This window comes from Streptomyces caniscabiei, assembly GCF_014930365.1.
GTDB classification, from domain to species: Bacteria; Actinomycetota; Actinomycetes; order Streptomycetales; family Streptomycetaceae; genus Streptomyces; species Streptomyces caniscabiei.
In genome coordinates, this window is sequence record NZ_JABXWI010000016.1 from 57,672 (window position 1) to 115,342 (window position 57,671).

Sequence of the window (57,671 nt, forward strand, 5' to 3'; positions counted from 1 at the left end):
CCACCGGTCGCCGTCGACGTTGCGCACCACCGCCGTGGTGGTGACGACGAGCGTGGTCCACCCGGCGACGAACGCCGTCTGCCGGACCGTGCACAGCGCCGACGCCGTGCCCGGCAGGAACACCAGGAGCCCGAGCAGCCACACCTCGGACCGGGACAGCACCCCGAGCGCCTCCACCAGGGCGGTGACCGCCAGCACGCCGAGGACCAGTGCGGCGTCGCGGGGCGGCTCGATGGCCCCGAAGGCGTCGTCGGCCTCGACAGGTCTCTTCCGGCGGCTACCGGCCATGCGGACTCCCGGGCAGATCGTGCTCTCCCCGTACGGTAAGCCGGGTCCTGTCACGTGCGGGAACCGCCCCGCCGAAGCGGCCGGAGCCGGGGAGCGACACGCACCTTCGGCCCGTCCCCGGCCCCGGGCGGGCGCTCACCGGCGAGCACCGGGCCGACCTCGTCGAGGGACACCGTGGCGGCGACGAGCGGTCGGGGGGTGATCCGTGCCGTCGGCGTACGGCGTACGGTGGCGGCGAGGCCGGGGAGGCGGCGAGGACGCCGACGGCCGTGACGTCCTGTGGTTCTCGAGGACGAGCGCGCGGGTGTCGATCCGGCTGGCCCGGCGGCCGGCCCGACGGAGACGACGCGGCCGCCCGGCTCCGCCAACTCCAGCGCGCGGTCCGGCAGATGGGCGGCGTTCGTGGCGTCGACGACGGCGTCGAAGGGGATGTCCAGGACGGAGCCCTCCGTCCAGGCGCGGCCGAAGCCCAGACCGCGGTCGAAGCCCAGACCGCGGGCGAAGGCTGGCGAGGCGGCGTCCCGGCCCATGAGGTGGACCTCCGTGCCCGCGGCCCGCAGGATCAGCGCGACCAGCAGGCCGAGCGTCCCCGGGCCCAGGGCCGGGACCCGGTCGCCCGGCCGGGTCGCGGCCGCCTCCGCCGCGCGCAGGGCGTGCAGGGACGTCCGGTACGGCGAGTCGCTCCGCCAGGGCCCCGCCAGACCTCGCCGTGTACCGACCTCCGGACGCCGCTCGCAGACGCGTGCGGCGCGCAGGCAGCGGGAAACGCTGGGATGCTGAACGAGGAGCACTGCCCGCGCTCCGCCGACCGAGGGTGGTGAAAGCCATGGTGAGGTCCGGGGAGAGAGGTTCGGGGCCGGCCGACCGCCGTGCCGATCCCCAGGGCGACCCGTTCCTGCCCACCCGGTTCGCCGTGCCGGCCCGGCCCGCCACGTTCCTGCGGCGCGAGCGTCTGGTCGGCCACCTCGACCACGCCCTCGCGACGCCGCTGACCGTGGTCAACGGGGCCGCGGGCGCCGGCAAGACCCTACTGGTCGCCGACTGGGCGGCCCGGCGGGACCGGCCGGTCGCCTGGCTGACCACCGAGGCCGGCGACCAGGGCCCCGGCATGTTCTGGGCGTACCTCCTCCAGGCCCTGCGCGCCGCCGGTGTGCCCCTGCCGGCCGGCATCGGCTGCCCGGCCGACGCCGGCCGCGTGGACCGCACCCTGCTCACGCGGCTCGCCGCCGAACTGGGCGCCCAGGACCCGCCCGTGATCGTGGTGCTCGACGAGTACGACCGGGTGACCGCCCCGGAGATCGCGAATCAGCTGGAGTTCGTCCTGCACCACGCCGCCTCCGGCGTCCGCCTGATCCTCGTCACCCGCACCGAACCGCTGCTGCCGCTGCACCGCCACCGGACGGCGGGCGACATCACGGAGATCAGGAACGCCGAACTCGCCTTCACCCCCGAGGAGGCCGCCGTCCTGCTGGACCTGCACGGCCTGCGGCTCCCGGTACCCGTCGCGGAGGCGCTCGTGGAGCGCACCCGGGGGTGGGCGGCCGGTCTGCGGCTGTGCGCGCTGGCCGCCCGCGAGACCCCGGACCCCGAGACCTACCTCAAACAGTTCGAGGCGGAACGCACGGCGGTCGCCGACTTCCTCCTCGCGGAGGTGCTCGAACGGCAGAGCCCCGAGACACAGGACCTCCTCCTGAGGGTCAGCGTCCTGGAAAGGTTCCGCCCCGAGCTGGCCGACGCGCTCACCGGACGCGCCGACGCCGAGGCCATCCTGACCGCGCTGCACCGGGGGAACGCGTTCGTCGAGGACCTGGGGCACGCCTGGTACCGCCTGCACCCCCTCTTCGCCGAGATCCTCCGCGCCCATCTGCGGATGCGCGACCCCGGCCTGGAACCCGAGCTCCACCGCCGCGCCGCACAGTGGCTGCGCCGCTCGGGAATGCTCGCGGAGGCGCTCGGCCACGGCGCCGCCGCGGGCGACTGGGAGTTCACCGCGGGCGCCCTCGTCGACGACCTCGCCCTCGGCCAGCTCTTCACCGGCCTGCGCTCCGACGACCTCACCGACCTGTTCTCCCGGATGGACCCCGAGACCACGAGCCCCGCCACGGACCTCGTACGGGCGGCCCGCGAGTTCTCCCGCTGCGAACTCGACCGGGGCCTGACCCATCTGCGGCACGCGGAACGGAGCCTGGCGGGGGAGGAGGACCGGGCGCGGGAGCGGGACGAACCGGGGCCGGCGGCCGCCCGGCTGAGCTGTCTGCTGCTGGAGACGCTGGCGGCCCGGCTCACCGGCTCACCGGGCCGGGCGGAACAGGCCGCCGACACCGCCGAGCGGCTGCGCGAACAGGTCCCCGCCCACCTCCTCGACCGGCACCCCGAACTGACCGCCCTGCTCCTCGCCCATCTGGGCTCCACCCGCCTGTGGGCCGGACACCTGGAGGAGGCGCGTGCCGCCCTCTCCCTGGTCGCCGAGGGCTCCGACGGCGTGTCGACCGCGCTGCCCCGCGAGGACTCCCTCGGCCGGCTGGCCCTCATCGACTATCTGAACGGCTGGCTCGGCCGGGCGGAACGCAAGGCCATGGCGGCGCTGACCGTCTCCGAGCGGTACAGCCTGCCGCAGCCGTCCGGCTTCGGCGTCGCACGGCTCGTCCTCGCGGCCGTCGCCGTCGACCGGGGCGAGCTGCGGCTGGCCCGCGCCCACCTCGACGCGGCGGCGGACGCCCGGCCCGCGATGCGGGACCCCGTGACCGAGGCCGGCCGCGCCCTCGCCACCGCCCGGCTGCTGCTGGCCCGCGGCGACACCCGGGCCGCCCTGGCGGCGGCCGAACCGGCCGTGGCCGCCGACGTCGCCTCGCCCTGGGCGGAGGGGAACACGGCCCTGGTCGCCTCCGCCGCCCACCTGGCGCGGGGCCGCCCCGAGGCCGCCGCCGAACTGCTGCACGCCGTGCCGGGCCACCAGCCGGTGTGCGCGGTGGGCGAGGCCCGCGCCCGCCTGGCGGCGGGCACACCCCTCGTGGCGATCGAACTGCTGGACGGACTGCACCCGGAGAGCCCCACCGGCCCCGCGGTGACCGTACGGGCCCTGCTCGTCCGCGCCGAGGCCGCGCACGCCATGGGCGACCCGGCCGCCGTGCGCAGGCTCGTCGCGCAGGCCCTCCACGAGGCCCGGCGCGAGCGGCTGCGCCGACCCTTCGCCGAAGCCGGCGCATGGCTCCGGCCGCTCCTCGACGCCGCCCCGCTGAGGGGCCTCGCGGCCGGCTGGCTCACCCCCGAACCCGCCGGGACGCCGTCGCCCGCCGGGCCGCCCCGGCCCGAGGACCGGCCGCCCGTGGTGGAGGAGCTGAGCGGCCGCGAACGGGATGTGCTGCGGGGCCTGGACCGGATGATGTCCACCGAGGAGATCGCCGCCGATCTGTGCCTGTCCGTCAACACCGTCAAGACCCACCTCAAGAGCGTCTTCCGCAAGCTCGCGGTCAACCGCCGCAACGACGCCGTACGCCGTGCCCGCGAGCTGCGTCTGCTCTGACTCCCGGGTCAGCCGCTGGTCGAGGCGAGGTTCCTGGCGGTGTCCCGGACGGTCGGGTGGCGGTACAGCTCGCGCAGCCGCAGCGACGGCAGGCCGTGCGCGCGCAGGGCCGCGCCGATGCGGACCGCGAACAGGGAGTTGCCGCCCAGCTCGAAGAAGTCGTCGTCCAGGCCGACGGGCCGGCCGAGGACCTCGCTCCAGATCTCCCGCAGCCGACCGGTGAGTTCGTCCTCCGAGTCCCGCTTGTCGTCCCCGCCGGGCCCGGTGGCCCGCGCGGGCGCGACGGCGGCCACGGGCGCGGGGAGCCGTGCCGTGTCGAGCTTCCCGTTGGCCGTCAGCGGCAGCGCGTCCAGGGCCGTGACCGTGGCGGGCAGCATGTAGTCGGGCAGGACGCCCGCCGCCCGGTCGCGGACCGAGGACGGGCTGCCGCCGCTGAGGACCACATAGGCGTCGATCCCGGCGGTGGCGGCATCGGCCGGGTCGTCGCGACGCACCACCACGGCCGCGGCCCGCACATCCGGGTTCTCCAGCAGGACCGAGCGGATCTCGTCGAGTTCGATGCGGAAACCGCGGATCTTGACCTGGCTGTCGATGCGGCCCAGATGTTCGAGCCGCCCGTCCGGCCGCAGCCGGCCGAGGTCGCCGCTGCGGTACATGGTCCCGCCGGTCACGGGGTCCGGCACGAAGCGCCGGGCGGTCAGCTCCTCCTGGCCCAGATAGCCGAGGGCGACACCGGCGCCGCCGACGCAGATCTCACCGGCCACACCCGGCGGCAGCAGGCGTCCCGCCTCGTCGGTCACGTACAGGTGCCAGCCGGGCAGTGCGCGTCCCACGGACCGGGTGCCGGCGAGGGCCAGCCGCCGGGTGAGGGTCTGCTGGGTGACATGGACCGTCGTCTCGGTGATGCCGAACATGTTCACCACGCGGCAGACCGACTCGGGGTGCCGGTCGAACCAGGGCAGCAGCATGCGCGCGTCGAGCGGCTCACCGCCGAACACCACCAGCCGGACCCCGACCCGGGTGTGGTCCACGTCCAGCAACTGGGCGAACGCCGACGGGGTCTGGCTCAGCACGGTGACCCGCTCGGACACCAGCAGGTCGCGGAAGGTGTCCGGTTCCCGGGAGACGAAGTACGGCACCACGACGAGCCGTCCCCCGGTCAGCAGGCAGCCCCAGATCTCCCACACCGAGAAGTCGAAGGCGCTGGAGTGGAACCAGGTCCACACGTCGTCGGACCCGAACCCGTACTCCTCGCGGGTCGCGTCGATCAGGGCGAGCACGTTCCGGTGCGGCACCTCGACGCCCTTGGGGCGGCCGGTGGAACCGGAGGTGTAGATGACATAGGCGGTGGCATCAGGGGCCACGGCGGGCAGGGGGGCCGTGTCCCCGGCCCCGGTCGCCGCGGCGCGCAGGTCGTCCGGTGTCACGGCCGTGCAGCCCGGCACGTCCGGGAACCCGGGCAGACGGCTGATCACCACGCCCAGGCCCGCGTCCCGCGCGGTGTGGGCGATGCGGTCCGCCGGGTAGGCGGGGTCGACGGGCACATAGGCGGCGCCGGTCTTCAGCACGGCGAGCACGGCGATCACCAGTTCGGCGGTGCGCTCCAGACAGACGCCCACCCGGTCCCCGGGGGTGACGCCCCGCGCGCGCAGACCGTGGGCCAGGACGGTGGACCGTTCGTCGAGTTCGCGATAGGTCAGGTCCGTGCCGGAGTCGGTCACCGCGACGCGGTCGGGCGTCGCCGCCGCGATCCGCGCGACCGCCTCGGGCACGGCGACCGGCGTGGTGACCGAAGGCGTGAACGGAGGGGTGAACGGAGCGGTGAACGGCGTGGAGGCCTGAGGGTGAGGCGGTCGGCCGAGCGCCGCGACCCGGTCGCGGTCGGCGTCGTCCAGCAGGTCGAGGTCGCCGGCAGCGGTCCCCGGCGCGTCCCGGAGACGCTGGTGCACGCGTACGAGGTGCCGGGTGAACTGCGTGGCCATGTCCATGGAGACATGCGTGCCGAGATGGTCGCAGCGGAGCCGCCAGCCGTCGGCGTCCCGGAAGACCGACAGGGTGAGCGGGAACGGCGGTGCCAGACAGGGCACGTACGCGCCGGGCACCTCCACCTCGTCGAAGAGCAGGCCGACGAGCGCGGGTCCGGGCGCGGGGGACGGCTTCGGCTCACCGAGCGTGGGCGCGTCCCGCACGGTGAAGGTGCCGTGGTCCGTGCCGACGACGGGCGTGCTCCCGGGGTCGTAGCGCCGCAGGGTGACGGCGAGCGCGGCGAGCCAGCTCGCCTCGTCGCCCCCGTCGTCCAGGGCGAAGTGGTGGGGGGTGGTGGGGCCGCCGTCCGCCAGTCCCCAGGCGGGCACGGGAACGGTCGCCCGCGTGGTCGCCGGTGTGGGTGTGGGTGTGGGTGGGGTGGCGGTGGCGGGGGACGCGGTGCGGGCGGTTCGCGGTTCGGCCGGGGCGCCGGCCGCCAGTCGGGCGAGGGCCGTGCGGTCCCAGGCGTCGCGCGGGGCCACGGCGATCAGATCGCAGGGGCCGTCGGCGTAGCGCAGCAGGACCCTGCGCGGCGCGTCGGCGGGACGGGCGAGTTCGGCCCGGCGGAGACGCTCGGCGAGCGGGTCGGCCGCCGGCACGGGCACGTCCTCGATCCACACCCCGGGCGGTGCCGCGAGGTCGGGGGAGCGGTCCGAGCGGACGCGCACCGCGTGGCAGCGGGCCGCGGAGGGGAGGGAGCCTGACACGGGTGGGTACTCCTTGTCGTTCGGGGAGGGCGGACGGCGTGCGGGCGGTCAGCGGGCGCTGAAGCCGCCGTCCACGGTCAGGACGGAGCCGGTGATCTGCCGGGACTCGTCCGAGGCGAGGAACAGCACCGCCGAGGCGACGTCCTCGGGCTCGATCAGCGCGTTCATCGGCTGGGCCTCGACGAAGGTCTTCTCGTGCTCGTCCACCGGCACGGCGAGCGCCCTCGCGATCTCGCCGAGCATGCGGCCCTCGGCCTTCGTGTCGTCGCGCACCGACCCCGGGCAGACCGCGTTCACCCGTACCTTCGACGGCGCGTAGTCGAGCGCCGCGGCCTTGGTGAGCCCGACGACGGCGTGCTTGGCGGCGACGTACCCGGCGAAGTGCCGGTAGCCGACGAGCCCGGCCGTGGAGGCGACGTTGACGATGCTGCCGGACCGGCGGGCGCTCATCGCCTTGCCGACCTCGCGGATCACCCGCCAGGCCCCGGAGAGGTCCACGTCGATCATCAGGGACCATTCCTCCTCGTCGATCTCGTGCACCGGCTTGCCCGAGGGCGCCGCGATGCCCGCGTTGTTGACGACGACGTCGATCCGCCCGAAGCGGTCCTCGGCCCGGGTCACCGCCTCCCGTACGGCCCGCAGGTCGCGGATGTCGGTCTCGGCGGTGAGGACGGCGGCGCCCGCCTCCCGGCACAGCGCGGCGGTGTGCTCCAACTGCCCCGGTGTGCCCAGGGGATAGGGCACACCGGGCAGATCGGCGCAGATGTCCAGCAGGGTGAGGTCGGCACCCTCGGCGGCACAGGCGAGGGCGGTCGCCCTGCCGAGTCCGCGGGCGGCGCCGGTGACGAGGACGGACCTGCCGTGCAGACGCATCGGGAACTCCTTGAAGAATCAGACTCGTTGGGGGCGAGGACGCGTGGTGCTACAGCACCGTCGAGACGATGAGCCGGACCAGTGCGGGAGCGGCGTCGGTGAGGTACATGTGGCCCCCGGGGACCTCGACGTGCTCGAAGTCGCGTCCGGCGACCTTGCTCCAGGACTCGGCGTCGTCGTAACCGACCAGGTCGTCGTCCTCGCCCCGGACGACCGTGAGGGGCGCCTGCAGCGGAAGGCCGGTGGAGGGCGTGTAGTTCTCGTGCATCTCGACGTCGGCGCGCAGCGCGGGCAGGATCATCTCGCGCATCTCCGGGTCGTCCAGCGCGGGATGGTGGTAGCCGGCGAAGTCGCCGACCCGGGCGAGGAACTCCTCGTCGGACAGGCCGGTGGCCCGCCGCTCGCGTCCCCGGGCCGGTTCCGGCGAGCCGCTGACGAAGACGTGGAGCAGCTCGACACCCGGCTCGTCGACGAGCCGGTGGGCCAGTTCGTAGGCGAGCACGGCACCGAGGCTGTGCCCGAAGACGGCTACCCGGTGCCCGCCGTCGTCGCCGAGTTCCTCCCGCAGCTGGGCCAGGAGCCCGTCGACGGCCCGGTGCGCGTCCCGGTGGGGCTCCTCGTCGATCAGCCGCTCACGGCCGGGCAGTTGCAGGGGCACGATCTCCAGCGCGTCCCCGGCGAGGGCCTTCCAGGGGCGGTAGAACGAGGCGCCCGCCCCGGCGTACGGCAGGCAGATCAGCTTGGTCGTGTCATGCGTGGTCATGGGTGCGGGTCTCTCCTTGTGAAACCTGTGAAACCTGTGAGGCCTGGAGGCCGTCTACGTCGTCTACGTCGTGTACTTCGGGTGCGTCGTGCGGGCGGGGCGGGCGGGGGCCGTCGGGGACGCGGGCGGCCGTGGACAGGCCGGCGAGTTCCGCCGCCTCGACGGCGACGCGCAGCGCGTCGGCGGCGCGGTCGGGGCCGGGGAGCCCGGGGCCCACCGGCATCAGGTTGAGGGTGGTGGCGCCGGCCTCGGCGAACGCCGTCATGCGCTCGGCGATGCGCTCCCGGGGCCCGAGCAGCGAGGTCGCGTCGAGGAATTCGAGCGGTACGGCGGCCATGGCGCCGGGGTAGTCGCCCGCCAGGAACCGCTCCTGGACGGCACGCGCCCCGTCGCCGAAGCCCATGCGCTCGGCCAGCTGGGTGTAATGGTTGTCCTCCCGGCCGCCCATGCCGCCGAGGTACAGCGCGGCGTACCCCCGTACCCGGCGGGCGCAGGTCCGCCAGTCCGGGCCGGTCACCAGGGGGACTCCGGGGGCGATGTCGAACCCGTCGAGGGTGCGACCCGACTTCGCGAGGCCCGCCGTCAGGGGCCGCAGCTGCTGGGCGGCGTGCTCGGGGGAGAAGAACACCGGGAGCCAGCCGTCGGCGATCTCCCCGGTCAGCTCCAGGTTCCTAGGGCCCAGAGCGGCGAGGTAGACCGGTATCCGTTCGCGCGGCGGCCGGATGGTCAGGGCGAGCGCCTTGCCGGGGCCGTCCGGCAGCGGCAGCGTGAAGTGGCGGCCCGCGTGGGCGAGGGGCTCCCGGCGCAGCGCCCGGCGCACGAGGCCGACGTACTCCCGCGTGCGTCCCAGCGGCGAGGCGAACCTGACGCCGTGCCAGCCCTCCGAGACCTGGGGGCCGGAGACCCCGAGCCCGAGTCTGAGCCGTCCGCCGGAGAGGGTGTCGAGGGTGGCGGCGGTCATCGCCGTCATCGCGGGCGAGCGGGCGGGGATCTGCAGGACCGCGCTGCCGACGTCGATGCGGGAGGTGCGGGCGGCGATCCAGGACATCACGGTGACGGCGTCGGAGCCGTAGGCCTCCGAGACCCACACCGCGGAGAGGCCGAGGTCCTCGGCCAGGGAGGCGAGGGAGAGGTTGGAGGCGTCGTTGCCGCCGACCCAGTAGCCGAGATTGAGGCCGAGGCGCAGGGCGGGTACGGGCATGGGGACTCCTGTGGGGGCGTGCGGGGCGCGCGGTGGCGGTGGTGGTCACCGGTGTCGGGCGTGGTCACCGGTGCCGGGCGCGGTCAGTGGCTCGTGCGGGTGCGGTAGCGCCAGGTCGACAGGGCGACGAAGAGGGCGATGATCAGCACCGAGCAGCCCGCGGTGTGGAGCACGGGGTGCTGGGCGGGCCAGTCGTGCTGGACGCGGAAGCCCGGCGGGGGCGTGTTGCCGAACAGCCGGCGCAGGGCGTTGGCGAGCGAGGTGATCGGGTTCCAGGCGGCCACGGTGGACAGCGGCCCGGGCAGCGTCGTGCCGGAGACGAACCCCGAGGAGATGAACGTCGCCGGGAACAGCCAGATCAGCCCCAGGCTGCCGGCCACCTGGGCGTTCGGCGCGACGAGGGCGACGAACACACCGACCCACGACATCGCGAAGGAGAACAGCAGCACCAGCAGGACCCCGGCGACGACCTCCACGGGCCCGGTGTGCGCGCGCCAGCCCATCAGCAGCCCGCAGCCGGCGGTGACCGCGACGCTCGCCAGGCAGGTGACGAGGTCGGAGACGGTCCGGCCCAGCAGCAGGGCCACCCGGGAGATGGGCAGGGCGCGGAAGCGGTCGACCATCCCCTGCTCCAGGTCCCTGGAGAGCCCGACGGTGGTGAAGGTCGTGGTGAAGGCCACCGTCTGCGCGATCAGACCGCCCATCATGTAGGAGCGGTACGCCGGTCCGCCGAGGCTGTTGCCGAAGACGTAGCCGATGAGCAGGGCGTACACGACGGGCTCGACGAGGCAGGAGATGAGCAGGCTCGGGGTGCGCCGCAGGTGCAGCAGATTGCGCAGCGCGAGGTCGGCGCTCTCCGCGACGACACGGAGCACGGGGTTCCTGCGGGCGGCGGTCGGGCCGGGGGTCGGGCCCGCGGCGGCCGGGGCCGGGGCCGGGGCTGGGCCCGGCCGGTGCGGGGGCATGGCGGTGCGGTGCACGCGGGCGGGGGCGCTCATCGAAGGGCCTTCCGTCGGGCGTGGCCGGGGGCGCTCATCAGGCGGCCCTCCGTCGCGCGTGGCCGGTCAGGCCGAGGAACACGTCGTCGAGGGTGCAGCGGCTGAGGCCGATCTCCAGCACCTCGACGTCCTCGCTCTCCAGCGCGGCGAGGGCGCGGCCGAGTGCGGCCCGGCCGTCGCCGGCGCCCGCCTCCACCCGCCGGGCGCGGCGGTCCACCGTCGGGGTCGTGCCGGTCGCCAGGGCGGCGGCGCGGGCGGCGGCGTCCAGCTGGTGGTCCTCGGCGACGCACACGACGAGCCGGTTGCCGGCGGCCGCCTTCAGCTGGTCGCTGGTGCCCTCGGCGACCACCTGCCCCCGGTCGATCACGGTGATCCGGTCGGCGAGCCGGTCCGCCTCCTCCAGGTACTGGGTCGTCAGCAGGATCGTGGTGCCGCCCGCCGCGAGTTCGCCGACCGCCTCCCAGGTGTCCAGCCGGCTCTCGGGGTCCAGACCGGTGGTGGGCTCGTCCAGGACGACCAGGGGCGGGGAGCCGACGAGGGCGGCGGCCAGATCGAGGCGCCGGCGCATGCCGCCCGAGTAGGTGCCCGCCGGGCGCCCCGCCACGCAGGTGAGCCGGAAGCGGGACAGCAGATCGTCGGCCACGCGACGGGCCGTACGGCGTCCCACACCGCTCAGTTTCGCGATCAGATAAAGATTCTCGAATCCGGTCAAGAGCCCGTCGACCGTCGAATACTGACCGGCCATGCCGATGGTGGAGCGCACTTTCTCCGGTTGTTCGGACACACTCCAGCCATTGACGACAACCCGTCCGGAATCGGGCCCGAGAAGTGTCGTGAGAATCTTGACCAGGGTGGTCTTACCGGCCCCGTTGGGACCCAGCAGCCCCCTGACCTCGCCGCTTCTCACCTCCAGTTGGACACCTCGTAACGCATGGTTCGCCCGGTATTTCTTGTGGAGGTCATCGACGATGACGGCCGACGCGGTTGACGTATGCACGGAACGTTTCTACGCCTGCGTCCGGGCTCGGTCGATCATGGAAGGGTCAAGGTTTCTTGCCGGTTCGATGGACTTGCTTTAGTGCTGCTTGAACCTTTGGGGGGTTGTTCGAGAACCAAGATCACGTACGGTTCCTGTCGTGCGAGAATTACTCACGATGCTGAGGGAACGGGCCGCGCGTAATCCGCAGCAGCCTGCCGTGACATTGGTTTCCGGATTCACCGACATCAGCGGCACAGTGCGCAACCGCGCGGAACTCGATCTGCATTCCCGGCGGACAGGGTCCTGGCTCCGGGAAAGATTCTCCCCGGGTGATCGGGCACTTCTCCTCTACTCACCGGGCATCGAGTTCACCACGGCTTTCTCCGCCTGTGTGTACGCCGGAATGATCGCCGTGCCGGCCCCGCTGCCGGGCCGCTACCGGCATGAACGCCGCCGGCTCGCCGCCATCGCCCGGGACGCGGGCGTGCGTGTCGTCCTCACCCAGAGCGGTGATCTGGCGGATGTCGAGAAGTGGGTCGCCGAGGAGGGCATCGTCGGCGCCGTCTGCCACACCACCGACACCGGCGAGGGCGACCCGGAGGCCTGGACCGCCCCCGAGGTGTCGCCCGACACCCTGGCCCTGCTGCAGTACACCTCGGGATCGACCGGCGACCCCAAGGGGGTCATGGTCACCCACGGCAACCTCGTCGCCAACGTCGAGCGGATGGTGGCGACCTTCCGCAACGACAGCGAGACTGTCTACGGCGGCTGGATACCCCTCTACCACGACATGGGCCTCATCGGCCTGATGCTGCCCGGCCTCCTGTCCGGCAGCGGCTATGTGCAGATGGACCCCATGTCCTTCCTGCGTCGGCCGTACCACTGGCTGCGGATGCTGGACGCCTGCGACGTGGGATTCACCGCCGCGCCCGACTTCGGCTACGAACTGTGCGTCCGCCGCGTCACCGACGAGCAGCTCGCCACGCTCGACCTCTCCCGCGTCAAGCTCGCCGACGGCTCCGAACCGGTCCGCGCCGACGTCGTCACCGCCTTCACCGAGCGGTTCGCCGCCGCCGGCCTGCGGCCCGAGGCGCTCATCCCCGTCTACGGCCTGGCCGAGGCGACGCTGCTGGCGTCCGGCACCACCGGACGGCCGCCGCTGCGGACCGCCGTCGACGCGGCGGCACTCGAGAACCGGGAACTCCGCCCGGCCACCGGCACGGAACCCTCCCGGGTGCTCGTCGGCTGCGGCGCGCCGTCCGGGTCCGACGTGCTGATCGTCGACCCCGACACCGGCCGGGCCCTGCCCGAGGGTCACGTCGGCGAGATCTGGCTCAGCGGCCCCTGCGTCACCGCGGGCTACTGGGAGAACGAGCACGTCACCGAGGCCACGTTCCGGGCCCGCACCGACGACGACCGCGGACCGTTCCTGCGCACCGGCGACCTCGGGGGCCTGCTCGACGACGACCTCTACATCACCGGCCGCAGCAAGGACGTCCTCGTCCTGCACGGACGCAATCTCCACCCCTCCGACATCGAGTACGAACTCCGCTCCCAGCACGAGGAGTTGGAGGGGCTGCACGGCTCCGTCTTCATGGTCGGCGACGGCGACGGCGCGGACATCGCCCCCGCGGTCGTCGCCGTCCACGAGATCCGCGCCCATTGGGGAGCGGAGCGGCTCGGCCGGATCGCCGTCGACATGAAGCAGACCGTGGCCCGGGAGTTCGGCGTGCCCGTCGCGGCGGTCGCCCTGGTGCGGCCCGGCGGCGTCCGGCGCACCACGAGCGGCAAGGTGCAGCGCGCCGCGATGCGCGCCCTGTACCTCGCCGGAGAACTGGACACCCTCCACCTCGGCGAGGACCCGCTGCTCACGGCCGCCCTGGCCGAACACCGGCGGGTGAGCGGGCGATGACCACCACGGCCGACCTGGAGTCCCTGCTCGCCGCCCACGAGGACGGCGTCTTCTCGCCCGGGACGCTCGCCGGACTCGACGAACGGGAGGAGTTCCCCGACGAGGCGGTCCGCGTCCTCGACGACGCCGGGCTGCCCGCCCACTACGTGCTGCCCGAGGACGGTGACTTCGCCGAGACGGTACGGCTGCTGCGCGCGGTCGCCCGCCGCGATCTGACCGTCGCCATCGCGCACGGCAAGACGTTCCTCGGCGCGGCACCGGTGTGGGTGGCCGGCACTCCGGCACAGGCCACCCGCCTCGCCGCGCACGTCCGCGCCGGCGAACCGGTCTGCTGGGGCCTGACCGAACGCGACCACGGCGCCGACCTGCTCGCGGGCGAACTGACGGCGACACCGGACGAGACCGGGGCCGGAGCCGGTGGCGTCGAGACCGGCCCCGGCGGCGTCGGGCCCACGACCGGTGCACCCGGTGCCGGTGCACCCGGTGCACCCGGTGCGGCCGGTGGCTGGCGGCTCACCGGGGAGAAGTGGCTCATCAACAACGCCACCCGCGCCGCCCTCGCCTGTGTCCTCGCCCGCACCGACCCGGCGGGCGGCGCGCGCGGCTTCAGCCTCTTCCTGGTGGACCGGCGGGGGCTGCCCGAGGGGACCTGGCGCAGCCTGCCGAAGGTCCGCACGCACGGCATCCGCGGCGCCGACATCAGCGGCTTCGCCCTGGACCGCGCCCGCGTCCCCGCCGACGCACTCGTCGGGGAGGAGGGCGACGGCATCCCCGTGGTCCTCAAGACGCTCCAGCTCACCCGCGTCGCCTGCGCCGCGCTCTCCCTCGGCGCCGCCGATCACGCCCTCGGCCTGGCCCGGGACTTCGCGGCCGGCCGCGAACTGTACGGCCGCCGCCTCGCCGACGTCCCGCACGTCCGCCGCATCCTCGGCCGCGCGGCCGCCGCCGCGCTCACCGCCGAGGCGGTCAGCCTGCTCTCCGCCCGCTCGGTGCACACCCTGCCCGGGGAACTGAGCGCGATCTCCGCGATCACCAAGGCCTACGTCCCGACACTCACCCAGGAGACCCTCGGCTCGCTCGGTGAACTGCTCGGCGTACGCGGCTTCCTCACCTCGCCCCCGGGCGGCGGCTTCGCCAAGCTGGAGCGCGACCACCGCATCTGCGCCGTCTTCGACGGCAGCACGGCCGTCAACCGCGCCGCCCTCCTCAACCAACTGCCGCGCCTGACACGCCAGTTGAGCCGTCGCAGGGCCGACGGCGAGGGGCTGCGCTCCGCCGCCGACCTCACGGCCCCGCTGCCCCCGTTCGACCCGGCCAGGCTGACCCTGCTGTCCGTGACCGGTTGCAGCGCCGTACAGGCCCTGCCCGACCTGGCGGCCCGCGCACGGACGCGGACGACCGCCCGGACCGCCCCGCTCCTCGACCGCCTGCTGGTCGAACTGGCCCGCCTGGAAGCGGAGTCGGCGGACTTCCTGCCGGTCGCGGGCGGCCTCCCCAGCACGGCGTTCCCCCTCGCCGAGGCATACGAACGCGCCTACGCCGCGGCCGCCTGCCTGCTGCTGTGGCTGGAGAACCCGCCCCTGCGCACCGGCCGGCTCGGCGCGGACGACCTGTGGCTGCGGGCCTGCCTCACCACCCTGCTGGGCGAAAACGGCGGCGAGGAAGGCCGCGAAAACGGCGGCGAGGAAGGCGGCGAGGAAGGCCGCAAGGAACGCGGCCAGGAAGGCGGCGACGTCTTCGACGCCCTCGCCGAGGTCGTCCTCCAGGGCCCCGCACCGGAGTTCACCCTGTCGGGAGGTGCCGCATGACCACCGCAACGGGCCTCGCCCCCAAGCGCGCCGACGAACTGGAGCACCTGCTCGGCCGTCTCGCCGACCCGGGCAACCCGACCGGCGCGAGCGCGATCCTCGCCGCCGACGAACGCGCCGAGACGCTCACCGCCGGGGAGTCGCTGCTGCACTCCTACGGGCTGAACGCCGAGTTCGTCCCGCCCGAGCTGGGCGGCCGCCTGGACCGGGCCGACCACCTCGCCGAGGTGATGCGCTCGCTCTACCGCCGCGACCCCGCGCTCGGCCTCGGCTACGGCGCCAGCTCGCTCATCGCCGGCGTCACCCTGTGGACCGCCGGCGACGAACGCCGGCGCGGGCACGCCGCCCGGCTGCTCCTGGACGGCCGGCGCATCGCCATCGCCTTCCACGAACTGGCGCACGGCAACGACATGGCGGGCACGGAGTTCACCGCGACCAGCGGGGCCGACGGCTCGCTCCGGCTCAGCGGCCGCAAGGAGGTCGTCACCAACATCCGGCGCGCCGACGCCCTGGTCGTCCTCGCCCGCACCGACCCCCGGCCCGGGCCGCGCAGCCACAGTCTGGTCCTCGTCGACCGGGCGGACGCCGACCCGGCACACCTGACCGACCTGCCGCGCTTCGGCACCGTCGGCATGCGCGGGGTCCAGCTCGGCGGCCTGGTCTTCGACGAACTGCCCGTGCCCGCCTCCGCGATCCTCGGCCCGGTCGGCTCCGGTCTCGAAACCGCGCTGAAGGCCCTGCAGATCACCCGCACGGTCCTGCCCACGATGGCCACCGGCATCCTCGACACCGGACTGCGCATCGCCGTCGATCACCTGACGGGGCGCCGGTTGTACGGCGGAGCCGCCACCGACATCCCGCACGTCCGCTCGGAGCTGGCCGCCGTCTTCGCCGACCTGCTGCGCGCCGAGGCGTTCGGCGCGGTCGGCGCCCGCGCGCTGCACCTGGTGCCCGGCGCGGCGAGCGTGTACGCCTCGGCGGTCAAGTTCGAGGTGTCCCGGCTGCTCCTCGGGGCCATGGACCGGCTCGCGGCCCTCCTCGGCGCCCACTTCTACCTGCGCGAGGGGCCGACCGCGCTCTTCCAGAAGCTGTTGCGCGACCTCGCCCCCGTCGGTTTCGGGCACATCGCGCGCGCCGCCTGCCAGATGAGCCTGCTGCCCCAGCTCCCGCTGCTGGCCCGCCGCACCTGGGCGGGCCCCGGCACCGAGCCGCCCGGCGACCTGTGCGCGCTCGCGGAGGCGCTGCCGCCCCTGCGCCACGACCGGCTGGCCCTGCACGCCGGGGGCCGCGACCCCGTGACCGGGTCGCTGCACGCCCTGGCCGACGCGCCCTGGGCGGCCGAGCACGCGGACCTGCGTACGGCCGTCGCCGCCGACCGCGCCGACCTGGCGGAACTGGCCGCCGTGTGCGGGTCGTTGTCGCCGGTGGACCTCGGCGTCGACGCCCGCCCCGAGCACTACGACCTGGTCACCCGGTATGTGCGCCTGCTGTCCCGGACCGCCTGCGTCCAGGTCTGGCGGCACGCCCCGCCGGGCGGTTTCCTGGCCGACCCCGCCTGGCTGCGCGCGGCCCTGCACCGCTCGGCGCCCGGCCCGTACGGACCCGGCCCCCTGCCCGCCCCGGTCGAGGCCACGCTCTTCGCCGAGCTCCTGGACCGCCGGGACACCGGCCGCTCCTTCGGCCTGACGGGCAGACCACTCGCCGTCTGACGCCCGTCGGCTGCCGTCGGCCGCCCGCCGGGCTCCCTCTGACGCGAGTCCGACGCGAGTCCGACGCGAGTCCGACGGAGGGGCCGTACGCCGCCGGTGTCCGGGCCCGCCGAGGCCGTATGCCGTCCGCCGGTCGTCCGCCCGTGACGGGAGGCGTCGCGGCGCTCCCGTGACGCGGTCCGTCGTCGCGCCCGGCTGCTCGCCGCCGTGCGCTCCCGCCTTCGTCCCTCCTCACCCACCGCTCAGAAAGAGACCCCCCTCATGACCGCTGGCAACCGAGACGTGCACACCTGGCTGACCGCGCGTGTGGCGACCTATCTGCGCCGTTCGCCGGAGGACATCGACACGTCCGTACCGCTGGCCGACTACGGCCTGGACTCCCTCACGGCGCTGGCCATCACCGCCGACATCGAGGACGAGTTCGAGGTCACCGTCGACGACGCACTGACCTGGGACCACCCCACGGTCGACGCGCTGAGCGCGGCCCTGTCCGAACTGGTGGGCGGGCAGCAGGCAGCGGCGGCGGGCACGAGCGAGAAGCAGGCCTGACGATGACCGCTGCCCTGCCCCTGACCGCTGCCCTGCCCCTGACATCGGCCCAGCACGGCGTGTGGGTCGCCCAACGCCTCGCCCCTGACAGCCCCCTGTACACCTGCGGCATCTACTACGACGTCCCCGGACCGGTGGACCGCGCCCTGCTGGCCCGCGCCGTACGGCGGACCGTGGCCGAGACCGAGGCGCTGCGGGTCCGCTTCCACGAGGACGGGGAGACGGTCGGGCAGACCGTCGACCCGTCCGTCCAGGGCGAGTTGGAGTATGTCGACCTCGGCGACGCGGCCGACCCGGCCGCCGCCGCCCGCGCCCGGATCGACGCCGACCAGGCCCGGCCGGTGCCCCTCACCGGCGACCGGCTGTTCCGGCACACCCTGCTGCGGCTCGGCCCCGACCGGCACTGGCTGCACTTCCGCTACCACCACATCCTCCTCGACGGCTACGGCCAGGTCCTGCACTGCCGCCGCCTGCTGGAGGTCTACACGGCCCTGGCGGCGGGCGAACAGCCGCCCCCGAGCGGCTTCGGCACCCTGCGCGAGGTCCTGGCCGAGGAGGAGGCCTACCTCGGCTCCGCCCGCAGGGAGCGCGACGGTGCCTACTGGCGACGGGAGTTCGCCGACCTGCCGGACTCCACCGAACTCGGCTCCGCGACAGCCGGCCCGGCGGTCACCGACCCCGGCTCCGACGAGACCGTCCCCGCACTCGCCTCCGGCGCCACCGGACTCGCGCCCAGCCTCCCCTCCGCGACCGGCCGGCTGCCCGAGGCCACCGCCGCGCGGGTGCGCGCTCTCGCCGGATCCCGCTGGTCCCTGCCGGTGATCGCCGCCATGGCCGCCCACACCCACCGGGTCACCGGCGCCCACGACGTGGTCGTCCGGGTGTTCATGGCCGCCCGCCTCAGCCCGCGGGCGCTGGCCACGCCCGCCATGCTCGTCAACGACGTCCCGCTGCGGATCCGCGTCGACGGCTCCACCACGTTCACCGAACTCCTCGACCGTGTCGCCGCCCGCCTCGCCGAGGCCGGCCGATACCAGCGCTACCCGCACGACGCACTCCGCCGCGACCTCGCCGCCACGGCCCACCCCGGCACCCTGAGCGGCCCGTCGGTGAACGTCCTCTCCTTCGCCTCCGCCCGCCTGCCCTTCGGGCCCGCCGAGGCGACCGCGCACCAGCTCGCCTCCGGCCCGGTGCGCGACCTCGCCCTGCACGCGTTCGGCGACCCCGGGGCCGGCGACGGCATCGAGCTGACCGTCAACGCCCACCCCGGCCGCCACACCCCCGGGACGGCCGCCGCCCACCGCGACCGCTACACCCGGCTGCTCACCGCCGCCACGGACCGTCCCGACCTGCCGATCGGCGCCCTCGACCTGCTTGACGACGCGGAGCGGGAGCGCTTCCACGCCCGCAACGCCACCGGCCGCGCCACGGACCCGCGCTCCCTGGTGGAACTCTTCGAGGCCCAGGACCCGGCCGCCGAGGCCGTCGTCTTCGAGGGCGAGCGGCTGACGTACGGCGATCTCAACGCGCGCGTGAACCGCCTCGCGCACGCCCTGCGCGCCAAGGGCGTGGGACCGGAGTCACGGGTCGCGGTGAAGCTGCCGCGCTCGCTCGACCTGATCGTCGCGCTGTGGGCGGTGCTGAAGACCGGCGCCGCGTACGTGCCCGTCGACACCGGCTACCCGGCCGACCGGATCGACTATCTGATCGCCGACTCCCGAGCCGCACTCGTGCTCGACGAGGACGCCGTGCGCTCCCTCGGCGAGGGCGAGCCCGACACGAACCCCGGCGTCGTCCCGCGGGGGGACTGCGCCGCGTACGTCATCCACACCTCGGGCACCACCGGCCGCCCCAAGGGCACCGTCGTCACCCACGCCGGTATCGCCAACATGCTCGCCTGGATGCAGGACGAGTACCGGCTCACCCCGGCGGACCGGGTCGTGCACAAGACGCCCGTCGGGTTCGACGTGTCGGTGTGGGAGGTGTTCTGGACCCTCACCCGGGGCGCGACCCTCGTCGTCGCCCGCCCCGACGGCCACCGCGACCCGGCCTATCTGGCCCGGCTGGTCCGCGACGAACGCGTCACCGTCATCCACTTCGTCCCGGCCATGCTCGGCCCCTTCCTCGACGAGTACGACGAGTACGACGAGTACGACGAGTACCGCGAGAACGAGGCAGGGCCGACCCCCTCCCTGCGCATGGTCAGCTGCGGCGGCGAGGCGCTGCCCGCCCACCTCGCCGACCGCTTCCACCGCGAGTGCGGCGCCCGGCTGCACAACTCCTACGGCCCCACCGAGTTCTCGGTGACCGCCACCTCCCACGCCTGCGCCCCCGGCGAACCCGTCACCATCGGCACACCCACCCACAACTCCCGCGCCTACGTGCTCGATCCGGCCCTGCGGCCGGTGCCGGACGGTGTCACGGGCGAGCTGTACCTCGCGGGCGTCCAGCTCGCGCGCGGCTACCTCGACCGTCCGGGCGCCACCGCCGAGCGGTTCGTCGCCGACCCCTACGGCCCGGACGCCGGCGGCCGTATGTACCGCACCGGTGACCTCGTGCGCCGCCGCGCCGACGGCAGCCTGGAGTTCGCCGGACGCGCCGACGACCAGGTCAAGATCAACGGACAGCGGGTGGAGCCCGCCGAGATCGAGGCCGTCCTCGCGTCGGTCCCCGGCGTCTCCCAGGCCGTGGTCCTCGTCCACGACTCCGCCGCGGGCGCACGCCAACTCGTCGGCTACGTCACCGGGGCACCCGAGACCGACCCCCGGGCCCATCTCGCGCGGCGGCTGCCCGCCCACATGGTGCCGGTCACCGTGTTCGTGCTGCCGTCGATCCCGGTGACCCCGCACGGCAAGGTCGACCGCCGCGCCCTGCCCGCCCCGGCCCGGCCGGTGAGCGGACGGGCCCCCGGGACCGCCGCCGAGCACACCCTGCACAGCGTCGCCGCCGCACTGCTCCACCGCCCCGAACTGGGCGTGGACGACGACCTGTTCGCCCTCGGCGCGGACAGCATCCACGCCATCCAGCTCGTCAGCCGCGCCCGCCGCCAGGGCCTGCGCCTCACACCCCAGGACGTCTTCGACCACCCGACCGTCGCCCGGCTCGCCACCGTCGCCACCGCCGCCGCGACGGCAACGACGGCACCGCAGGACCCTTCGGCCCTGTCGGCCGAGGACGACCCGGTCGGCGAACTCCCCGAGACCCCGATGGCCCGCCGACTCGCCGAACGAGGCGGCTCCACGGCCGGCTTCGCCCAGTCCCTCCTGCTCGCCACCGGCCCGGACCTGTCGTACGACCGGCTGACCGCCGCCCTGCAGCGAGTGCTCGACCGGCACGACGCCCTGCGGATGCGCGGTCGGCACATCCGGCCCGTGGGCGCCGTACGGGCCGAGGACTGCCTGAGCCGCGCCAACGACGAGGACGTGGCCGGGCAGAAGGAGGCCGCGCGGCGCGCGCTGTCACCGGACGACGGGATGTTGGTCCGGGCGGTGTGGTTCGCCTCCGGCCGACTGCTGCTCGTCCTCCACCACCTGGTCGTCGACGGCGTCTCCTGGCGCATCCTGCTGACCGACCTCGCCGAGGCGCTCGCGGGCGGCGAGCTGTCCCCGCCCGCGACCTCCCTGCGCCGCTGGGCCGGACACCTCCGTGCTCCCGTCGACGAACTCCCGCTGTGGACCGACCTGTTGTCCACCCCGGAACCCCCGCTCGGCACCCGCCCCCTCGACCCCGCCCGGGACGTCCACGGCACCGCCCGCTCGGTCACCGTGACCGTCCCGGCCGACCTCACCGCCACCCTGCTGGGCACCCTGCCCGCCGCCTACCGGGCCACCCCGGACGACATCCTGCTCGCCGCGCTCTCGGCGGCCGTGCAACGCCACCGGGGCGAGGGCCCGGTCCTGGTCGACCTGGAGGGCCACGGCCGCGACCACCTCCCGGACGGCATGGACCTGTCCACCACCGTCGGCTGGTTCACCCGCATCCACCCCGTGCGCCTGGGTCCCGGCACCGACACCGGCGCCCACCTGATCAAGCGCACCAAGGAGGAGCTGCGCGCCGTCCCGCACGGCGGTCGCGGCCACGACCTGCTGCGCGACCGGCTCACCGGGCTGCCGACGCCGCAGATCTCCTTCAACTACCTGGGCCGTCTGGACGCCAGCGACCTCGGCGGCTGGCGTCTCGCCGACGGCGCGGCCGCCGTGGAACTGCTGGCCGACGACGACCTCGCGCTCACCCACACCCTCCAGATCGACGCGTACGTCCGCGACGGCGAGCTGACCGCCGAGTGGACCCACCCCTCGGGCGTCCTCGCCGAGACCGACGTACGCGCCCTCGCCGAGGCGTGGACGCGGGCCCTCACCGAACTCGCCCCGCACACCCGCGGCGGTCTGACCGTCTCCGACGTGCCCCTCGTCCGGATCACCCAGGAGGAGCTGGACCGGTTCCGCGGCGCCGCCGACGTCCTGCCGCTCTCCCCGCTCCAGGAGGGCCTGCTCTTCCTCGCCCTGTACGAGCCCGACGACCCCTACGTCGGCCAGCTCGTCCTGGAGACCGACACCGCCTTCGACCCCGAGCGGATGCGGGCCGCCGCCACCGCCCTGCTGCACCGCCACCCGAATCTGCGGTCCGCCTTCCGCAGCCGCTCGACGGGCGCCCCCGTGCAGGTCGTCCCCGCCGATGTGAAGGTCCCCTGGGAGCAGCGCGACGAGGACGACCTGGAAACCTTCCTCGCCCGTGACCGGGCCCGCGGCTTCAGCGTCGTCCGGCCGCCGCTGCTCAGGTTCACCGCGCTCGGCGACCGCCGCCTGGTCCTGACCCACCACCATCTGCTGCTGGACGGCTGGTCGCTGCCCCTGCTCGTCCGCGAACTGTTCACCCTGTACGGCGGCACCGAACTGCCCCCGGCCGCCCCGTACCGCGACCACCTGGCCTGGCTCGACCGGCAGGACCACGAGGCCTCGGCCGAGGTGTGGCGGGACCGGCTCGCCGGACTGACGGCCCCCACCCTGCTCGCCCGGGCCGACCGCGCCTCCGACGGACACGAGGTCCACGAGCTGACCCTGTCCGAGGCGCTCACCGGCGCCCTGGCGGTGACGGCCCGTGCGCACCGGCTCACCCTCAACACCGTCGTACAGGGCCTGTGGGGGCTGCTGCTGAGCGACTTCACCGGCCGGGACGACGTGGTGTTCGGCGCGACCGTCTCCGGGCGCCCGCCCGAGCTGCCCGGCGCGGAGTCGATGCTCGGGCTGTTCGTCAACACCCTGCCGGTCCGGGTGCGGATCGACCGGGACGAGACGCTCACCGCGCTGCTGGCCCGGCTCCAGCAGGAACAGCGCTCCCTCCACGCCCACCAGCACGTCTCGCTGGCGGAGCTGACCCGCGCCGCCGGCCTCGACGCGCTGTTCGACACCGTCGTCGCCTTCGAGAACTACCCGATGGACGACGGCATCGAGGCCGGCGGCCTGCGCCTAGCCCACGCCGACCTCGTCGAGCGCACCCACTACCCGGTCACCCTGTCCGTCTTCCCCGGCGACCGGCTGCGGCTGCGCTTCTCCTACCTCGTCGGGGCCTTCGATACGACGGCCGTCACCCGCCTCGCCGACCTCCTCGCCGGCCTGCTCGACGGCGCTGTGGCCGGACTCGACGCCCCGGTCGGCGTGTCCACCGCAGTCAGCGACGAGGACCGGCTGCTCGTCATGGGCACCGCGCACGCTGAGACCGGCCCCGCGCCCGTGTCCCCGGCCGGCGGCGGCGAACCCCGCACGCCCGAGGAGACGTCGCTGTGCGCCATCGTCGCCGAGGTGCTCGGCGTCGAACGGGTCGGCGTCGACGACGAGTTCTTCGCGCTCGGCGGCACCTCGATCCTGATGATCCGTCTGGTCCACCGGGTCCGCGACGAGTTCGGTGTCGACCTGTCGCTGCGCGACCTCTTCGCCGCCCCCACCGTCGCCGGTGTCGCCGACCGGCTGACCCGGCTGGCCCCACAGGCCAAGCGCATCACCGCCGAGGAACGGCCCGGCCGGATCCCGCTCTCCTTCGCCCAGGAACGCATGTGGTTCCTGCAACGCCTCCAGGGCGCCTCCGGCACGTACAACATCCCCCTCGCGATCCGGCTCACCGGCGCCCTCGACACCGACGCCCTCGCCGGCGCGCTGGCCGGCCTCGTCGCCCGCCACGAGGCGCTGCGCACGGTCTACCCGGAGGACGCCGACGGCCCGCACCAGGTCGTCCTGCCGCCCGAGACGCCGTACACCACGGAGTACGTCCGGGACGCCGACCCCGACCTCGCCGCCGACGCGGCCCGCCCCTTCGACCTGACGCGCGACGTGCCCCTGCGCACCACGCTGTACGAGACCGGACCCGACACCCACGTCCTGCTGTTCGTCGTGCACCACATCGCGGCGGACGGCGCCTCGCTGCGCCCGCTCGCCGAGGACATCACCACCGGCTACCGCGCCCGGACCGGCGCCGACACGCCGGGCTTCCCCGAACTGACCGTCCAGTACCCGGACTTCGCGATCTGGCAGCGTGAGACGCTCGCCGCGGACCTGCCCCGCCAGATCGAGTACTGGAAGCAGCACCTGGACGGACTGCCGCCCGAGGTCACCTTCCCCGGCGACCGCCCCCGCCCGGCGGTGGCCAGCCACCGCGGCGACCACGTCGAGTTCCCCGTGGCCCCGGAGCTGTACCGGCGGATGCTGGACCTGGCGGGCCGCACCCGCACGACCCCCTTCATGGTCCTCCAGGCGGCCGTGGCGCTGCTGCTGACCCGGCTCGGCGCCGGCGAGGACATCCCGCTCGGCGGTGTGATCGCCGACCGGCCCGACTCCGTCCTCGACGACGTGGTCGGCGTCTTCATCAACACCCTCGTGTACCGCATGGACACCTCCGGCGACCCCGCCTTCGAGGAACTGCTGGTCCGCGTCCGCGAGACGGGTCTGGCCGCCTACGCCCACCAGGGCGTCCCCTTCGAACGCCTGGTGGAGGAGGTGAACCCGGAGCGCTCCCGCTCCCGGCACGCCTTCTTCCAGGTGATGCTCGCCTGGCTTGACCTCACCGAGGCCCGCTTCGACCTGCCCGGCGTCACCGCCGACCCCGGCCCGGTCACCAGCGGCACCGCCAAGTTCGACGTCCACTTCGACTGCCACGTCCACGAGGACGGCGGCCTGCTGTGCCGCCTGGAGTACGCCACCGACCTGTACGACCGCCGCACCGCCGAGAGCTTCGCCGCCCGGTTCGTCCGCGTCCTGGAGTGCGTCACCGCCGACCCGGGCCTGCGCCTGTCCGAGGTGGACGTCCTCGGCGCCGAGGACCGCGCCCTGGTGCTGCACGGCTGGAACGACACCAGCGTCCGCTTCGACGGCGAGGGCTCGGCGGTCGACCTGCTGGAGGCGCACGCGCGGCGCACCCCGGACGCCGAGGCGGTCCGCTTCGAGGGCGAGAGCGTCACCTACGGCGAGTTCGACGCCCGGGTGAACCGGCTCGCCCAGGCCCTGCGCGCGCGGGGCGTCGGGCCCGAGTCACGGGTCGCCGTGATGCTGCCGCGCTCGGTCGACCTGATCGTGGCCCTGTGGGCGGTGCTCAAGGCGGGCGCCGCGTACGTCCCGATCGACACCGGCTACCCGGCCGACCGGATCGCGTACATCCTCGCCGACTCCGGCGCGCGGCTGCTGATCTCCGACCGGGACGCCGACGGCTTCGAGCGGATCGCACCCGACGCCGAGGGGCCCGAGGAGCGGCCGGGGGTGACGGCCCGGGGCGAGAACGCCGCGTATGTCATCTACACCTCCGGCTCCACCGGCCGCCCCAAGGGCACCGTCAACACGTACGCGGGCATGGCGAACCGGCTGTGGTGGATGCAGCGCGACCACCGGCTCGCCCCGGGCGAGCGGGTGCTGCAGTCCACCCCGGTCAGCTTCGACGTGTCGGTGTGGGAGGTCTTCTGGACCCTCATGTACGGCGGCACCCTCGTCGTGGCCCGGCCCGACGGCCATCGCGACCCGCTCTACCTGGAGCGGCTGATGCGCGCGGAGTCCGTCGCGGTCGTGCACCTCAGCGCCTCCATGCTCGGCGCCTACCTGGCCGAGACCCGGCTGCCGGACTCCGTCCGCCTGGTCGTCTCCGGCGACGAGGCCCTGCCCGCCGAACTCGTCCGCCGCTTCCACGAGCACACGGCGAACGAGGACGCGGTGCTCCTCAACGCCTACGGGCCGACCGAGGCCGCCGTCGACGTCACCGCCTGGGCCGCCCCGGCGGACGTCAGCAGCGTCCTGATCGGCGGACCCGTCGCCAACACCCGCGCGTACGTCCTCGACGCGACGCTGGCACCGGTCGCCCCCGGCGCGCCGGGGGAGCTGTACGTGGGGGGCGTCCAACTGGCCCGCGGCTACCTCGACCGGCCCGCGCTGACCGCCGAGCGGTTCGTGGCGAGCCCGTACGGGCCGCCCGGGGCGCTGATGTACCGCACGGGTGACGTGGCGCGCTGGACGGCCGACGGCGAGCTGGAGTACCTCGGGCGCGCCGACAACCAGGTCAAGCTGCGCGGCTTCCGCGTCGAACTCGGCGAGATCGAGGACGCCTTGGCCGACCACCCGGCCGTCGCCCGGGCGGCGGCGGCCGTGCACGGCCAGTGGCTCGTCGGCTATGTCGTCCCCGCCGGCCTCCTGCCCGTCGACGCCGACGACCTGCGCGACCGGCTCGCCGCCCGACTGCCCGAGTACATGGTCCCGGCCCAGATCGTCACCCTGGACGCGCTGCCGCTCACCCCGAACGGCAAGCTCGACCGCAGGGCGCTGCCGGTCCCCGACCTCGCGCACACCACCGGGCGCGGCCCGCGCACCCCGCAGGAGGAGATCCTGTGCGGCCTGTTCGCCGAGGTCCTCGGTGTGCCCGAGGTCTCGGTCGACGACGACTTCTTCGCGCTCGGCGGCCACTCCCTGCTGGTGACCCGGCTGGCGAGCCGCATCCGCGCCGCCCTCGACACCGACCTCGAACTGTCGGTGCTGTTCGAGGCCACGACCGTGGCCCGGCTCGCGCCCCGGCTCGACCCCGGCGGACCGCGCCGCTCCGCGATCGCACCGCGGCCGCGCGAGGGGCGCCTGCCGCTGTCGTACGCCCAGGAACGGCTGTGGTTCCTGCACCGCTTCGAGGGCCCGTCCCCGACGTACAACCTGCCCGTCGCGCTGCGGCTGTCCGGCGACCTCGACGTGGCCGCGCTCGCCGCGGCCCTGGACGACCTGGCGCTGCGGCACGAGAGCCTGCGCACCGTCTTCGCCGAGGACGAGCACGGCCCCCACCAGGTGGTCCTGCCGTCCGTGCCGCCGCTGGCCGTCGCCCGCGCCGACGAGGACACCCTGGACGAGCGAATCACCGAAGCCGTCCGCACACCGTTCGACCTGACCGCCCAACCGCCGCTGCGGGCCACCCTGTTCGACCTCGGCGGGGACGCGTACGTGCTGCTCCTCGTCCTGCACCACATCGCCGGCGACGGCGCCTCCATGGCCCCGCTCGCCCGCGACCTCACCACCGCGTACGCGGCCCGGAGCCGGGGTGAGGCACCCGACTGGACACAACTGCCGGTTCAGTACGCCGACTTCGCGGGTTGGCAGCGCCAGTCGCTGGGGGAGGCCGACGACCCGGACAGCATCCTCTCCCACCAGCTCGACCACTGGCGGACCACACTCGCCGGGCTGCCCGAACAGCTGGAACTGCCCTTCGACCGGCCCCGGCCCGCCGTCCCCACCCACCGCGGCGACACGGTGCCCTTCACGGTCGAGCCCGCCGTCCACGAGGCCCTGGTCCGGCTGGCCCGCGCGCACCACACGACCGTCTTCATGGTCGTGCACGCCGCCCTGGCCACCCTGCTGCACCGGCTCGGCGCCGGCGACGACATCGTCATCGGCTCACCGGTCGCCGGCCGCACCGACGACGCCCTCACGCCCCTGATCGGCTACTTCGCCAACAACCTCGTCCTGCGCACCGACCTGACCGGCGACCCCGACTTCACCGAGGTGCTGCGCCGGGTGCGCGCCGCCGACCTGGCCGCCTACGCCCACCAGGACGTGCCGTTCGAGCGGGTCGTGGAAGCCCTCAACCCGGCACGCTCCACCGCCCGGCACCCGCTGTTCCAGACCGGCCTCAACTTCAGCGGCGCCGACCAGCAGGCCGCCCTCGACCTCGCCGTCGACCTGCCCGGCCTCACCGCACGGGTACGGCCGGTCGCGTCACCCACCGCCAAGTTCGACCTGTCGTTCTTCCTCACCGAGCGCCCCGAGGGCGGTGTGAACGGCCTCCTGGAGTTCGCCACCGACCTGTTCGACCGCGACTCCGCCGCCCGCGTCGCCGAACGGTTCACCCGACTGCTCACCGCCGTCACCGCCGAACCCCGGCGCCCGGTACGGGAGTTCGACCTTGTCGACGCCGACGAGCGCCGACTGCTGCTCACCGAGTGGAACAGCACCGGCCACGAGGTCCCGACGCGGACCCTCACGGACCTGATCGAGGACCAGGTCGCCCGCACCCCCGACGCGCCGGCCGTCGTGTTCGGCGCCACCGAGCTGACGTACGCCGAACTCGACGCCCGTGCCAACCGGTTGGCCCGCCACCTGATCGACCTGGGCGCGGGTCCGGAGCGCCACGTCGCCGTGCTGATGCCGGTCTCCGAGGACGTCCCGGTGACCCTGCTGGCCGTCCTGAAGACCGGCGCCGGATATCTGCCGCTGGACCCCACCCACCCGGACGACCGCCTCGCCTTCATGCTGGCGGACATCGCCCCGGCCGCCGTGGTCACCACCGCCGAACTCGCCGCACGGGTCGGCTCGTTGACGGCCGCGCCCGTCGTGCCGACGGACGACCCGGAGATCCCGCGACGGCCCTCAGGGCCCCTCACCACCGTGGTCCGTCGGCCCGAGCACACTGCCTTCGTCATCTTCACCTCGGGCTCCACCGGACGGCCCAAGGCCGTCGTCGTCGAACACCGTTCCCTGGTCGCCTACCTGGCCTGGGCCACCCACGAGTACGAGAGCCTGCGCCACCGCGTCCTGGTGCACTCGCCGGTCTCCTTCGACCTCACCGCGACCGGGATGTTCGGGCCACTGATCTCCGGCGGCACCGTCGAACTGGTCCGCTGGACCGCGAGCGGCCCCGACCCGGACGCCCACGTCATCCGCCCCGACTTCGTCAAGGCCACCCCCACCCATCTGCATCTGCTGAGCGCGGTCCCCGAGGAGTACTCCCCGGGCGGCCAGCTCGTCCTCGGCGGCGAGTCCCTCCTCGGCGACGTCCTGGACGCCTGGCGCTCCCGGCACCCCGGCGTGACCGTCCTCAACGAGTACGGCCCGACCGAGACCACCGTCGGCTGCAGCCTGTTCCGCATCGAACCCGGCGACCCCGTGCCGCCCGGCGTCATCACCATCGGCACGCCCGCCTGGAACACCCGGATGTACGTGCTGGACGCCCTGCTGCGCCCGGCACCCCTCGGCACCGCCGGCGAACTGTACGTCGCCGGCGACCTCGTCACCCGCGGCTACCACGGCCGCCCCGGCCTGACCGCCGGACGCTTCGTCGCCGACCCCTTCGGCCCGCCCGGAACCCGGATGTACCGCACCGGCGACCTGGCCCGCTGGACGGCGGCCGGACGGCTGGAGTTCGTCAGCCGCGTCGACGACCAGGTGAAGATCCGCGGCTTCCGCATCGAACTCGGCGAGGTGGAGGCCGTCCTCACCGGCCGGCCGGGCATCGACGCCGCCGCCGTCGTCGTCCGCGAGGACACCCCCGGCGACAAGCGCCTCGTCGCCTACGTCGTACCGGGGCAGGGGCACCCGGCGGACCCGTCCGCCCTGCGCGCCGCCGCGGCCGGGGCCCTGCCCGACTACATGGTGCCCGCCGCCTTCGTCGTCCTGGAGACCCTGCCGCTGACCGCCAACGGCAAGATCGCCCGCAGGGCGCTGCCCGCCCCGGACCCGGGCACCGAGGGCTCGGGCCGGCCACCCGCCGACGGCACGGAGCGGCGCGTGGCGGACCTCTTCGCGGCCGTCCTCGGTGTGCCCGGCGTCGGCGCCGACGACGACTTCTTCCGCCTCGGCGGCCACTCCCTGCTCGTCGCACGGCTGGTCAACCGCGTCCGGGCCGACCTCGGCGCCGAACTGTCCATCCGGGAGGTCTTCGAGCACACGACCGTCGCCCGACTCGCCGAGCTGCTCTCCGGCCGGCCGACGAAGGCCTCCCGGCCTCCGCTGGTCCGCCGGGAACGGCCCGAGCGAGTGCCCCTGTCGGCGGCGCAGCGCCGGATGTGGTTCCTCGACCGGCTCGACGGCCCCGCGCACACCTACACCATCCCCGTCGTCCTGCGGATGACCGGCACCCTCGACCGCGACGCCCTGAGGGACGCCTTCGACGATGTCGTCCGACGCCACGAAGTGCTGCGCACGGTGATCGCCGACGGGCCGGACGGCCCGCACCAGACCGTCGTCGACACCGCACCGCACTTCGCGGTCCGGCAGCACGAACCGGACGACCTCGCTGCGGAGATGGCGCGGGCCGCCCGGACGCCGTTCTCGCTCGACCACCAACTGCCCGTCCGCGCCGAGCTGTTCACCGACGGGGACCGTGCACACGCCCTACTGCTGCTCCTGCACCACATCGCCGGCGACGGCGCGTCCATGCGGCCCCTCGCCGAGGACCTGTCCAAGGCCTACGCCGCCCGCCTCACCGGCCACGCCCCCGACTGGGCCCCGCTGCCCGTCCAGTACGCCGACTACGCCCTGTGGGAACGCGAACTGCCCACGGACCGTGTCGACTTCTGGACACGACAGCTCGCCGGAATCCCCGACCAGATCGACCTGCCGACCGACCGGGCCCGACCCGCCGTCGCCTCCCACCGCGGTGGCACGGTGCCCTTCACGGTGCCCGCCGCACTGCGCGACCGGATCGAAGTGCTCGGCCGTGACCGGGGCGCCAGCGCCTTCATGGTGCTGCATGCCACGCTCGTCGCCCTGCTGACCCGGCTCGGCGCCGGCGAGGACATCGTGATCGGCACCCCCGTGGAGGGCCGCCCGGACACCGCGCTCGAAGGCCTCGTCGGGCTCTTCGCCAACACCCTGGTCCTGCGCGCCGACACCTCGGGCGACCCCACGTTCGAGGAACTGCTCGACCGGGTGCGAGCGGCGGACGTGGCGGCGTACGACCACACCGACGTGCCCTTCGAGCACCTGGTGGAGGTCCTCAACCCGGCGCGCTCCCGCTCCCGGCACCCCCTGTTCCAGGTCATGCTGACGGTCAACCAGGAGGCCGTCGCACCCACCCTGCCCGGGCTCGCGGTGACCGTCGGGGACGTGCCCGGCGACCGCGCCAAGTTCGACCTGTCGCTGACGCTGGTCGAGACCGCCGAGGGCGGCTGGGCCGGATCGGTCGAGTACGCCTCGGACCTGTTCGACCGGGCCACCGCCGAGAGCGTCGCCGCCCGCTTCGCCCGCCTGCTCCAGGAGGCGACCGCCGACCCGGCACGCCCCCTGCACGCGCTGCCCCTGCTCACCCCCGCCGAACGGGAGGAGACGCTCCACCACCGCAACGACACCGCCCGCCCACTGCCCGGGACGTCACTGCCGGAGATGTTCGAGGCCCAGGTGGCACGCACCCCGCACGCGGTGGCCGTCGTCGCGGACGGCACGGCGTTGACGTACGACGAGCTGAACCGCCGTGCCAACCGGCTCGCCCGGCACCTGATCACGCGCGGGGCGGGCCCGGAGTCCGTCGTCGCCGTCGTGCTGCCGCGCCGCCCCGAGGTGGTCGTCGCCCTGCTCGCGGTCCTGAAGACCGGCGCGGCCTATCTGCCCATCGACCCGGCCAACCCGCGCCCACGGATCGACGCGCTGGTCGCCGACGCGGCGGCGCGGATCGTCCTCGACGAGGAGACCCTCCCCGTCGCCCTGGACGATCTCCCCGATCACGACCTGGGCCTGCCCGTCCACCCCCACCAGGCCGCCTACCTGATCTACACCTCCGGATCGACCGGCCGCCCCAAGGGCGTCGTCGTCGAACACGGCTCGCTCGCCGCCTATCTGAGCGAGGCCGCCGCGATGTACCCGGCCGCGTCCGGCGAGTCCCTGATCCACACCTCCCTCGCCTTCGACATGCCGGTGACCACGCTCTTCACCCCGCTGATCACGGGCGGCCGGGTGCGGTTCGCGGACCTGGACCACGACACCCCGACCCCCGACCTGCTCAAGGTCACCCCGAGCCACCTGCGGCTGCTGGAATCCCTGCCCGACCGCGTCAGCGACGCCCGCGACCTGGTCATCGGCGGCGAGGCCCTCGACGGCACCGCGCTCCAGGCGTGGCGCGAGCGGCACCCCGAGGCCGTGGTGGTCAACGAGTACGGCCCCACGGAGGCGACCGTCGGCTGCGTCGTCCACCGCCTCGAACCCGGCGACCACCTCGGCGCGGGGCCGGTGCCCATCGGCCGCCCCATCGGCAACGCGCGCGTGTACGTGCTCGACGACCGCCTCCAGCCCGTCCCCGACGGGGTGTGGGGCGAGCTGTACCTCGCCGGCGCCGGACTCGCCCGCGGCTACGCCGGCCGGCCCGGCCAGAGCGCCGAACGCTTCGTCGCCGACCCGTACGGCCCGCCCGGTACCCGCATGTACCGGGTCGGCGACCGGGCCCGCTGGAACCGCGCGGGGTTCCTGGAGTACGCCGGCCGCGTCGACGACCAGGTCAAGATCCGGGGCTATCGAATAGAGCCGGGCGAGATCGAGTCCGCTCTGACGGCACTGGACGGAATAGCTCAAGCCGCAGTCATAGCCCGAGAGGACCGCCCCGGCGACCAACGCCTGGTCGCCTACGTGGTGCCCCTGGAAACCCCCGGGCATGCAGCGCCCCGTCAGGGGCGCGGGGAACTGCGCGACCAGCCCCCACTCACCCGCAGCGAACAACCGACCCATTCAACGCCCCACACCCCCCTCGACCCCGACGCCCTACGAACCAGGCTCGCCGCAACACTCCCCACCCACCTCATCCCCTCCACCATCATCGAGATCCAAGAAATCCCACTGAACCCCAACGGCAAACTCGACCGAAGGCGGCTGCCCGCCCCGCCGGACGTCGTCGCCGGCACCGGCCGCGCGCCCCGCACCCCACTAGAGGCCCAGCTGTGCACCCTCTTTGCCGAGACGCTGGACCTGCCCGTGGTCTCCGCCGACGACGACTTCTTCGCCCTCGGCGGCCACTCCCTGATCGCCACCCGGCTGGCAGGCCGCATCGGTGAGGCCCTGGGAATCCGCTTCAGCCTGTCGGCGCTTCTCGAAGCACCCACCCCTGCGGGACTGGCCCGCCACCTCACGGAGGACGGACCGCGCCCCGCGTCGTGGGTGCCGGACTCGGAGGCCGAGCTGAGCCCCGCCCTGCGCTTCACGTCCGGCGCGTCCCCCGCCGGCCCGTCGGACGCGCGGCAGGCCGCCCCGGACGCCGACGGCCCTCGGGAGATCCTGCTGACCGGGGCCACGGGGTTCGTCGGAGCCTTCCTCCTCGCGGAGCTGCTGGACCGGACGTCGGCGCGCGTGCACTGCCTCGTCCGGGCGCGGACCGACGAGGAGGCCGGCGAGCGGCTGACCGCGACCCTGCGGCGCTACGGCATCGACCTCGGGCCCGCGTCGGACGAAGCGCGGCTGAACGTCGTCCGGGGCGACCTGGCGGCAGAAGACCTCGGACTCGGTGCCTCGGACTGGGCGGACCTGCGCGAGCGCGTCGACACGATCGTGCACAGCGGCGCACACGTCCATCACCTCTCGCCGTACGAGCGGCTGAAGCCCGCCAACGTGGAGGGCACCCGAACCCTGCTGCGCCTGGCCGCCGAGGGCCGCCCGAAGGCGTTCCACCACCTCTCCACCCTCGGCGTGTTCGGGTCCGGCCAAGCCCCTCGGCCGGTCAGCGAGGACTCTCCGATCGACGGCGAGCAGCACCTGTACGGCGACGGCTACGCGGCGAGCAAATGGGTCGCGGACCGGCTGGTGGAGCGCGCCTTCGAGCGGGGGGCCACCGGCGCCATCCACCGGCTCGGCCGCATCTGGGCGCACACCGCGACCGGAGCCGTCAGCACGGACGACATGTTCTCCCGACTGCTCACCAGCTGCGCCGCGCTCGGCTGCCGTCCGACCGGACCGGACCTGGAGGAAGCGCTGCTCCCCGTCGACGTGCTGGCCCGCGCCGTCGTGGGGCTGATCCTGACCGGGACCGGAACCGCCCGGGTGCACCACCTCCACCACCCGCGCACGGTCGGAGCCGCCGCCTTCCTGAGCGGGTACGACCGGATGCGCGGGACGGTCTGCGAAGCGGTCCCGCTCACCGAGTGGCTGCACCGGCTGCGGCGCGCGAGCGAACAGGGCCGCGACCTGCCGATCCTGCCCTACCTGGCGTATCTCGAAGAGCACGCGAGGAGGGCGCCGGACCTCCGGCGGCCGACCCTCGCGTTCGAGAACGACAGGACGCTTCGGCGACTGAGGGACCTGGCGGTCGACATCCCGGACGTCGACGAGGCCGCGATCTCCCGCTACTGGGACTTCGTCGACCGCTGACGCGAGCCGCGCGAACCGACGCCGAGGGTGCCCGCCGCCCTCGGCCCCCATGCCCACACCCCACACCCCACACCCGGGAGGCGAAGCGCCTCCCGGGCTCCGGAAAGGAACACCGACCCGCCATGACCAACCCCTTCGAGAACCCCGACGGCACCTACCTGGTCCTGGTCAACGACGAGGGCCGGCACTCGCTGTGGCCCGACTTCACCGCCGTGCCCGCCGGCTGGACCACCGCCTTCGGCCCGGAGAACCGCACCGCCTGCCTGGAGTACGTCGAACGCGAGTGGACCGACCTGCGGCCCAAGAGCCTCGTCCGGGCCATGGGCGAGTGACGCGGACACAGCGGACGAAGGGAACACGCACGTGAGCAGCGTCGAGATGACGCAGGCACCGTACGCCCCGGCGAGCGCCGACGGCACGGTGCGGTACGACGCCCGCACCCTGGCCCGGCTCGGCCATGTGACGGCGGAACTGCTGGACCAGTCCGGCGACCGGGTCGACGATCCGGCCTGGGTGGCCCTCGCCCGGCACGCCTGGGAGGACGTCCCCACCGAAATACGGCGCACCGTACGGGAGTTCCGCAGGCACTCGGGCCCCGACGGCGCCCTCGTCCTGCGGAGGCTCCCCATCGGCGCCGTACGCCTGCCGCCGACCCCGATGGTGAAGGGATCGGTGCAGCGCGTCCCGTCCCTGCCCGCGGCGACCCTGCTGCTGTTCGCGGCCGGGCTCGGCGATCCGGCCGCGTTCGCGGCGGAGAAGTCCGGAGCCCTCGTCCAGGACGTCGTGCCGGTGCCCGGTCAGGAGACGGTCCAGGGCAACGTCGGCTCGGTCGAACTCACCTTCCACACCGAGAACGCCTTCCACCCCCACCGTCCCGACTACGTCATGCTGCTGTGCCTGCGCCCCGACCACGAGGGCACGGCCGAACTGCGCACCAGCTGCGCCCGGCGCGTCCTGCCACTGCTGACCCCCGGCACCCGCGAGGCGCTCGGCAGGCGCGAGTACCTCACCGAGGCGCCGCCGTCCTTCGGACCGGCCGGCGAGGGCACCGCGCACGCCGTGCTCACCGGCGATCCGGACGACCCCGACTGGTGCTTCGACGAGGCGGCCACCAAGGCGGTGACCCACGAGGGCCGGGCCGCCCTCGCCGAACTCGCCGAGGTGGCGCACCGCACGTACACCGGGGTACTGCTGCGCCCCGGCGACCTGGCCGTCGTCGACAACCGGATCACCCTGCACGGCCGTTCGGCGTTCACCCCGCGCTACGACGGTCATGACCGCTGGCTCCAGCGGACGTTCGCCTTCAGCGACCTGCGCCGTTCCCGCGATCACCGTCCTGGTGACGGAACCGTGCTGGTCAAGTGACTCCTCATATGACGTCGGCCCCCGACACGTCACGTGAATCGCCGACATGAAAGGTACGTGCTGACATGACCGAGACCGACCGGCCGCCCCTCACGGTGTTCGAACGTCACGAGTCGAACGTACGCAGCTACTGCCGTGACTTCCCGGTGGTCCTCGCACGCGCCGCCGGACACCACCTCTGGGACACCTCCGGGCGCCGCTACACGGACCTGCTGTGCGGCGCGGGGTCGCTCAACTACGGCCACAACCCGCCCGCGATCGTCGAGCGGGTGGCGGCCTACCTCGCGGCCGGCGGCCCAGTGCAGTCGCTGGACCTGCACACCACGGCCAAGGCCGACTTCCTGGACCGGTTCACCCGCCTCGTCCTTCAGCCGCGCGGTCTCGGCGACCACGTCGTCCAGTTCCCCGGGCCGGCCGGAACGCTCGCCGTCGAGGCCGCGCTGAAGCTGGCCCGCAAGGTCACCGGGCGCACCGAGGTGATCGCGTTCACCGGGGGCTTCCACGGCGCGTCCCTCGGCGCCCTCGCCGCCACGACCTCCCCACTGCTGCGCGGCGCGGCGGGCGTACCGCTGACCGACGTCACGATCCTCCCGTACGGCGACGCGGCCGGGCCCGATCCGTTCGCCGCCCTGGAAGACGCCCTCGGCCCGGGCGCGGCGACGCCCCCGCCCGCCGCGGTCCTGCTGGAGACGGTCCAGGGCGAGGGCGGACTGCACACCGCTCCCCGCGCGTGGCTGGCCCGGATCCGCGAACTCGCCGACGCCACCGGCGCGTTGGTCGTCGTGGACGACATCCAGGCGGGCTGCGGACGTACCGGTACCTTCTTCAGCTTCGAGGACGCCCCCGAACTCCGCCCCGACCTGGTCTGTCTGTCGAAGTCCCTCAGCGGGATGGGGCTGCCGATGGCGGCGCTGCTGATCCGGCGTGACCTCGACCGGTGGGCCCCCGGCGAGCACAACGGCACGTTCCGTGGCAACAACCTCGCCTTCGTGGCGGGCTCCGCGGCACTGGATCACTGGACCGACCCGCACTTCACCGACCACGCCGCCGAACTGACCGCCGCGATCCGCACCAGCCTCGCGAGCATCGTCGACGCCGTCCCGGCGGGTGCCGTCGAAGTCGTCGGCAAGGGAGCGATGAGCGGGCTGCGGTTCCCCGCCTCCGAGACGGCCGAGCGGACCCGGGAGGCGTTGTTCCGGGCCGGCGTCGTCGCCGAGACCTCGGGGTCGGGGCACGTACTGAAGCTGCTGCCGCCCCTGACGATCTCCCTCACCGAGTGGAAGGAGGCGGCGGACGTCGTGGGCGACACCGTCCAGGCACTCGCCACGCAGTAGCCGAGAGCGCCGCCCCCGTCCCGACGACGGGGGCGGCGCCCACGCACGAACGCGCCCGCGACCGCTACCAGGCGAATGCCTCCGGAGACGGTCCCGGTCCGGGGAAGATCTCGTCCAGCCCGGCCAGCAGCTCCTCGCTCAGCTCCAACTCGACGGCACGCAGGGCGGATTCGAGCTGCTCCGCCGTGCGCGGGCCGACGATCGGGCCGGTGACGCCGGGACGGGTGAGCAGCCAGGCCAGGGCGGCCTCGCCGGGCTCCACGCCGTGCTTGTCGAGCAGGTCCTCGTAGGCCTGGATCTTCGCGTGCACCTCAGGGCCCGACATGGCGCCCGCGGCCCGCCCCTCGTCGCGCCGGCCGCCCTTGATCTCCTTCTTCAGGACGCCGCCGAGCGCACCGCCGTGCAGCGGCGACCACGGGATGATGCCGAGGCCGTACTCCTGCGCGGCCGGGATGACCTCCATCTCGGCGCGGCGCTCGTAGAGGTTGTAGAGGCACTGCTCGCTCACGAGGCCGATGGTGCCGCCGCGTCGGGCGGCGGTCTCGTTGGCCTGGGCGATCTTGTACCCGGGGAAGTTGGAGGACCCGACGTAGAGGATCTTGCCCTGCTGGATCAGCACGTCGACGGCCTGCCAGATCTCGTCGAACGGGGTGTCCCGGTCGATGTGGTGGAACTGGTAGACGTCGATGTGGTCGGTCCGCAGCCGCTTGAGCGAGGCGTCCACGGCGCGCCGTATGTTGACCGCCGACAGCTTGTCGTGGTTGGGCCACGCCGCGTCGTCCGCGCCCATGTTTCCGTACACCTTGGTCGCGAGGACGACCTTGTCGCGACGGTCGCCGCCCTTCGCGAACCAGGTGCCGATGATCTCCTCGGTACGGCCCTTGTTCTCGCCCCAGCCGTAGACGTTGGCCGTGTCGACGAAGTTGATGCCCGCGTCCAGCGCCGCGTCCATGATCGCGTGGCTGTCGCCCTCGTCGGTGTGGGGACCGAAGTTCATGGTGCCGAGGACGAGCCGACTGACCTTCAGCCCCGTGCGGCCGAGCTGCGTGTATTTCATGAACCGCACGCTAGTCGCGTGGAGTGCGCTCTAGGCAAGCCACGACTCGCGTTCCACACAGCAGTGACACACCCGGGCCGACGTCGGGGCCCGGCACCCCTGCGCGGCCGGTGAGCCGGTGAGCCGACTGCTATCGTGATAGTCAACGATGCACCTAGGTGCATCGTTGACTATGAGTGTCGGCCGCCACCGTGCCGACGGTGACGACGAGAGGCGGTCCGGCCGTGCCGAGCGGTGCGTATCTGCGTTATGTCGCCCTGGGCGACAGTCAGACCGAGGGGCTCGGGGACGGTGACGACGAGCGCGGTTTGCGGGGCTGGGCGGACCGGCTCGCCGAGCGGCTCGACCGGCACCGTTCCGGCCTGTGCTACGCCAACCTCGCGGTGCGTGGCCGCAAGGCCGAGGAGGTGCGCGCCGGGCAGCTCGCCACGGCACTCGCGATGCGGCCCGACCTCGCCACCGTCGTCGCCGGGGTCAACGACGTGCTGCGCCCCCGCGTCGACCTCGACGAGGTGGCCGGCCATCTGGAGGCGATGTTCGCCGCCCTCACCGCCCAGGGCGCCACGGTCGCGACCCTCACCTTCCCCGACGTGGGGCGCATCACCCCGCTGGCCCGCCCGATCGGCCGCCGGGTGCTCGCGCTCAACGAGCGGGTCCGCGAGGCCGCCGCCCGCCACGGCGTGGTGGTCGCGGAGACGGCCGGGCACCCCGTCGTGACCGACCCACGGCTGTGGAGCCCCGACCGGCTGCACGCGGGCCCGCTGGGGCACGCGCGCATCGCGGCCGCCGTGGCCCAGGCGCTCGACGTGCCCGGCAGCGACGACACCTGGAAGCTTCCCCTGCCCGTCGAGGAGGCCGCTGCCGCCTGGCGGGCCGTAGGCGCCGAGGTGCGCTGGGTGGGCACGTTCCTCGGCCCCTGGATCGGCCGCCGCCTGCGCGGCCGCTCCTCCGGCGACGGCCGTCAGGCCAAGAGACCCACCCTCCTGCCGGTGACCGCGCCGACGGGATAGACGAGCGTGTACGGCACCGCTCCACGCGCGAGCGCGGCCTCGTCAGGTGCGCGAGTCCGGCCCGGCCGCCCGCTGGTCGAGTCGGCGCAGGGCCATGTCCCCCCACTGAAGGTTCTCCCGCTCCAGGGATATCCCGCGCAGCAGCGTCAGATACGGGCCGACGCGTTCGGCCTCGGCGAAGAAGGCCTCCTCGGAGCGCCCGTCGAGCAGACGCCGGCGCAGCTTCTCGTAGTGGGCGAGCTTGATGGTGGCCCACTCCATGCGCTGGGTGACGGCGGCCCGCACCGCCTCGCCGTCGCCGACGTCCACGCACTGCACCTTGACCATCAGCTCGTCCCGGATCACCGCCGGCTTCCCGGGCGGCTCGGCGGTGTAGGCGCGCACGGCCTCGCGCCCGGCCGGGGTCAGTGCGAACAGCCGCTTGTTGGGACGGCGTTCCTGCTCGACGACACGGGCCGTGACCAGCCCTTCGGCCTCCATGCGGTCCAGCTCCCGGTAGAGCTGCTGGGGAGTCGACATCCAGAAGTTGGCGACCGTCGCGTCGAACGCCTTCGCGAGGTCGTATCCGGACGCCTCGCCCTCCAACAGCGCGGCCATCACCGCGTTCCGCAAAGCCATGCGCACACGCTAGCAGCGCTGTGATTAATCAACGACGTGACTGACGGCAGCTGCCGGACATCAGCTCCGTCACCTGTGGACAGAGCCGGTTGCCCCCTCTAGTCTCCTCCTCACTTACTCAATTCCTTGTCTATGACTTTCTGTGAGAGGTGGGTTCATGCACGCCTTCCGTGAGGCCGTGGAGAGCGGGGACATGGAGGCCGTCGCCGCCCTGCTGGCCGACGACGTCGTCTTCACCAGCCCGGTCGCGTTCAAGCCGTACCCGGGCAAGGCGATCACCGCCGCGATCCTGCGCGGTGTGTCCCGCGTCTTCGAGGACTTCCGGTACGTCCGCGAGATCGCCAACCCCGACGGGCGCGACCACGCCTTCGTGTTCACCGCGACCGTCGCCGGAAAGGAGCTCCAGGGCTGCGACTTCCTGCACTTCGACGAGGACGGGAAGATCGACGAGTTCACCGTGATGGTCCGTCCGCTCTCCGCCGCCCAGGCCCTGTCGGAGGCGATGGGCGCCCAGTTCGAGCAGATCGCCCGGGAGGCGGGCGAGGGTGTCAGTGGTCGTTCGTAGGATCTCGGCATGTCCGATGCCTTCACGGTCCTGTGGACCCACGACACGTGCCGTGCCCTGCGCGCGGCGGGGCGCGAGGGTCAGTGCCCGCCTGTCGCGTTCAGCGGTGCCCATTCCTCGCTCCCCGCCTGGTCGGGTGCCCGTCCCGACGACGAGGTGTACGCGCTGCATGTGAACCGGCGCGAGGTGTTCCTGGTGAGCCGCATGCGCGTGGTCGACCGGGAGCGGGGCGGCTGTTGCGGCGCCGCTCCGGCGACCTGGCGGGACTCCGGGTTCTCCGGGCACCACGACTGGGCGGCGCTCGGCGCGGGCGGCTGCGGCGCCGAGGCCGTGCACGTGGACGCCACGCCGGTGCGCTTCGACGTGCCGATACCCGGCGACCTGCTGGGACAGCTGACCTGGCGCAACCGCCGAGGACAGACCAGAGGACTGAAGTACGTGGTGGACGGACGTCTGGAGCGGTCGGTCAGCCTCCAGGGGTTCTACCGGCTCACGCCGGAGTCGGCCGACGACCTCGCGGAGGTTCTCGCCGGCGCCGCCCGCTGACCCGCCCGCCGACCCCGCCCGGGCGTCACCCCGCTGTCGGGCCCCGCGACACCTCAGCTCGTGCGAAGCCGCTGCTCCGCTCCACCTTCGCCACATGCAGGGAGTAGTTCCGGTACCACTCGGCCCGCCCACGCTTCTGTGCCGCCTGGTGCTCCAGATCGGTACGCCACCGGGTCAGCGCGTCGGCGTCACGGAAGTAGCTGACCGTGATGCCGAGCCCGCCGGGGGTCTGCGCATGGTCCATGCCCAGATAGCCGGGGATGTCCTTCACCAACTCCTCCATGCGCGCGTTCGTCTCGGCGTAGCCGTCCTGCTCCAGCGTGCGCACCGTGGTGAACACGGCCACGTAGTAAGGGGGTTCGAAGGCCTCGACGGGCACGACAGCCGCTTCGGGGTGATCGCTCATGGCGCTACCGTACGGCGGAGCGCACTCCTCCGGCGCCCTCGTCGACGCCCGTGCTCCACAGGTCCGTTCGGACCCGAGGCGCCTCCCTGGCCGGCCGGACCGTACGGAAGCTTCTGCGGTAGGCCGACGGGGAGGTGTGCATGATCTTGGTGAAGTGATGCCGGTAGGTCACCGGGGACTCGAAGCCGACGGCCGCCGAGACCTCCTCCACGGAGGCCTGCGAGGTCTCCAGCAGCGGCAGGCTCGCCCGGACCCGCTGCGAGATCAGCCAGCGGATCGGTGAGATCCCCTGGCTCCTCGCGAAGTGCCGCAGATAGCTGCGCTCGGACATCCGTGCCTCCCGGGCCAGCGCGCCCACCGTGATCGGCGCGCCCAGGTTCTTCAGCGCCCAGGCCATGCTCCGCGAGAGCCCGTCGTCCTCGGGTGGGGCCGCCACCGACGCCTCGATGTACTGCGCCTGGTCCCCGTCCCGGTGCGGCTGGATCACCAGGCGGCGGGCCACCGTGTTGGCCAGCTCCGTCCCGAAGTCCTTGCGCACCAGGTGCAGGAAGAGATCCAGGCTGGCGGCGCTGCCCGCGCCGGTCAGGACGTCGCCCTCGTCCACGTACAGCGGATTCGGATCCACCTCCACCAGCGGGTGGCGGGTGCGCAGCAGACCGGCCCACCGCCAGTGCGTGGTGGCCCGCCGGCCGTCGAGCAGCCCGGCCGCCGCCAGCTTGTAGGCGCCGGTGCACGTGGACACGATGCGCGCACCGGCCCGGTGCGCCGCGCGCAGTTCCGCGACGAGCGCGGCGGAGGGCGGCACGTCCAGATCGGCGCTGCTGGGCACGATGACCGTGTGGGCGGTGCGCAGCTGCCGCAGGCCGTACCGCGTGGTCAGCACGGCACCTCCGGCCAGGGGTACGGAGGCGGGCTGCTCCGCGCAGAGCCGCAGCTCGTAGCGTCCGGTCATCAGATCGCTCAGGTACGGGCCGAAGACGGCCGTGGCCATGCCGACCTCGAAGGCGCAGGTCTCGTCCGTCACCAGCACGGCGACCCGGTGGGGAGTGTTCTTCCGCCGCTCCGCCGTCGGCTCTGTCGTCCGTTCCGTCATCTGCCGCTCCTCCCACCGCGTGACTGTCGGAGCCCTTGGCGGAATCTTAGCGAAGAGTGTCATGGCCGCCACTGGTTCGTGTCGGGTGCCCACGCGATCCTTGGTGGTGTCAGCGCGGCACAGAGAGGTGGAGACGCGATGTACGCACTGGGTATCGCCTTCAAGCGCTTCTTCCACGACGTGGTGTACGGCATCGACGCGGCCCATGCGATCCGTCATGGCCTGCGGCCGGCGCCCCCGCCCGCGCACTGGAAGCACTGACCGGCCGGCCGGGCGCCGGAGTCACTCCCGGCCGGGCGCGAGGGTGTTGCCGATGGAGGCGAGCACGACCGCCGCGATCCCGGCGATCTGCCAGGCGGAGACGGCCTGGCCGAGGATCAGCAGCCCGAGGAGCGCGGCGACGGCGGGCTCCAGGCTCATCAGGATCGAGAAGCCCTGCGCCGGCATACGGCGCAGGGCGTCGTTCTGGAGCGAGTAGGACACGACCTCGCACAGCAGGGCGACACCGAGACAGCCCAGGAGCACCCACGGGTCGAGCAGCCGCGTGCCGGACGTGGCCAGGGCCGTGGGCAGCGTCAGGAGGGCGGCCCACGCGGTCGCCACCGTCAGCCAACGCCCGTTGTCGGTCCGGCGGCCGAGGGCCGAGGAGACGAGGATGTAGCCGCCCCAGGTCACCGCCGCCCCGGTGGCGAGCAGCACTCCGGCGGTGCTCACCGGCCCCTTCGTGTCGGCGAGCGCGGTGAGACAGACCCCGACGGCGGCCAGCCCCGCCCACAGCAGCCCGCGTGGCCGCAACGTGGAGAACAGGGCGATGGCCAGCGGGCCGGTGAACTCTATGGTGACGGCCACACCCAACGGCAGCCGGTCGACGGCCGCGTAGAACGCCAGGTGGTGCAGGGCCAGCAGCGTCCCGATGAGCAGGACCAGCCCGAGCGTCGCACGGTCGCGCACCGTGTGCGGGGACACCCGCATGACGACCGCCAGCACCACGGCCGCGAACAGGAGCCGCAGGGCCACCACGCCCGCCACACCGGCGAGGGGGAAGAGCAGCTTGGCGAGGGCGGCGCCCAACTCCAGGGCGACGATGCCGCCGAGCACCATCAGGGTGGGCGGCACCCCCCGCCCCGGCGCGGCGTCCGACATCGCCGTGGGCCGCCTCTCCCGCGGTCCTCCCCTCATGCGGAGGACCGTGACGGCAGGTTCCGCAGCCGTGCCCTCAGCGCGAGCATCCGCGCACACCTCGCTCGTACGTCGGTGACATGGAACGGGCCCAGGAGGTCCGGGAGTTCCTCGTCGGTCTCCGGGTCGCCCTCCGCCGTGAAGCGGACGCCGCCGTCCGGCCCGACCTGGGCGCCGTCCCGTGCGGCCCAGCGCCGGTTGAGCGCCACGGCGCGCTCCCGGGACACGCCCGGGGGCAGGTCGAGGTGGACACGGCCCGAGGAGATCCGCACGGGGTAGCCGCCGGGCAGCCCCGAGGGCCCGGGGAGGTCGGCGCGCGTGTCGCGCCCGTCGAGGAGGTGTCCCAGGAGAAGGGCCGTGGCGTGGCCGCCCACCGCGTTGAGTTCGGATCGCGGTGTGTCGCGCTGGGCGCGCAGCGCCTCGGTGACGTCCGGCACGGCTGTTCCGTCGAGCCAGGCCAGTGCCTCCTCGTCGGGGTGGTCCGGTGTGTGCAGATGCACGTGATGAGCCAGCACGCGCAAGGAGCCCGGCGCTCGCTCCGCGCGCAGGGCGCTCCGCAGCGACGCGGCGATCGTCATGACGTTGCCGGTGCCGCAGAACACCGGGACGCCGAGCGCGTCCAGCACCGGATTGACCGCGTCGGGGAAGCAGGCGTTCACCAGCAGCGCCCCGGGGCTCACTTCGGCGATCGCCTCGCCCAGGGTGAGGGCGTGCACCGCCTGCAGCGGCAGGGTCACCCCGAATCCGGCCCGGGCCACGAGATCGCTCCACGCCGAGGGAGCGCGGGTCCCTTCCCACGGCGACTGGTGCGAGGCGCAGTTGAGGACGACGGCGGGCCGGACGCGTGCCAGCACGGCACGGAACACCTCGGCGGAGTACTCCGGCGCCGGCAGCGCCCGGAACTCCACTCCGGTGCCGCTCAGCGCGGCGCGGGTGTTCGCGACGTAGCAGACCTCCGCCGCGTTGCGCGGTGTGCCCGACAGCAGTGTCACGGTGCATCTCTCGGCGACCGTGGCGAGGGACGAGCAGATCGCCCGGGTGAGCGATCCGACTCCGACGATCAGGATGTCGCGACTGGGCAAGGCAGTTCCTTCGGGGTCGGCCCGCACCTGGGCGGGCGCGGGCCCCGGACCCGCGTCGAACGGGGTCCGGGGCCCGCACGGCGGTCCCTACCGTGCGGCGGGGTGCGGAGCGGAGGGGTGCGGTTCCTTCAGCCGGTCGCCGCGGAAGGTGCCCGTTCCCTCGGGAGCGGCGGCCGGGTCGGTGCCCTCGTGAATGATCTTGTTCGTGCCGTCGACGAACAGGACCCGGGGCTCGTGCGTCTTGGTCTCCTCCTCGGTGACGCTGGCGTACGCCATGATGATCACGAGGTCACCGGGCAGCGCGAGCCGGGTGGTGGGGCCGTTGATCCCGACGACACCGCTGCCGCGGGGGCCCGGGAGGGCGTAGGTCGTCCAGCGCGCCCCGTTGTTGAGGACGACGACGTCCACCTTCTCGTGCGGCAGGATGTCCGCCTTCTCCATGAGGTCCGGATCGAGGGTGATCGAGCCGATGTAGTGCAGGTCCGCCTGGGTCACGGTCGCCCGGTGGATCTTGGACTTCAGCAGTTCACGCTTCACGGGTCGTCAACTCCTTCTTCGGTTCTGGCCTGAGGGGTTCCTCGTCGAACTGGTTCTCGTCGGGCCGGTCTTCGTCGGGCTGCTCCTCGGTGGACCGCTCTCAGCGGGTGGCCTCGGAGACCAGCCGGACCATGTGCGGGGCGTCGGTCACCACCTGCACCTGATCCGGTCGTACGCCTTCGTGCGTGGGCCGGTGGTAGACCCCGGAGCCGTGGACCACGATGTCGTCGAAGTCGTCGGCCAGCTTCCGGTCGACGGCGTTGAAGACCCCGGTGAGCGCCATGACCAGCGACCATTCCCCGAGGGTGCGCGGGTCGTCGGGCAGCTCACAGGCCGTGCCGCGCAGCCGGTGCCGGACCTCGCCGTAGCGGGCCAGGCACTCCTGGAGCGACACGATGACGCCCGAGCCGCCGTGCGCCTTCATCAGCCCGGTCATCTCGGGCGCGGTCGGGGGCTCCTTGGTGTAGAACGTGGGCTCCAGGTTCTCCCGCGCGGACCAGGTGGTCCGGGGGAAGTGGGGCGAGGCGTCCTGCTCCAGCAGTCCGCTGCGGCTGTTGTGCCGGTACTCGACGCGGGGCTCCTCGCCCGTCCGGGCGCGCAGGAAGTGCCGCACCATGTCGCTCGTCTCGGAGTGCTGCACCAGCAGGAAGCCCGGCTGACGCACCGGCAGGCCCAGGCCCGCCAGCAGGTCGAGGCCGCGCTGGTAGCCGAGGAGTCCGTAGGCGCTGGACACCGAGTGGGCGTGCAGCCGGCGGCCGGGGTCGCCACCGAACTCGTACTCGAAGAAGGCCCGGCAGCAGTCCGCGGCCTGGTAGTTGGCGATGTTCAGGGACTGCCAGACCCGCCACGGCCCGCGCCCGGGGGCGGACATGACGCGGGTGAACTCCGCGCCGATCCTCTTCACCGCGGCCGGCTCGGCGCCGTCGTACACCATCAGCGGGTTCAGCCGCCGCAGCTCGTCGGAGTCGAGCAGCGGGTCGTGGCGGAACTTGTAGAGCGTCCCGCGCGGGGTCAGCGTCACGATGCGCAGTTCGTCGGGACCCGCCAGCCCCAGCCGGAGCGCCCGCCCGACCGCGTCCCGCAGGGCGATCGCCTTGTTCCCCGACGACGGCGTGAAGAGCAGGACGGGTTCGCCGGTGCTTCGGATGTGGTGGACGGCCCGCGCCACCATCAGCAGCGAGGCGGGTGTCTTGCCGGTGCGGGTCGCCGGATTCCCCGTCAGATCGAGGAGCGTCAGCCGTTTGTCGCCGTAGTCGTCGAGCCCGGTCCACGAGGCCCGCGCGACGTCGAAGAACTCCTCCCAGGTGTCGCTCAGCTCCGGGTAGTCGAACGCCGGGGCGAAGGCGTCGCCGGACACCGTCTCGCGCAGCCTGTCGGAGACCAGCCGGATCCCGCGGTAGTACCGCACGATCAGACTGTCCGACGAGGTGGTCCGGATCTCCGAGTCGAACATCGCGTCCGACGTGAGGGCGGTCGTCATACCTTCACCTTTCGTGGACCGGTCATCCAGTCGCGGAAGCGCAGGAAGTTGGCCGCGGGATCCACCGTGATCCGCGGACTGCTCCCCGCGGGCGCGGGCTCCGTGGGGATGTACACCAGATGCGGACCGCCGGGGTCGCGTACCAGCTCCGGCAGCCGTCGCCGCAGATCCGCCGGGTCGTCGATCCGTGTGCACGCGCGGTAGCCCATGGTCATGGCCATCAGCGGGATGTCGAAGTCGGCGCTGGAGGAGTCCTGGCCGCCGGTCGACTCGTAGCCGCCGTTGTCGAGGACCAGGTGGAGCAGGTTCTCCGGCCGGTACTGCTTCACGACCAGCAGCGCGCCGGGGTTCATCAGGAAGGCGCCGTCCCCGTCGACCACCACGGTCGTCCGGTCGGTGCGCCGGGCGACTCCGACACCGATCACCGAGGCCATCCCCATGGAACCCGTCATGTACAGGTGATTGGGCGCGTCGCCCACGGCGAAGGCCTCGCGGCAGGTGTAGCCCGTCGTGAACACGAGGGGACTGTCGTGACCGTGGGCGACGACCGTCTCCAGGACGTCCGATCGCCGGGTCACCGGGCCGCGCTCCAGCCGAAGGACTCCGGCGGCACCAGCAGGGCCACGGGCCCCGTCCGGTCGGCGAGCACGGTCTCGAACCACGCCACCGCGCCGCGGTCGCCGTCCGTGCCGAGCATGCGCCACGGCACCCCCAGACGGTCGAGCACGGGCGCGGTGACCTCGCCCATGCCGCGGTTCTCCCGAGTGCCGTCGACGCCGGTGCCGCGCATGCTGACGACCAGTCCGAGCGGCACGTCGAAGGGCTCGACCAGGGACGCCATGACGTTGACCGACTGTCCGAAGCCCGAGTTCTGCATGAGTACGGCGCCACGCCCGCCGGTCAGGGCGGTGCCCACGGCCAGCGCGATGGCGTTGTCCTCCCGGTGGACGTACCGGAACTCCGGATGGCCCTGCTCCAGCCGGCCGAGCAGCGGAGCCAGCACACCGCACGGGGTCGCCGCGCACAGGTCGGGGCACCACGTGGTCAGCACGGACGCGAGGTCCGCGACGGTACGGCCGGGGGAGTCCAGCCGGTCCGGTTCCAGGGGTGTGCTCGTGTTCACTGTCATGTGCCTGCTTTCTCTCGGATCGAGGCGCCGCGCGCCGGTCCCGCACCCGGACCCCGGGGCGGGGCGCGGCGTTGCGAGCGGTGGGAACGCGGCGGTGAGACGGAGAGGGAAGTCCGTGGCGACGTGCCGCACGGGCGACGTCCTCCACGGCACACCAGACTTCCCGTGCCCCGGTGCCCGGGACGAGGTGCGAGGGACACACCCCTGCGGCCCGGTCGTGGTGGTCCCGTCACCACCCCGGCCGGACCCGGGAGCGGGCGGGCGCTCGCACCGGACGACCGGACGGTGACCGGACCACCGCCCCGTGGCCGCGCGGCACGGTCGTCGTCCCGGTGGGAGACTGTTCGCGACGCGCCGGCACCGGACTTCTCCGGTCGCCCATGCCCGACGCGGGCGGGAAGGAAAGGACCGTTGCACGACTGGGAGCTGCCCGAGGTCTTCGCGAGCAGATCGGGGACGGTCCGGTGGAACCGCCTGGGGCCGCGCGACGGTGAGCCCGTCGTGCTGCTGCACGGCACCCCGTTCTCCTCGTACGTGTGGCGGGAGATCGCCTCCGCGCTCGCCGACCGGGGCCACCTGGTGTACGTCTGGGACATGCCCGGCTACGGTGCCTCCGAGAAGACACGGGGCCAGGACGTGTCCCTCGCGGCACAGGGCGAGGTCTTCGCCGAACTGATGGCCGACTGGCGGCTGTCGGAGCCGTCCGTGGTCGCCCACGACTTCGGTGGCTGTGTCTCCCTGCGGGCCCATCTGCTGCACGGCGTCCCCTACCGGCGCCTCGCCCTCGTCGACCCCGTGGCCCTCGCGCCGTGGGGTTCGCCGTTCTTCCGGCTGGTCGGCGAGTACGCGCACGTCTTCGAGCAGCTGCCGCCCGCGCTCCACGGGGCGCTCGTCCGCGAGTACATCGCCTCCGCGAGCCACGCGGGGCTGCGCCCCGAGGCTGCCGTCGCCCTCGCCGGACCCTGGACGGACGGGGCGGGGCAGGCGGCGTTCTACCGTCAGATCGCCCAGGCCGACCAGCGCCACACCGACGAGATCCAGGGCCTGTACCGGGACATCGCCATCCCCGTCACCGTGTGCTGGGGCGAGGAGGACTCCTGGATCCCCGTCGCCAAGGCCCACGAACTGGCGTCACTGATCCCCGGCGCGCGGCTGCGGATCGTCCCCGGCGCGGGCCATCTGGTGCCGCTGGACGCGACCGCGGCGCTGCTCGACGCACTCGTCGCCTTCCTCGCCGGGGACGACCCGGACGAGCAGGCCCCGGGTGGTGGCCCGGCCACCGCCCCGCCGTCCGATCGGCGCGGTTGAGGGGCCCTTGACCCGTGCCGGGTGGTGGCCCGGTCACCACGGGCGGGCGGCAGTGATGTGTTCCTCCCACCTCGTCCTCGGCACCGGGGACGAGAAGCCTGGTGTGCCATGGAAGACATCGCCACCCAGCTGTGCGCCGTCCTGTTCACCGAGTTCCGCCGCTACGACCAGCGCATCCGGGCACGGCAGTACGTCGACGGGCTGCTGAGCGCCGACGGACGCAAGTCCGTCGCCAACATCGCGTCGGCCGTCGGAGCGCCCCGCGACACCCGGCGGCTGCACCACTTCGTCAGCGGCTCGCGGTGGGAGTGGACCGCGCTGAGCCGGGCCCTCACCGGTTTCCTGGAGACGACGGGACCCGCGTCCGCCTGGGTGCTGAAACCGGTGTCGATCCGCAAGACCGGCGAACACAGTGTGGGGGTGGGCCGGCACTTCTCGCCGGACACCCGTCAGCTCGTGCACGGCCAGCAGGCGTACGGGATGTGGTTCGTCTCCCCACGGGTGACGGCGCCGGTCGGCTGGCGCCTGCGGCTGACCGGCCGGTGGCGCGACGAGGCGGTGCCGGACGCCGGTCCGCCCGGCGCCGTCGCCGGACTCCTGGACGACGTGCGCCGCTGGGGCGATCCGCTGCGGCCCGCGCTGCTCGACGTGCGCGGCGACCCCGAGGAGGAGCGTCTCGTGGCACGGCGGTTGAGGGAGGGACATCCGCTGGTGACGCGGATCGGCACAGGGGTGAGGGTCGCGGCGGACCGTCCGGCGCCGGGAGGGCGCGGCCGGTGCGTCGCCCCCGCGCACCGGGTCCTCGACAGGGCGCTGCGGCTACGGCCCGCCCGGCCGGTCACGGGGGCCGGTCGGCCGGCGACGTGGTTCGTGACCGCCCGGGTGCGCCTGGCCGGGCAGGGGCCGGACAGCGGCCCGCTCACCGCCCTCGGTGTCTGGCACGATCCGCGCCGGCCGCCCTCGCAGATGTGGCTGACCAATGTGCGCGGCCTCTCCGGGCCCGCGTTCCTGAACCTCACCCGGCTCACCGCAGGCGTCGAGCAGGGCTGGCGCACCCGAGGCGAGGCGGTGGGGCTGCGGGACTTCGAGGGCCGGTCGCTGGAGGGCTGGCACCGCCACATGGCCCTGGCGTCCTGCGCGTACGCGATCTCCGCGCTGAGGTCGGTGGACGCCGCCGGTCAGTCGGTGTACGGCGAGGGACCGGTGGTGTGCGGTCTGTCGGCCTGAGCGGACGGCTCCGCCGTCCGTCCGGTCCGCCGCTGGTGGCGCAGCACGTGGTTCGTCCGGTGGAGTCGCAGCGCCAGCTGCACGTCGAGCGCCTTCGCCGGCTTCGACCAGTCCGCGCCGAGGAGTTCGGCCACCCGTTCCAGGCGCCGGGAGACGGTGTTGGGGTGCACGTGCAGCAGTTCCGCCGCGTTGGTCGGGCTGCCGCTCGCGGCGAAGAACGCGTCCAGCGTTCGCGTCAGATCCGTCAGCCGCTGTGCGTCGTAGTCGAGCACGGGCCCGATCGTCGCGTCGACGAAGGCGGCCACGTCGCGGTCGTCCGAGAGCAGCACACCGAGAAAGCCCAGGTCCGCCGCCGACGCGCTGGCCCCCACGTTGCCGAGCGCGACGAGCGCCTCCATGCAGCGCATGGCCTCCTGATGGGCCTTGCGCACCCGGCCCAGGCCCCGGACCGGTCCGCCCGCGCCCACGGTGGCCGGCTGCCCCAGCAGACCGTCCAGCTGCTCGGAGACCGAGCGGGCGAACTCTCCCGCGCCCCAGTCGGGGTCGGGTGCGGCCGACATCGGCAGCAGCAGGGAGACACATCCGCTCTGGATGCTGCGGAGCCCGCCCACGCGATGCGCGTACGAGGCCGCCCAGCTGGCGGCGCGGCCCGCGGTACCGCCCTCGGGGCGCACCACCACCACGGCGAACGACTGTTCGTGCGCGATGCCCAGTCGGCTCGCCCGCAGTTCGAGCTGCTTCAGCGGCCGTCGCTCCAGGGCCAGGAGGTCGTCGAACAGCTCGTCGCGGAAGGGGCTCGCCGCTGTCGCCTCGCTGCGCTGCACCTGGAGCAGCACGGCGACGGCCTGTGCCGCCAGGCGCATACGGTGTGTACCGGCGTCGTTCAGCGGCCGCCGGGGGTGCAGCAGCAGGACCGCGAGTTCCTCGCTGCCGGCCATGACCGGCGCGGCCCACACGCCCGCTCCGCCGCCGTTCGCGCGCTGGGGGCCGAGGGCGGCGGCGGTCTGGACGGCGGCCCGTGCCTCGTCCTCGTCGATCGTGGGCATCGTGCCGACGGCCGCGAGAGAGCGGTGTTCCATGTCCCGGACGAGTACGGACCCGCCCAGGACCTCGGCCACCTCGGTGGCCAAGGTCTGCAGACCGCCGCCCGCCAGCGCGAGGTCGACCAGTCTGCTGTGCGTCTCTCCGAGGCGCCGGACGTCGGAGAGGCCGGCGACGTCCGCGTGACTGCGCTCCAGGGCGCGGGTCTTGTCTATGGCCACGGCCGCCAGGCCGCCGAGCGAACTCATCAGGGCGACGTCGTTGACGCTGAAGTGGCGTACGTTGCGGTCGGCCGCGTACAGCACGCCGAAGGTGTTGCCGCCGACCGACAGGGGAGCGGCGATGATCGCCCGGATCCCCTCCGCGCGCACCACCTCGTCGAGGACGCCGGTGTGCCGGAAGCTGTCGTCCGAGAGGTAGTCGGGGGTCCAGATGGGGACGCCCTTCTCGGTGGCCGCCCGGCCGAGACCCGACTCGTCGGGCACCCGGTAGCCGACGGTGAGGGCGGAGGCGTGTCCGTCCGCGCTCTGCACGAAACTCCCGTTCCCGCCGTCGTCGTGGAAGCTTATGTATGACATATCCATGCCAAGCAGACCGCGGGTGCGCCGGGTGACGGTCTCCATGAGGGTGTCGAGCTCGTAGGGCAGCGTCAGATCCCGTGCCGTGTCGACCAGCGCGGACAGCTCCGCCTCCCGCTGCTGACGGCGGGCGAACAGCGAGTGCACCTGGAGCGCCAGGCTCTCGGCCCGCTCCAGCCGCAGGACGGCCTCACGGTCCGGCCTCGGGTCGCGGCGGCCGAAATCCCGCACGAGGTCCCGTACCTGCGCGGGAGGGGCCTCCGCCGCGAGGAGTTCGAGGACGCAGAGCATGTGCGCGGCCTCGTCCGGTCGACCGTCCTCGGATGTCGGTAACTCGTCTGCGCCCACGCACTCCCCCAACCGCACCGGATCCGCCCGTTCTGCCCACGGCGGTGTGCCTGCCGTCCCGGCTGAGGCCGCCCCCGCGCACTCGCACGCCTGCCCCGCATGTGGCGCACCCAACCCTGTGGCCGTGCCACCACCGAGGCGGCCGGGGCTGTCGCTCGATCACCTTCCGGGGCGCGGGGCCCATCGAGAAAGGTGTGGGGAGATCGGCTCGCCGGAACACCCCACACCTCGCTGGAGGCCTCGATGTCGGACGTCCGCAGTCACCTCAAGTCCCTCGAACGCAGCCGCCGCTCGCTGACCCGGCCGGACCGGCCCCGGGAGTTCACCCTCCTCGGCCGGCGCTGGGACCTGCTCGGCGAGGTCTTCGCCCCCCTCTACTCGCCCTCGACCCGCATCGGCGCCGAGTTCCTCGGGCCGACCGGCACCGCCCCGCACCGGCCGCCCGCCTCACTGCTGGAGATCGGCTGCGGCGCCGGCGTCATCGCCGTCCAGGCGGCACTCGCCGGCTGGGGCCGCGTCGTCGCGACGGACATCAACGAGCGGGCCGTGGAGAACACCCGCCTCAACGCGGAACGGCACCAGGTCACCGACCGGGTCACCGCGCTGCACAGCGACCTGTTCTCGGCCCTCGACCCCGGCGCCCGGTTCGACCGGATCTTCTGGAGCTCCAACTACGTGATGGCGCCGCCCGACTACACCTACCGCACCGTCCACGAGCAGGCCTACGTCGATCCCGGCTACCGCACGCACGGCAGGTACCTGGCCGAGGTCCTGCACCGTCTGACCGACGACGGGGTCGCCCTCCTGCACTTCAGCGACCGGGGGGACCTCGGCGCCCTGTGCCAGATCGCCGCCGGATGCGGCCGGGAGCTGCGCACGCTCAGGACCCGCACCGTCCACGAGGGACCCGACCCGGTGGAGCACATGCTGCTGGAGATACACCCCGCCAGGGAACGCGGGGCGCGGACCGGAGCGGGTCTCGACCTCGTCCACGCCTGACTCCACCGTCCACGGGAAGGGTCCCGCCCCGGTATGCGCACACTGCTCGTCGACAACCACGACTCCTTCACCTACAACCTCTTCCACCACCTGGCCGAACTCGGCGGCCGCGAACCGACCGTAGTCGAGAACGACGACCCGCACTGGCGGGCCGCCCACCTCGCGGCCTACGACGCCGTCGTCCTCTCGCCCGGCCCCGGACACCCGGGCCGCGCGGGCGACTTCGGCATCTGCCGCGAGATCGTCGACACCGCCCGCGTCCCCCTCCTGGGCGTGTGTCTGGGCCACCAGGGCATCGCCGTGGCGGGCGGGGGAGCGGTGGGCCGGGCACCGGAGCCGCGCCACGGCCGCGCCTCACCCGTCCTCCACACGGGCCGCGAACTCTTCGCCGGTCTGCCGCACCCCTTCGACGCCGTGCGGTACCACTCCCTCGCCGTCCACACCCTCCCCGCCGCCCTCGAAGCGACGGCCTGGACCCCCGACGGCACCCTCATGGGGCTGCGCCACCGGCACCGGCCCCTGTGGGGAGTGCAGTTCCACCCGGAGTCCATCGGCACGCCGTACGGCCGACGGCTCCTGCGCAACTTCCTGGAGCGGGGCGGCACTCCGCGCCGCAGGCCCGCGTCCGCACCCGCGGCGAAGCGGCCCGAGAAGTCACCACGAAGCCGACTGACCGTCCACACACGGCAGTTGACGACCCGTTGGCACGAGGAGGTGGTCTTCGAGGACCTCTACGGGGCCGCCACCCACGCGTTCTGGCTCGACAGCAGCCGCACCGACGACGACCTCGGCCGCTTCTCCTTCATGGGTGACGGGTCCGGCCCGCTCGCGCGCGTAGCCACCGCCGACGTGCACAGCCGGACGGTCCGCGTCACCGCGCGGGACGGACTGCGGCTGGTCACGGGAGACTTCCTCGACTGGCTCGACCAGGACCTGCGCTCGATTCGGGTCGACGCCCCGGACCTGCCCTTCGACTTCGCCCTCGGCTGGGTCGGCAGCCTGGGCTACGAGCTGGGGACGGAGTCCGGCGGCCGACCGACCCACCAGTCCGCCGAACCGGACGCGACCATGCTGTTCGCGGACCGCGCCGTGGCGTTCGACCACCACACCGGCACCACCCATCTGCTGGCCCTGGCGGAGGACGGCGCCACGTCGGCCGCGACCACCTGGCTCGACACGACCACCGCCCGCCTGACCCGCCTGGCGGGCCGGGAGCTCGCACCGGCGCCCGCCGCACCCGGGCGGCCCGCCCCGATCACCCTGCGCCACGACCGGGACGCCTACCTGGAACTGATCCGGCGCTGCCAGGAACAGATCGCCGCGGGCGAGTCGTACGAGATCTGCCTCACCAACATGGCCGAGGCACACGTCGCGCTGGACCCCTGGCAGGGCTACCGCCGACTGCGCCGGATCAGCCCCGGCGCCCACGGCTCCCTGCTGCGGTTCGGCGACCTGTCCGTGCTGAGCAGCTCGCCGGAACGCTTCCTGCGGGTGAGGGCCGACGGCACGGCCGAGTCCAGACCCATCAAGGGCACCCGCCCACGCGGCAGCACCCCCGCCCACGACCGCGCCCTCGCCGAGGAACTGCGCGCGGACGAGAAGGAACGCGCCGAGAACCTGATGATCGTCGACCTGGTCCGCAACGACCTCGGCCGGGTGTGCGAGATCGGCTCCGTCACGGCGTCCGAGGTCTTCACCGTGGAGACCCACGCCACCGTGCACCAACTGGTCAGCACCGTACGCGGCACGCTGCGGGCGGACAGCGGCGCGGTCCACTGCGTGCGCGCGGCGTTCCCCGGCGGCTCCATGACCGGCGCCCCGAAGGAACGGACCATGCGGATCATCGACGAACTGGAAGGCGGGGCACGCGGTGTCTACTCGGGCGCGATCGGCTACTTCTCCCTGCTCGGCACCGCGGACCTGTCCATCGTGATCCGTACCGCCGTCGTCACACCGGACCGGGTGCGGTACGGCATCGGCGGGGCGATCACCGCGCTGTCGGACCCCGAGGCCGAGTTCGAGGAGACGGCGGTGAAGGCCGCCCCGCTGCTCGCGCTGGTCGGCGGGGAGTTCCCCGGCCGACGGCCGGCGCTCACGGAGGCGGGCCTCACAGGTACGCCCTGACGCACGGCGCGTCCCGTACGGCGTCGACCAGTTCCGCACGGTCCCGCACCCGCTCCCGCAGCCGGAGCCGGTCCAGCTCCGCGCCCAGACGGGACAGGTCGACGCCCCGTCGCCGCAGCGCGGAGAGCGTGTCGTGGGCCGCCGGTGCCTCCCCGGACAGGGAGTCGCCGCGCGGCCTCGCACGGCGGGCCGTCTCCGCCACGGCACGGGGAGACAGCAGATGGGTCGTCCGCCAGGCGACGATCTCCTCCACATGACGCACGCCGACGGCCCGCTCGCCCGGATCCACGTCGTCGCCCCACCTCGCGCCGGACCAGACGAGCCGCTGCGGGCGGGCGCCGGCGCCGCGCAGGGTGCGCCAGCGGCCGGAGTCGAGCTCGCGCTCATGGAGGTCGTAGGCGGCACGGGCCAGCGCGAGTGCCGTGCGGCCGCGCGGACCGGCGGCCTCCCGCGGGTCGTCCGGTGCGCCGAGCCGCCGGTCCACCGCGGCCTCCACCGCCGCCACGTCCAGTGCCGCCACACAGGCCCCCCGGACCGCGAGCCCGGCGCGGTGCGCCCGCTCCAGGCCCTCCCAGCCGGCATGGAGGACCGCCCCGTAGCGCTCCACCGAGTGCAGGGGAGCCACGTAGACCCCGATGCCCTCGGCCACGCACGCGCGCACCACGTCCAGCCCCGCGTCGGTCGCGGCGACGGTCACCAGCAGGTTCGGACGGTTGACCGCCAGGGCGAGGGCGCGCACCTCCTCCAACGCGGACGGGCCGTCGTCCGCCAGCCGCGCGTCGAGTTCCGCGCAGACCCAGCCGTCGAGGCCCTCGGCGGCCGCGTGCACGGGGGCGAGAACGTCGCACGCCCAGCGCGCGTCGTACGCGGACAGGGCGCGCACGATCACCTCCGGCGAGGCGCGGCGCCGGGCGAGGAGGCCCAGCTGTTCGAGGTACGCGTGGTGCCCGCGCCGCCGAAGCTCACGCGTCATCGCCGACGCGGACAGCACCACCCCGGTGATGTACGCGTCGGTGACCCATGCCCGCAGCGAGCCGTCCGCCAGCTCGGGCCGGCCCACTCCCGCGAGCCACACGGACACCCCCTCCGCGGCGAGGCTCCGCAGCACCGAGCCGTCCCCGGGGACCTCGCCGACACGGCGTTCGTCTCCCATCGGGTCTCCCGTCGTCAGCGCGTCCACCGCGGTCACCGACAGACGGCCCGCGCCAGCCGGGGGGCCAGCAGCGCGCCGACCTCGTCGCCGTAGGTGTCCCTGACCCGCTCCAGCAGCTCCGTCGGCGACGCCGCGTAACTCTGCGGGCCGAGGGCCTCCGCCGCCGTCGTCGCCAGAGCACAGCCGAGGGGCACGGCAGCCCGCAGCGGCAGGCCCCAGCTCCGCGCGGCGAGGAAACCGGCCCGGAACGCGTCGCCCACGCCGGTGGGATCCACCACCCGCCTCGCCGGCACCGCGGGGAAGTGCCCCGGTGCCGCCCCGGCCGTGTCGATCCGGACGCCCTGGGCTCCCCGGGTGGTGATCCACGTCCCCGCCCGGGCCAACACCTCCTCGCGCGTCCAGCCGCTCAGCCTCAGCAGCAGGGCGGCCTCGTACTCGTTGGTGAAGAGCCATGCGGCGCCTTCGACGAGCCGGCGGACCTCGTCGCGGTCCAGGCGGGCGAGCTGCTGCGAGGGGTCCGCGGCGAAGGGGATCCCGAGCTCCCGGCACTGCTCGGTGTGGCGCAGCATCGCCGCCGGATCGTTCGGGGAGACGACGACGAGATCGAGTGCCCCGCCGCGGTCGGCCACCCGCGCGAGATCGATACGGGAGGCCTCGGCCATCGCCCCCGCGTAGAACGAGGCGATCTGGTTCTGGTCCGCGTCGGTCGTGCACATGAAGCGCGCGGTCTGGCGGGTGTCCGAGACATGGACGTGACCGGTGTCGACGCCGTGCTCCTCCAGCAGGATCCCGTACTCGTCGAAGTCGGCCCCCACCGCGCCGACGAGAAGAGGCGTCAGTCCCAGCACGCCGAGACCGAACGCGATGTTGGCGGCGGCTCCGCCCCGGCGCACGTCGAGATCGTCGACGAGGAAGGAGAGCGACACCCGGTCGAGCCGGCCTTCGATCAACTGGTCGGCGAACCTCCCGGGAAAGGTGGCCAGATGGTCGGTGGCGATGGAACCTGTGACGGCGATGCGCATCGTGTCGCTCTCCAGCCTTGCTCGGGGGCGGGTGGTCGGTGGGCGACCCGGACGGGCTCGACGTTCCGGTGGATCTCCAGGGTCGCGGTGGACTTGTTGAGGGTGATGTAGTGCAGCCCCGGCGCACCCTCGTCCAGCAGCCGTGAGGCCATCGCGGTGGCGTACGCGACCCCGATGCGACGGCCCTCGGCGGGGTCGCCGCGGGCGGCCTCCAGACGGTGGGCGAGGTCCTCGGGGAAGGCGGCGTCGCTGAGCGCGGCGAAGCGTCGGATCTGCCGGACGTCGGTGGCGGGCATGATCTCCGGGATGACCGGTACGTGGCAGCCCGCCGCCGTGAGGCGGTCCCGCAGACGCAGGTAGTCGTCGACGTGGAAGAACATCTGCGTGATCGCGTAGTCGGCGCCGGCCCGGCACTTGGCGACGAAGTGCCGGATGTCGCTCTCCCAGTCGGGGGAGCGGGGATGACGCTCGGGGAAGGCGGCCACGCCGACCGAGAAGTCCCCCAACGAGCGCACCAGTTCTACGAGTTGGCAGGCGTGGCGCAGGCCCTGGGGGTGGGGTACCCAGGGA

39 protein-coding genes (2 of these 39 cut by a window edge) are annotated in these 57,671 nt (G+C 73.7%); 17 read left to right on the plus strand and 22 right to left on the minus strand.

What is annotated here, in order from left to right:
* Both HW837_RS36350 and HW837_RS36355 read right to left on the minus strand, forming a co-directional pair.
* Nucleotides 1-288, minus strand: the start of a protein-coding gene (locus tag HW837_RS36350; protein WP_045560402.1) for a PP2C family protein-serine/threonine phosphatase. The gene continues 846 nt to the left of window position 1, outside the view; the window shows 288 of its 1,134 coding nt (coding positions 1-288); the start codon lies at nt 286-288; the stop codon falls past the left edge of the window.
* Between the two features lie 50 nt (nt 289-338).
* Nucleotides 339-1,079, minus strand: a complete 741-nt coding sequence (locus HW837_RS36355) for an MDR/zinc-dependent alcohol dehydrogenase-like family protein (RefSeq protein WP_193381196.1) — start codon at nt 1,077-1,079, stop codon at nt 339-341.
* A 35-nt stretch (nt 1,080-1,114) separates the two neighbouring features.
* Between HW837_RS36355 and HW837_RS36360 the strand changes: the two genes are divergently transcribed.
* Nucleotides 1,115-3,811, plus strand: a complete 2,697-nt coding sequence (locus HW837_RS36360; protein ID WP_093790046.1) for a winged helix-turn-helix domain-containing protein — start codon at nt 1,115-1,117, stop codon at nt 3,809-3,811.
* A gap of 8 nt (nt 3,812-3,819) precedes the next feature.
* Here the strand turns inward: HW837_RS36360 and HW837_RS36365 are convergent, their stop codons facing one another.
* The 6 genes from HW837_RS36365 to HW837_RS36390 form a co-directional block, all read right to left on the minus strand.
* Entirely contained in the window at nt 3,820-6,543 is a 2,724-nt protein-coding gene (locus HW837_RS36365; protein ID WP_193381197.1) for a non-ribosomal peptide synthetase, read from the minus strand.
* A gap of 48 nt (nt 6,544-6,591) precedes the next feature.
* Nucleotides 6,592-7,416 carry an SDR family oxidoreductase gene (locus HW837_RS36370; RefSeq protein ID WP_045560404.1) on the minus strand — a complete coding sequence of 275 codons (825 nt, stop codon included), beginning with the start codon at nt 7,414-7,416 and terminating at the stop codon, nt 6,592-6,594.
* A 49-nt stretch (nt 7,417-7,465) separates the two neighbouring features.
* Nucleotides 7,466-8,179, minus strand: coding sequence for a thioesterase II family protein (locus HW837_RS36375; protein ID WP_045560405.1), 714 nt, complete (start codon nt 8,177-8,179; stop codon nt 7,466-7,468).
* Nucleotides 8,166-9,380: an LLM class F420-dependent oxidoreductase gene (locus HW837_RS36380; RefSeq protein WP_237270529.1), complete on the minus strand. Its 1,215-nt coding sequence runs from the start codon at nt 9,378-9,380 to the stop codon at nt 8,166-8,168. The genes HW837_RS36375 and HW837_RS36380 overlap by 14 nt, the downstream gene beginning before the upstream one ends.
* Nucleotides 9,381-9,463: 83 nt before the next feature.
* Nucleotides 9,464-10,378, minus strand: coding sequence for an ABC transporter permease (locus tag HW837_RS36385; protein ID WP_078853718.1), 915 nt, complete (start codon nt 10,376-10,378; stop codon nt 9,464-9,466).
* Between the two features lie 37 nt (nt 10,379-10,415).
* Nucleotides 10,416-11,375, minus strand: a complete 960-nt coding sequence (locus tag HW837_RS36390; protein ID WP_177261871.1) for an ABC transporter ATP-binding protein — start codon at nt 11,373-11,375, stop codon at nt 10,416-10,418.
* 157 nt (nt 11,376-11,532) lie between these two features.
* On the opposite strand from HW837_RS36390, the gene HW837_RS36395 reads away from it, so the two are divergent.
* From HW837_RS36395 to HW837_RS36430, 8 genes are all read left to right on the plus strand, one after another.
* Complete coding sequence (locus HW837_RS36395) at nt 11,533-13,269, plus strand: fatty acyl-AMP ligase (RefSeq protein WP_078853719.1); 1,737 nt, start codon at nt 11,533-11,535, stop codon at nt 13,267-13,269.
* Nucleotides 13,266-15,077 (plus strand): acyl-CoA dehydrogenase family protein, encoded by a 1,812-nt coding sequence (locus HW837_RS36400; RefSeq protein ID WP_045560406.1) that lies wholly within the window; start codon nt 13,266-13,268, stop codon nt 15,075-15,077. The genes HW837_RS36395 and HW837_RS36400 overlap by 4 nt, the downstream gene beginning before the upstream one ends.
* Nucleotides 15,074-16,786, plus strand: coding sequence for an acyl-CoA dehydrogenase family protein (locus tag HW837_RS36405; RefSeq protein ID WP_045560407.1), 1,713 nt, complete (start codon nt 15,074-15,076; stop codon nt 16,784-16,786). The genes HW837_RS36400 and HW837_RS36405 overlap by 4 nt, the downstream gene beginning before the upstream one ends.
* 261 nt (nt 16,787-17,047) lie before the next feature.
* Nucleotides 17,048-17,335 (plus strand): acyl carrier protein, encoded by a 288-nt coding sequence (locus tag HW837_RS36410; protein ID WP_045560408.1) that lies wholly within the window; start codon nt 17,048-17,050, stop codon nt 17,333-17,335.
* A gap of 2 nt (nt 17,336-17,337) precedes the next feature.
* Entirely contained in the window at nt 17,338-33,900 is a 16,563-nt protein-coding gene (locus tag HW837_RS36415; RefSeq protein ID WP_193381198.1) for a non-ribosomal peptide synthetase, read from the plus strand.
* A gap of 122 nt (nt 33,901-34,022) precedes the next feature.
* The gene (locus HW837_RS36420; RefSeq protein ID WP_045560409.1) at nt 34,023-34,232 is read left to right on the plus strand and encodes an MbtH family protein; all 210 of its coding nucleotides are present in this window, start codon (nt 34,023-34,025) and stop codon (nt 34,230-34,232) included.
* A 31-nt stretch (nt 34,233-34,263) separates the two neighbouring features.
* Nucleotides 34,264-35,265: a TauD/TfdA family dioxygenase gene (locus tag HW837_RS36425; RefSeq protein WP_045560410.1), complete on the plus strand. Its 1,002-nt coding sequence runs from the start codon at nt 34,264-34,266 to the stop codon at nt 35,263-35,265.
* 65 nt (nt 35,266-35,330) lie between these two features.
* Nucleotides 35,331-36,599 carry a diaminobutyrate--2-oxoglutarate transaminase gene (locus HW837_RS36430; protein WP_045560411.1) on the plus strand — a complete coding sequence of 423 codons (1,269 nt, stop codon included), beginning with the start codon at nt 35,331-35,333 and terminating at the stop codon, nt 36,597-36,599.
* Nucleotides 36,600-36,663: 64 nt separating this feature from the next.
* Here HW837_RS36430 and HW837_RS36435 read toward each other — a convergent pair whose 3' ends face one another.
* A complete protein-coding gene (locus HW837_RS36435) occupies nt 36,664-37,656 on the minus strand; it encodes an aldo/keto reductase (RefSeq protein ID WP_045560534.1) in 993 nt (330 codons plus the stop codon).
* A gap of 224 nt (nt 37,657-37,880) precedes the next feature.
* On the opposite strand from HW837_RS36435, the gene HW837_RS36440 reads away from it, so the two are divergent.
* Complete coding sequence (locus HW837_RS36440) at nt 37,881-38,666, plus strand: SGNH/GDSL hydrolase family protein (protein ID WP_045560535.1); 786 nt, start codon at nt 37,881-37,883, stop codon at nt 38,664-38,666.
* A gap of 42 nt (nt 38,667-38,708) precedes the next feature.
* Here HW837_RS36440 and HW837_RS36445 read toward each other — a convergent pair whose 3' ends face one another.
* Nucleotides 38,709-39,284, minus strand: coding sequence for a PadR family transcriptional regulator (locus tag HW837_RS36445; protein WP_193381199.1), 576 nt, complete (start codon nt 39,282-39,284; stop codon nt 38,709-38,711).
* Between the two features lie 157 nt (nt 39,285-39,441).
* Here HW837_RS36445 and HW837_RS36450 point away from each other — a divergent pair, with 157 nt between their 5' ends.
* Entirely contained in the window at nt 39,442-39,849 is a 408-nt protein-coding gene (locus HW837_RS36450; RefSeq protein WP_045560413.1) for a nuclear transport factor 2 family protein, read from the plus strand.
* A 9-nt stretch (nt 39,850-39,858) separates the two neighbouring features.
* Nucleotides 39,859-40,395 carry a hypothetical protein gene (locus tag HW837_RS36455; protein ID WP_093789924.1) on the plus strand — a complete coding sequence of 179 codons (537 nt, stop codon included), beginning with the start codon at nt 39,859-39,861 and terminating at the stop codon, nt 40,393-40,395.
* A 25-nt stretch (nt 40,396-40,420) separates the two neighbouring features.
* Here the strand turns inward: HW837_RS36455 and HW837_RS36460 are convergent, their stop codons facing one another.
* Both HW837_RS36460 and HW837_RS36465 read right to left on the minus strand, forming a co-directional pair.
* Nucleotides 40,421-40,801 carry an antibiotic biosynthesis monooxygenase family protein gene (locus HW837_RS36460; protein ID WP_093789923.1) on the minus strand — a complete coding sequence of 127 codons (381 nt, stop codon included), beginning with the start codon at nt 40,799-40,801 and terminating at the stop codon, nt 40,421-40,423.
* A gap of 4 nt (nt 40,802-40,805) precedes the next feature.
* A complete protein-coding gene (locus HW837_RS36465; RefSeq protein WP_064744299.1) occupies nt 40,806-41,894 on the minus strand; it encodes a helix-turn-helix domain-containing protein in 1,089 nt (362 codons plus the stop codon).
* 138 nt (nt 41,895-42,032) lie between these two features.
* Between HW837_RS36465 and HW837_RS49725 the strand changes: the two genes are divergently transcribed.
* Nucleotides 42,033-42,155, plus strand: coding sequence for a hypothetical protein (locus HW837_RS49725; protein WP_256255028.1), 123 nt, complete (start codon nt 42,033-42,035; stop codon nt 42,153-42,155).
* 21 nt (nt 42,156-42,176) lie between these two features.
* Here HW837_RS49725 and HW837_RS36470 read toward each other — a convergent pair whose 3' ends face one another.
* From HW837_RS36470 to HW837_RS36495, 6 genes are all read right to left on the minus strand, one after another.
* Nucleotides 42,177-43,073 carry an EamA family transporter gene (locus HW837_RS36470; RefSeq protein ID WP_237270530.1) on the minus strand — a complete coding sequence of 299 codons (897 nt, stop codon included), beginning with the start codon at nt 43,071-43,073 and terminating at the stop codon, nt 42,177-42,179.
* Nucleotides 43,070-44,155: a potassium transporter TrkA gene (locus HW837_RS36475; protein ID WP_193381200.1), complete on the minus strand. Its 1,086-nt coding sequence runs from the start codon at nt 44,153-44,155 to the stop codon at nt 43,070-43,072. Before HW837_RS36475 ends, HW837_RS36470 begins: the two co-directional genes overlap by 4 nt.
* Nucleotides 44,156-44,242: 87 nt before the next feature.
* On the minus strand, nt 44,243-44,692 hold the full coding sequence (panD, locus tag HW837_RS36480) for an aspartate 1-decarboxylase (RefSeq protein WP_045560418.1): 450 nt from the start codon (nt 44,690-44,692) through the stop codon (nt 44,243-44,245).
* A 100-nt stretch (nt 44,693-44,792) separates the two neighbouring features.
* Nucleotides 44,793-46,172 carry a DUF6002 family protein gene (locus tag HW837_RS36485; RefSeq protein WP_193381201.1) on the minus strand — a complete coding sequence of 460 codons (1,380 nt, stop codon included), beginning with the start codon at nt 46,170-46,172 and terminating at the stop codon, nt 44,793-44,795.
* A complete protein-coding gene (locus HW837_RS36490) occupies nt 46,169-46,750 on the minus strand; it encodes a thiamine pyrophosphate-dependent enzyme (RefSeq protein WP_052683030.1) in 582 nt (193 codons plus the stop codon). The genes HW837_RS36485 and HW837_RS36490 overlap by 4 nt, the downstream gene beginning before the upstream one ends.
* On the minus strand, nt 46,747-47,301 hold the full coding sequence (locus HW837_RS36495; protein WP_093789919.1) for a hypothetical protein: 555 nt from the start codon (nt 47,299-47,301) through the stop codon (nt 46,747-46,749). Before HW837_RS36495 ends, HW837_RS36490 begins: the two co-directional genes overlap by 4 nt.
* Before the next feature lie 411 nt (nt 47,302-47,712).
* Between HW837_RS36495 and HW837_RS36500 the strand changes: the two genes are divergently transcribed.
* Both HW837_RS36500 and HW837_RS36505 read left to right on the plus strand, forming a co-directional pair.
* Nucleotides 47,713-48,609, plus strand: coding sequence for an alpha/beta fold hydrolase (locus tag HW837_RS36500; protein ID WP_045560419.1), 897 nt, complete (start codon nt 47,713-47,715; stop codon nt 48,607-48,609).
* 108 nt (nt 48,610-48,717) lie between these two features.
* On the plus strand, nt 48,718-49,836 hold the full coding sequence (locus tag HW837_RS36505; RefSeq protein ID WP_052683033.1) for an IS701 family transposase: 1,119 nt from the start codon (nt 48,718-48,720) through the stop codon (nt 49,834-49,836).
* On the opposite strand, the gene HW837_RS36510 is transcribed toward HW837_RS36505, so the two are convergent.
* Nucleotides 49,788-51,803 carry a helix-turn-helix domain-containing protein gene (locus HW837_RS36510; protein WP_256255026.1) on the minus strand — a complete coding sequence of 672 codons (2,016 nt, stop codon included), beginning with the start codon at nt 51,801-51,803 and terminating at the stop codon, nt 49,788-49,790. The two genes, HW837_RS36505 and HW837_RS36510, sit on opposite strands and share 49 nt — an antisense overlap.
* A gap of 243 nt (nt 51,804-52,046) precedes the next feature.
* Between HW837_RS36510 and HW837_RS36515 the strand changes: the two genes are divergently transcribed.
* Nucleotides 52,047-52,802 carry a methyltransferase domain-containing protein gene (locus HW837_RS36515; RefSeq protein WP_193381202.1) on the plus strand — a complete coding sequence of 252 codons (756 nt, stop codon included), beginning with the start codon at nt 52,047-52,049 and terminating at the stop codon, nt 52,800-52,802.
* Nucleotides 52,803-52,835: 33 nt separating this feature from the next.
* Nucleotides 52,836-54,926, plus strand: coding sequence for an aminodeoxychorismate synthase component I (gene pabB / locus HW837_RS36520; RefSeq protein WP_045560423.1), 2,091 nt, complete (start codon nt 52,836-52,838; stop codon nt 54,924-54,926).
* On the opposite strand, the gene HW837_RS36525 is transcribed toward pabB, so the two are convergent.
* The 3 genes in view from HW837_RS36525 to metF are tightly spaced (at most 32 nt apart) and all read right to left on the minus strand, a layout consistent with a single transcriptional unit that may run on beyond the window.
* Nucleotides 54,910-56,079, minus strand: a complete 1,170-nt coding sequence (locus tag HW837_RS36525; RefSeq protein WP_052683037.1) for a transaldolase family protein — start codon at nt 56,077-56,079, stop codon at nt 54,910-54,912. The two genes, pabB and HW837_RS36525, sit on opposite strands and share 17 nt — an antisense overlap.
* Before the next feature lie 32 nt (nt 56,080-56,111).
* A complete protein-coding gene (locus HW837_RS36530) occupies nt 56,112-57,101 on the minus strand; it encodes a carbohydrate kinase family protein (RefSeq protein ID WP_045560424.1) in 990 nt (329 codons plus the stop codon).
* Nucleotides 57,026-57,671, minus strand: the 3' portion of a protein-coding gene (gene metF, locus HW837_RS36535; RefSeq protein WP_078853720.1) for a methylenetetrahydrofolate reductase [NAD(P)H]. The gene runs 407 nt beyond the window's last position; 646 of the gene's 1,053 nt are visible here — the last part of the coding sequence; the start codon falls outside the window, past its right edge; it ends in the stop codon at nt 57,026-57,028. The genes HW837_RS36530 and metF overlap by 76 nt, the downstream gene beginning before the upstream one ends.

What these genes read in the sequence shown, in the direction of transcription:
- HW837_RS36505 (WP_052683033.1), top strand. Translation starts at nt 48,718, where the DNA reads ATGGAAGACATCGCCACCCAGCTGTGCGCCGTCCTGTTCACCGAGTTC.
- HW837_RS36375 (WP_045560405.1), bottom strand. Translation starts at nt 8,179, where the DNA reads ATGACCACGCATGACACGACCAAGCTGATCTGCCTGCCGTACGCCGGG.
- HW837_RS36515 (WP_193381202.1), top strand. Translation starts at nt 52,047, where the DNA reads ATGTCGGACGTCCGCAGTCACCTCAAGTCCCTCGAACGCAGCCGCCGC.
- HW837_RS36450 (WP_045560413.1), top strand. Translation starts at nt 39,442, where the DNA reads ATGCACGCCTTCCGTGAGGCCGTGGAGAGCGGGGACATGGAGGCCGTC.
- HW837_RS36410 (WP_045560408.1), top strand. Translation starts at nt 17,048, where the DNA reads ATGACCGCTGGCAACCGAGACGTGCACACCTGGCTGACCGCGCGTGTG.
- HW837_RS36435 (WP_045560534.1), bottom strand. Translation starts at nt 37,656, where the DNA reads ATGAAATACACGCAGCTCGGCCGCACGGGGCTGAAGGTCAGTCGGCTC.
- HW837_RS36400 (WP_045560406.1), top strand. Translation starts at nt 13,266, where the DNA reads ATGACCACCACGGCCGACCTGGAGTCCCTGCTCGCCGCCCACGAGGAC.
- HW837_RS49725 (WP_256255028.1), top strand. Translation starts at nt 42,033, where the DNA reads ATGTACGCACTGGGTATCGCCTTCAAGCGCTTCTTCCACGACGTGGTG.
- HW837_RS36445 (WP_193381199.1), bottom strand. Translation starts at nt 39,284, where the DNA reads ATGGCTTTGCGGAACGCGGTGATGGCCGCGCTGTTGGAGGGCGAGGCG.
- HW837_RS36455 (WP_093789924.1), top strand. Translation starts at nt 39,859, where the DNA reads ATGTCCGATGCCTTCACGGTCCTGTGGACCCACGACACGTGCCGTGCC.
- HW837_RS36470 (WP_237270530.1), bottom strand. Translation starts at nt 43,073, where the DNA reads ATGAGGGGAGGACCGCGGGAGAGGCGGCCCACGGCGATGTCGGACGCC.
- HW837_RS36420 (WP_045560409.1), top strand. Translation starts at nt 34,023, where the DNA reads ATGACCAACCCCTTCGAGAACCCCGACGGCACCTACCTGGTCCTGGTC.
- HW837_RS36360 (WP_093790046.1), top strand. Translation starts at nt 1,115, where the DNA reads ATGGTGAGGTCCGGGGAGAGAGGTTCGGGGCCGGCCGACCGCCGTGCC.
- HW837_RS36430 (WP_045560411.1), top strand. Translation starts at nt 35,331, where the DNA reads ATGACCGAGACCGACCGGCCGCCCCTCACGGTGTTCGAACGTCACGAG.
- HW837_RS36485 (WP_193381201.1), bottom strand. Translation starts at nt 46,172, where the DNA reads ATGACGACCGCCCTCACGTCGGACGCGATGTTCGACTCGGAGATCCGG.
- HW837_RS36385 (WP_078853718.1), bottom strand. Translation starts at nt 10,378, where the DNA reads ATGAGCGCCCCCGCCCGCGTGCACCGCACCGCCATGCCCCCGCACCGG.
- HW837_RS36465 (WP_064744299.1), bottom strand. Translation starts at nt 41,894, where the DNA reads ATGACGGAACGGACGACAGAGCCGACGGCGGAGCGGCGGAAGAACACT.
- HW837_RS36405 (WP_045560407.1), top strand. Translation starts at nt 15,074, where the DNA reads ATGACCACCGCAACGGGCCTCGCCCCCAAGCGCGCCGACGAACTGGAG.
- HW837_RS36395 (WP_078853719.1), top strand. Translation starts at nt 11,533, where the DNA reads ATGCTGAGGGAACGGGCCGCGCGTAATCCGCAGCAGCCTGCCGTGACA.
- HW837_RS36495 (WP_093789919.1), bottom strand. Translation starts at nt 47,301, where the DNA reads ATGACAGTGAACACGAGCACACCCCTGGAACCGGACCGGCTGGACTCC.
- HW837_RS36525 (WP_052683037.1), bottom strand. Translation starts at nt 56,079, where the DNA reads ATGGGAGACGAACGCCGTGTCGGCGAGGTCCCCGGGGACGGCTCGGTG.
- HW837_RS36530 (WP_045560424.1), bottom strand. Translation starts at nt 57,101, where the DNA reads ATGCGCATCGCCGTCACAGGTTCCATCGCCACCGACCATCTGGCCACC.
- pabB (WP_045560423.1), top strand. Translation starts at nt 52,836, where the DNA reads ATGCGCACACTGCTCGTCGACAACCACGACTCCTTCACCTACAACCTC.
- HW837_RS36415 (WP_193381198.1), top strand. Translation starts at nt 17,338, where the DNA reads ATGACCGCTGCCCTGCCCCTGACCGCTGCCCTGCCCCTGACATCGGCC.
- HW837_RS36370 (WP_045560404.1), bottom strand. Translation starts at nt 7,416, where the DNA reads ATGCGTCTGCACGGCAGGTCCGTCCTCGTCACCGGCGCCGCCCGCGGA.
- HW837_RS36460 (WP_093789923.1), bottom strand. Translation starts at nt 40,801, where the DNA reads ATGAGCGATCACCCCGAAGCGGCTGTCGTGCCCGTCGAGGCCTTCGAA.
- HW837_RS36380 (WP_237270529.1), bottom strand. Translation starts at nt 9,380, where the DNA reads ATGCCCGTACCCGCCCTGCGCCTCGGCCTCAATCTCGGCTACTGGGTC.